58 protein-coding genes (2 of these 58 cut by a window edge) are annotated in these 57,671 nt (G+C 61.3%); 38 read left to right on the top strand and 20 right to left on the bottom strand.

The window, feature by feature from the left end; translation table 11 throughout:
* From WKF55_03170 to WKF55_03140, 7 genes are all read right to left on the bottom strand, one after another.
* Positions 1–922: the 5' end (the start) of a prolyl oligopeptidase family serine peptidase gene (locus WKF55_03170; protein MEJ7758577.1), read on the bottom strand. Its footprint begins 1,217 nt before the window's first position; only the first 922 of its 2,139 coding nucleotides appear in the window; its start codon is at positions 920–922; its stop codon lies beyond the left edge, outside the window.
* A gap of 60 nt (positions 923–982) precedes the next feature.
* Complete coding sequence (gene sixA, locus WKF55_03165; GenBank protein ID MEJ7758576.1) at positions 983–1,492, bottom strand: phosphohistidine phosphatase SixA; 510 nt, start codon at positions 1,490–1,492, stop codon at positions 983–985.
* Between the two features lie 27 nt (positions 1,493–1,519).
* On the bottom strand, positions 1,520–3,622 hold the full coding sequence (locus tag WKF55_03160; protein ID MEJ7758575.1) for a S9 family peptidase: 2,103 nt from the start codon (positions 3,620–3,622) through the stop codon (positions 1,520–1,522).
* Between the two features lie 22 nt (positions 3,623–3,644).
* Positions 3,645–3,953, bottom strand: a complete 309-nt coding sequence (locus tag WKF55_03155) for a hypothetical protein (protein ID MEJ7758574.1) — start codon at positions 3,951–3,953, stop codon at positions 3,645–3,647.
* A 209-nt stretch (positions 3,954–4,162) separates the two neighbouring features.
* Positions 4,163–6,853, bottom strand: coding sequence for a protein kinase (locus tag WKF55_03150; GenBank protein MEJ7758573.1), 2,691 nt, complete (start codon positions 6,851–6,853; stop codon positions 4,163–4,165).
* Positions 6,854–7,215: 362 nt separating this feature from the next.
* A complete protein-coding gene (locus tag WKF55_03145) occupies positions 7,216–7,611 on the bottom strand; it encodes a nuclear transport factor 2 family protein (GenBank protein ID MEJ7758572.1) in 396 nt (131 codons plus the stop codon).
* Positions 7,612–7,671: 60 nt separating this feature from the next.
* Positions 7,672–8,328 (bottom strand): hypothetical protein, encoded by a 657-nt coding sequence (locus tag WKF55_03140; GenBank protein MEJ7758571.1) that lies wholly within the window; start codon positions 8,326–8,328, stop codon positions 7,672–7,674.
* 50 nt (positions 8,329–8,378) lie between these two features.
* Here WKF55_03140 and WKF55_03135 point away from each other — a divergent pair, with 50 nt between their 5' ends.
* From WKF55_03135 to WKF55_03120, 4 genes are all read left to right on the top strand, one after another.
* Positions 8,379–9,353, top strand: a complete 975-nt coding sequence (locus WKF55_03135) for an NAD-dependent epimerase/dehydratase family protein (GenBank protein ID MEJ7758570.1) — start codon at positions 8,379–8,381, stop codon at positions 9,351–9,353.
* Between the two features lie 58 nt (positions 9,354–9,411).
* Entirely contained in the window at positions 9,412–10,266 is an 855-nt protein-coding gene (locus tag WKF55_03130; protein ID MEJ7758569.1) for a tetratricopeptide repeat protein, read from the top strand.
* Between the two features lie 120 nt (positions 10,267–10,386).
* A complete protein-coding gene (locus WKF55_03125; GenBank protein MEJ7758568.1) occupies positions 10,387–10,653 on the top strand; it encodes a DUF2277 domain-containing protein in 267 nt (88 codons plus the stop codon).
* 106 nt (positions 10,654–10,759) lie between these two features.
* Positions 10,760–11,992, top strand: a complete 1,233-nt coding sequence (locus WKF55_03120) for a DNA polymerase IV (GenBank protein MEJ7758567.1) — start codon at positions 10,760–10,762, stop codon at positions 11,990–11,992.
* 75 nt (positions 11,993–12,067) lie between these two features.
* Here WKF55_03120 and WKF55_03115 read toward each other — a convergent pair whose 3' ends face one another.
* Positions 12,068–13,633: an MFS transporter gene (locus WKF55_03115; GenBank protein MEJ7758566.1), complete on the bottom strand. Its 1,566-nt coding sequence runs from the start codon at positions 13,631–13,633 to the stop codon at positions 12,068–12,070.
* Positions 13,634–13,768: 135 nt separating this feature from the next.
* Here WKF55_03115 and WKF55_03110 point away from each other — a divergent pair, with 135 nt between their 5' ends.
* From WKF55_03110 to WKF55_03050, 13 genes are all read left to right on the top strand, one after another.
* Positions 13,769–14,212: a hypothetical protein gene (locus tag WKF55_03110; GenBank protein MEJ7758565.1), complete on the top strand. Its 444-nt coding sequence runs from the start codon at positions 13,769–13,771 to the stop codon at positions 14,210–14,212.
* Between the two features lie 75 nt (positions 14,213–14,287).
* A complete protein-coding gene (locus WKF55_03105) occupies positions 14,288–15,460 on the top strand; it encodes a hypothetical protein (GenBank protein ID MEJ7758564.1) in 1,173 nt (390 codons plus the stop codon).
* A gap of 31 nt (positions 15,461–15,491) precedes the next feature.
* On the top strand, positions 15,492–15,824 hold the full coding sequence (locus tag WKF55_03100; protein MEJ7758563.1) for a hypothetical protein: 333 nt from the start codon (positions 15,492–15,494) through the stop codon (positions 15,822–15,824).
* On the top strand, positions 15,821–16,141 hold the full coding sequence (locus tag WKF55_03095; GenBank protein MEJ7758562.1) for a type II toxin-antitoxin system PemK/MazF family toxin: 321 nt from the start codon (positions 15,821–15,823) through the stop codon (positions 16,139–16,141). Before WKF55_03100 ends, WKF55_03095 begins: the two co-directional genes overlap by 4 nt.
* Positions 16,142–16,325: 184 nt before the next feature.
* A complete protein-coding gene (locus WKF55_03090; GenBank protein MEJ7758561.1) occupies positions 16,326–17,081 on the top strand; it encodes a class I SAM-dependent methyltransferase in 756 nt (251 codons plus the stop codon).
* The gene (locus WKF55_03085) at positions 17,078–17,260 is read left to right on the top strand and encodes an HD domain-containing protein (GenBank protein ID MEJ7758560.1); all 183 of its coding nucleotides are present in this window, start codon (positions 17,078–17,080) and stop codon (positions 17,258–17,260) included. The genes WKF55_03090 and WKF55_03085 overlap by 4 nt, the downstream gene beginning before the upstream one ends.
* Positions 17,261–17,263: 3 nt before the next feature.
* The gene (locus WKF55_03080) at positions 17,264–17,407 is read left to right on the top strand and encodes a hypothetical protein (GenBank protein MEJ7758559.1); all 144 of its coding nucleotides are present in this window, start codon (positions 17,264–17,266) and stop codon (positions 17,405–17,407) included.
* 188 nt (positions 17,408–17,595) lie between these two features.
* On the top strand, positions 17,596–18,657 hold the full coding sequence (locus WKF55_03075; GenBank protein MEJ7758558.1) for a DUF4956 domain-containing protein: 1,062 nt from the start codon (positions 17,596–17,598) through the stop codon (positions 18,655–18,657).
* Complete coding sequence (locus WKF55_03070) at positions 18,654–19,583, top strand: hypothetical protein (protein MEJ7758557.1); 930 nt, start codon at positions 18,654–18,656, stop codon at positions 19,581–19,583. Before WKF55_03075 ends, WKF55_03070 begins: the two co-directional genes overlap by 4 nt.
* Positions 19,580–22,231 (top strand): hypothetical protein, encoded by a 2,652-nt coding sequence (locus WKF55_03065; protein ID MEJ7758556.1) that lies wholly within the window; start codon positions 19,580–19,582, stop codon positions 22,229–22,231. The genes WKF55_03070 and WKF55_03065 overlap by 4 nt, the downstream gene beginning before the upstream one ends.
* An 85-nt stretch (positions 22,232–22,316) precedes the next feature.
* Complete coding sequence (locus WKF55_03060) at positions 22,317–23,300, top strand: metallophosphoesterase (protein ID MEJ7758555.1); 984 nt, start codon at positions 22,317–22,319, stop codon at positions 23,298–23,300.
* A 38-nt stretch (positions 23,301–23,338) separates the two neighbouring features.
* Positions 23,339–24,406, top strand: a complete 1,068-nt coding sequence (locus tag WKF55_03055) for an IS630 family transposase (protein MEJ7758554.1) — start codon at positions 23,339–23,341, stop codon at positions 24,404–24,406.
* Positions 24,407–24,678: 272 nt separating this feature from the next.
* Positions 24,679–25,677 (top strand): hypothetical protein, encoded by a 999-nt coding sequence (locus WKF55_03050; GenBank protein ID MEJ7758553.1) that lies wholly within the window; start codon positions 24,679–24,681, stop codon positions 25,675–25,677.
* Between the two features lie 191 nt (positions 25,678–25,868).
* Here WKF55_03050 and WKF55_03045 read toward each other — a convergent pair whose 3' ends face one another.
* Positions 25,869–27,398 (bottom strand): family 10 glycosylhydrolase, encoded by a 1,530-nt coding sequence (locus tag WKF55_03045; GenBank protein ID MEJ7758552.1) that lies wholly within the window; start codon positions 27,396–27,398, stop codon positions 25,869–25,871.
* A gap of 123 nt (positions 27,399–27,521) precedes the next feature.
* Here WKF55_03045 and WKF55_03040 point away from each other — a divergent pair, with 123 nt between their 5' ends.
* From WKF55_03040 to WKF55_02975, 14 genes are all read left to right on the top strand, one after another.
* The gene (locus tag WKF55_03040; GenBank protein MEJ7758551.1) at positions 27,522–28,019 is read left to right on the top strand and encodes a TerB family tellurite resistance protein; all 498 of its coding nucleotides are present in this window, start codon (positions 27,522–27,524) and stop codon (positions 28,017–28,019) included.
* Positions 28,016–28,708: a hypothetical protein gene (locus tag WKF55_03035; protein MEJ7758550.1), complete on the top strand. Its 693-nt coding sequence runs from the start codon at positions 28,016–28,018 to the stop codon at positions 28,706–28,708. Before WKF55_03040 ends, WKF55_03035 begins: the two co-directional genes overlap by 4 nt.
* A gap of 80 nt (positions 28,709–28,788) precedes the next feature.
* Positions 28,789–29,772, top strand: a complete 984-nt coding sequence (locus WKF55_03030; GenBank protein ID MEJ7758549.1) for a DUF3224 domain-containing protein — start codon at positions 28,789–28,791, stop codon at positions 29,770–29,772.
* Between the two features lie 138 nt (positions 29,773–29,910).
* Complete coding sequence (locus WKF55_03025) at positions 29,911–30,498, top strand: hypothetical protein (protein ID MEJ7758548.1); 588 nt, start codon at positions 29,911–29,913, stop codon at positions 30,496–30,498.
* Positions 30,499–30,523: 25 nt separating this feature from the next.
* The gene (locus WKF55_03020) at positions 30,524–31,225 is read left to right on the top strand and encodes a pseudouridine synthase (GenBank protein MEJ7758547.1); all 702 of its coding nucleotides are present in this window, start codon (positions 30,524–30,526) and stop codon (positions 31,223–31,225) included.
* Positions 31,226–31,275: 50 nt separating this feature from the next.
* Entirely contained in the window at positions 31,276–32,298 is a 1,023-nt protein-coding gene (locus WKF55_03015; protein ID MEJ7758546.1) for a peptidoglycan DD-metalloendopeptidase family protein, read from the top strand.
* 75 nt (positions 32,299–32,373) lie between these two features.
* Complete coding sequence (locus tag WKF55_03010; GenBank protein MEJ7758545.1) at positions 32,374–32,556, top strand: hypothetical protein; 183 nt, start codon at positions 32,374–32,376, stop codon at positions 32,554–32,556.
* Positions 32,557–32,680: 124 nt separating this feature from the next.
* Positions 32,681–33,193 (top strand): polymer-forming cytoskeletal protein, encoded by a 513-nt coding sequence (locus WKF55_03005; GenBank protein MEJ7758544.1) that lies wholly within the window; start codon positions 32,681–32,683, stop codon positions 33,191–33,193.
* A 170-nt stretch (positions 33,194–33,363) separates the two neighbouring features.
* A complete protein-coding gene (locus WKF55_03000) occupies positions 33,364–33,564 on the top strand; it encodes a hypothetical protein (protein ID MEJ7758543.1) in 201 nt (66 codons plus the stop codon).
* Positions 33,561–34,877 carry a sorbosone dehydrogenase family protein gene (locus WKF55_02995; GenBank protein MEJ7758542.1) on the top strand — a complete coding sequence of 439 codons (1,317 nt, stop codon included), beginning with the start codon at positions 33,561–33,563 and terminating at the stop codon, positions 34,875–34,877. The genes WKF55_03000 and WKF55_02995 overlap by 4 nt, the downstream gene beginning before the upstream one ends.
* A 5-nt stretch (positions 34,878–34,882) precedes the next feature.
* Entirely contained in the window at positions 34,883–36,070 is a 1,188-nt protein-coding gene (locus WKF55_02990) for a P1 family peptidase (protein ID MEJ7758541.1), read from the top strand.
* A gap of 48 nt (positions 36,071–36,118) precedes the next feature.
* Positions 36,119–37,693, top strand: a complete 1,575-nt coding sequence (locus WKF55_02985) for an SDR family oxidoreductase (protein MEJ7758540.1) — start codon at positions 36,119–36,121, stop codon at positions 37,691–37,693.
* A gap of 19 nt (positions 37,694–37,712) precedes the next feature.
* Positions 37,713–39,329, top strand: coding sequence for a D-aminoacylase (locus tag WKF55_02980; GenBank protein MEJ7758539.1), 1,617 nt, complete (start codon positions 37,713–37,715; stop codon positions 39,327–39,329).
* Between the two features lie 140 nt (positions 39,330–39,469).
* Positions 39,470–39,913, top strand: coding sequence for a hypothetical protein (locus WKF55_02975; protein ID MEJ7758538.1), 444 nt, complete (start codon positions 39,470–39,472; stop codon positions 39,911–39,913).
* Between the two features lie 41 nt (positions 39,914–39,954).
* On the opposite strand, the gene WKF55_02970 is transcribed toward WKF55_02975, so the two are convergent.
* Both WKF55_02970 and WKF55_02965 read right to left on the bottom strand, forming a co-directional pair.
* A complete protein-coding gene (locus WKF55_02970; protein ID MEJ7758537.1) occupies positions 39,955–40,614 on the bottom strand; it encodes an SHOCT domain-containing protein in 660 nt (219 codons plus the stop codon).
* Positions 40,615–40,755: 141 nt separating this feature from the next.
* Positions 40,756–41,388, bottom strand: coding sequence for a hypothetical protein (locus WKF55_02965; protein ID MEJ7758536.1), 633 nt, complete (start codon positions 41,386–41,388; stop codon positions 40,756–40,758).
* A 155-nt stretch (positions 41,389–41,543) separates the two neighbouring features.
* Here WKF55_02965 and WKF55_02960 point away from each other — a divergent pair, with 155 nt between their 5' ends.
* The 6 genes from WKF55_02960 to WKF55_02935 all read left to right on the top strand — a co-directional run bounded on the left by WKF55_02960 (position 41,544) and on the right by WKF55_02935 (position 48,055).
* Positions 41,544–42,629 (top strand): endonuclease/exonuclease/phosphatase family protein, encoded by a 1,086-nt coding sequence (locus WKF55_02960; GenBank protein MEJ7758535.1) that lies wholly within the window; start codon positions 41,544–41,546, stop codon positions 42,627–42,629.
* A gap of 51 nt (positions 42,630–42,680) precedes the next feature.
* Positions 42,681–44,591 (top strand): M1 family metallopeptidase, encoded by a 1,911-nt coding sequence (locus WKF55_02955; GenBank protein ID MEJ7758534.1) that lies wholly within the window; start codon positions 42,681–42,683, stop codon positions 44,589–44,591.
* Between the two features lie 24 nt (positions 44,592–44,615).
* Complete coding sequence (locus WKF55_02950; GenBank protein ID MEJ7758533.1) at positions 44,616–45,458, top strand: lysophospholipase; 843 nt, start codon at positions 44,616–44,618, stop codon at positions 45,456–45,458.
* Between the two features lie 236 nt (positions 45,459–45,694).
* A complete protein-coding gene (locus tag WKF55_02945) occupies positions 45,695–46,099 on the top strand; it encodes a four helix bundle protein (protein ID MEJ7758532.1) in 405 nt (134 codons plus the stop codon).
* A 164-nt stretch (positions 46,100–46,263) separates the two neighbouring features.
* The gene (locus tag WKF55_02940; protein MEJ7758531.1) at positions 46,264–47,319 is read left to right on the top strand and encodes a low specificity L-threonine aldolase; all 1,056 of its coding nucleotides are present in this window, start codon (positions 46,264–46,266) and stop codon (positions 47,317–47,319) included.
* 28 nt (positions 47,320–47,347) lie between these two features.
* The gene (locus WKF55_02935) at positions 47,348–48,055 is read left to right on the top strand and encodes an SDR family oxidoreductase (protein ID MEJ7758530.1); all 708 of its coding nucleotides are present in this window, start codon (positions 47,348–47,350) and stop codon (positions 48,053–48,055) included.
* 12 nt (positions 48,056–48,067) lie between these two features.
* Here the strand turns inward: WKF55_02935 and WKF55_02930 are convergent, their stop codons facing one another.
* From WKF55_02930 to WKF55_02920, 3 genes are read right to left on the bottom strand one after another with little or no spacing between them, the layout of a single operon-like run.
* On the bottom strand, positions 48,068–48,769 hold the full coding sequence (locus tag WKF55_02930; GenBank protein ID MEJ7758529.1) for a phosphatase PAP2 family protein: 702 nt from the start codon (positions 48,767–48,769) through the stop codon (positions 48,068–48,070).
* 34 nt (positions 48,770–48,803) lie between these two features.
* The gene (locus WKF55_02925; protein ID MEJ7758528.1) at positions 48,804–49,430 is read right to left on the bottom strand and encodes a cytidylate kinase-like family protein; all 627 of its coding nucleotides are present in this window, start codon (positions 49,428–49,430) and stop codon (positions 48,804–48,806) included.
* The gene (locus WKF55_02920) at positions 49,431–50,879 is read right to left on the bottom strand and encodes a magnesium chelatase (protein MEJ7758527.1); all 1,449 of its coding nucleotides are present in this window, start codon (positions 50,877–50,879) and stop codon (positions 49,431–49,433) included. It lies immediately after the preceding gene.
* 242 nt (positions 50,880–51,121) lie between these two features.
* Between WKF55_02920 and WKF55_02915 the strand changes: the two genes are divergently transcribed.
* Positions 51,122–51,337, top strand: coding sequence for a hypothetical protein (locus tag WKF55_02915; GenBank protein ID MEJ7758526.1), 216 nt, complete (start codon positions 51,122–51,124; stop codon positions 51,335–51,337).
* A 31-nt stretch (positions 51,338–51,368) separates the two neighbouring features.
* Here WKF55_02915 and WKF55_02910 read toward each other — a convergent pair whose 3' ends face one another.
* The 6 genes in view from WKF55_02910 to WKF55_02885 are tightly spaced (at most 32 nt apart) and all read right to left on the bottom strand, a layout consistent with a single transcriptional unit that may run on beyond the window.
* Positions 51,369–52,367, bottom strand: coding sequence for a hypothetical protein (locus tag WKF55_02910; protein MEJ7758525.1), 999 nt, complete (start codon positions 52,365–52,367; stop codon positions 51,369–51,371).
* A 32-nt stretch (positions 52,368–52,399) separates the two neighbouring features.
* Positions 52,400–53,734, bottom strand: coding sequence for a (Fe-S)-binding protein (locus WKF55_02905; GenBank protein MEJ7758524.1), 1,335 nt, complete (start codon positions 53,732–53,734; stop codon positions 52,400–52,402).
* A gap of 1 nt (position 53,735) precedes the next feature.
* Positions 53,736–54,878 (bottom strand): FAD-binding oxidoreductase, encoded by a 1,143-nt coding sequence (locus WKF55_02900; GenBank protein MEJ7758523.1) that lies wholly within the window; start codon positions 54,876–54,878, stop codon positions 53,736–53,738.
* Positions 54,851–56,269: an FAD-linked oxidase C-terminal domain-containing protein gene (locus tag WKF55_02895; GenBank protein MEJ7758522.1), complete on the bottom strand. Its 1,419-nt coding sequence runs from the start codon at positions 56,267–56,269 to the stop codon at positions 54,851–54,853. The genes WKF55_02900 and WKF55_02895 overlap by 28 nt, the downstream gene beginning before the upstream one ends.
* A 9-nt stretch (positions 56,270–56,278) precedes the next feature.
* Positions 56,279–57,181 carry a diacylglycerol kinase family protein gene (locus WKF55_02890; protein MEJ7758521.1) on the bottom strand — a complete coding sequence of 301 codons (903 nt, stop codon included), beginning with the start codon at positions 57,179–57,181 and terminating at the stop codon, positions 56,279–56,281.
* 9 nt (positions 57,182–57,190) lie between these two features.
* Positions 57,191–57,671, bottom strand: partial view of an RNA polymerase sigma factor RpoD/SigA gene (locus WKF55_02885; protein ID MEJ7758520.1) — the 3' portion only. It continues 413 nt past the right edge of the window; the window shows 481 of its 894 coding nt (coding positions 414–894); the start codon falls outside the window, past its right edge — the gene reads right to left on this strand; the stop codon is at positions 57,191–57,193.

The raw sequence follows: 57,671 nt of genomic DNA, 5'->3' as shown, positions 1-57,671 counted from the left end.
CCCAGTGCAGGTTGGTTCCGCCGTGCGTCGACGGGTACGACTTGTCTGGCGCGTCCCAGATCATCCTCGCTTCGCCGGTCGCTGCGTTTGCGGTCCAGAGCGACCAACGTCTGCGGGGCCGGACGAGAATGGAGTCGGGGGAGCCGCCGCTCCCGGGATTCCGCACGAACGCTATGCGCGTTCCGTCGGGGGACCAGCGTGGCGAAGCGTCGCGCGAGGTGGTCGGCGCAGTCCACAGGATGGGCGTCGAGTCGTTTGTGAATACGCCGATGAATGCGTGGGTGCCGCGCGCGGAGACGAACGCGATCCGGCTGCCGTCCGGCGACCACTGCATCTCAGTGATCTCGCCATTGGCTGTGAATAGCCGCGTTGCGGCGGAGGCTCCATTAGTGGGAACTGTCCATGCCTGCCGGTCTCTCACGAATACCAGCCGGTCGCCGCGTGGCGAAACTTCTGGATCATCGCCATCGGCGAGCAACTTTGGCGCGCAGGGCTTCCCCGTTGCGACGCATCCGTCGAACGGCACACTCCATATCTGCACTTTGGGTGCGGACGGACTTGACGCGGGATTGGGCGGAGTCCCCTGCCAGTTTGCGCTATGCTCGCCGCCGCGAACGTAGGTTACGTGCCTTCCGTCGGCGGTAATCGCGATGCTGGTGAGTTCCTGACCGTCATCGGCGAGGTAGCTCGTGAGACGGCGTGCCCGCCACTGAGGTCCCTCGGCCACCCACACATTTCGCTGGCCGCGTTCATTGACCGCCCACGCGATTCTGCTGCCGGATGCCGAGGCGGTGAGTTCGTTCGGGAAGGGGTAGCTCGTGATCTGCTCGATCGTGAACTGCGCCTGACTTTGCGCGGTTGCGGCCGCGGATGGGAATGTCAGCCCGAGGGCGACGATGATGTGCTTTATGAGAGCTCGCATGGACGAACAATCGGGCTGGGGTGTGGTGATCGCAAGACGTTCTGCGGCCAGGGGGGCCGACTAACGGCGGGCCATTTTCCTCAACTGAGCAGGAGTAAGCAGCCACAGCAGCGTTCCCGAATCGCGGCGTGGCTGCAGCTCGAACTCCAGCAGGCAGGCGCCCCCTTTCTTGAGGAGAATGCGCGACTCCTGACTCGCGGTCAGCAGCCATGTGACGAGTGCGCCAAGATGCGGCTCATGGCCGACTATTCCGAGCACGCTCGTCTCCGTGGAAGCCCCGCACCACTCCTCGAACTGCTCCGGGCGCGCTTCAGGCACAAGCGAGTCCGTGACTTCGGGGTCGTCGATTCCGTAAGCGTCAGCGACAATCCTGGCAGTTTCCATCGCGCGCGTCAGCGGGCTGGTGGCGAGACGGTCGACATCTCCGATTTCATCAACCAGCGCCTTCGCGATCCTTCTCATCTTTTTTTCGCCCGTCGTCGTAATCGGCCGGAGATCATCCGATTCACCGGACTCGGCGAATTTTTCCCTGTCTTTTGCGATGGCGTGACGTATGACCAGCAGTTTCATGATCGATGACCTCGGTGCAGCGTTTGCCTACTGCTTCGGTATCTGACTCAGGAGAAACGCGTACTCGAACGCGATCTCCCTGAAGCGGTCGTATCGGCCCGACGCGCCGCCGTGCCCCGCGCCCGTGTTCGTCTTCAGAAGCAGCAGGTTGTCGTCTTTCTTCATGCTTCGCAGCTTCGCCACGAACTTTGCTCCTTCCCAGTAAGGCACCTGACTGTCGTTGAGAGAAACTTCCACGAGCATTGCCGGATAACGCTGGGCCTTGATGTTGTCGTATGGCGAATACGTCATCATGTAGTCGAACGCCGCCTTGTCGTTCGGATTACCCCATTCGATGTACTCACTTGTGGTGAGGGGAAGGGAGGCATCGAGCATGGTGTTTATCACATCTACAAACGGTACCGCCGCGATGGCGGCCCTGAAAAGTTCGGGCCTCATGTTCACGACCGCTCCCATCAGAAGACCACCGGCCGAGCCTCCCTGGATCATCAGCCGATCATTCGATGTGTACCTGGTCTTCACGAGATAGTCGGCCACGTCGATGAAATCAGTGAACGTGTTCATCTTGTTCATCATCCGTCCGGCTTCACGCCATTCCTCTCCGAGCTCGCCGCCGCCGCGAATATTTGCGACAGCCCAGATGAACCCGCGGTCGAGCAGGGAAAGCCGGCTTGACGAAAAGGCTGCGTCCTGAGACGAACCGTACGAACCGTACGCGTAGAGGAGCATCGGCGCCGATCCATCAATCTTCGTTCCCTTTTTGTACACGAGCGATACAGGTACCTTTGTGCCGTCGCGCGCGTTCGCCCATATCCTGCGCGATTCGTACCCCTGCGCGGCGTATCCCGGAACCTCCTGCTGCTTGAGAAGCTTACGCGATCTGGCCGACATGTCGTATTCGAATGTCGAGGGCGGGGTGACCAGCGAGTTGTAGGAATATTGAATGCGATTCGTGTCGTACTCGGCATTCGATGTCGTTCCCATCGAGAACGCCGGCTCCGACGTCGCCACACGGTGCGAGGCGCCCGTCTTCTTGTCCATGATGCGAAGATATGGAAGGCCGCCCTCGCGCTCGGATAGCACCATGTGGTCGCGAAAGAATTCGACGTTGGAAATCTTGACGCCTGGTTTGCCGGCGACCACATCAGTCCAGCTGGATGGCGCACTGACCGGGGCGCTGACCACGCGGAAGTTTCGGGCGTTCCTGTTCGTTCGGAGGTAAAAGCGGCCGGCGTCGTAATCGGCGTCGTACTCGTGCCCGGTTTCGCGCGGCAGGATTACCCTGAGGCCGGCAGAAGGATTGCCGGCGGGGAGGTAGTGCATCTCCGATGTAGTTTTGGCAGCACTCTGGAGAAAAATCATCTCCCGGTTGAGCGACCGATGAGCATAGACGTCGAAAAGTTCGTCTCTTTCGTTGAACAGCAGGCTCATACTGTCGCCGCCGACGGGGTGCCGCCAGAACTTGTCGGACCGTTTGGTGATCGAATCTTCCGTCGTGACGAAGAGGGTGCGGCCGTCGGTCGACCATACGACGCTGCCGACCCGGGTGACGCGGTCCGGCAGCATCCTGCCGGTACGGAGGTTCTTGATCCGGAGTGTGTACTGCCTGTATCCCGTGCTGTCAAAAGTGAACGCGAGGAGCGAGTCGTCATCGCTGACAACGCGTGCGCCGATGGCATAATAACCCAGACCCTTTGCCAGCTCGTTCTGGTCGAGCATCACCTGTTCCGGGCCGCCCGTAACCGGCTTGCGAACGTAGACTGGGTATTGCTTTCCCGTTTCGGTCTTTGAGTAGTAGAGGTACGCTCCGCGCCGGTAAGGAACACTCAGATCGGTCTGCTTTACGTGGCCGACGATCTCGTCGTAAAGCCGCTGCTGCAGCGAATCGGTGTGTTTCATCTTTGCGACGGTATACGCATTCTCCGCTTCCAGATACGCGCGAACCGCCGGGTCTGCCTTTCGCCTCAGCCAGAAGTAATCGTCGCTCAGCTTGTAGCCGTGGATCGACGTCTCATGCACCTCGCGCGTAGCGACCGGAGGTGGGACCATCGACCCGTTCTGTTGCGCGCCAATCGATGCGAATGGAGTTCCAGACAGCAGTACAGCCATTACCAATTTCAGATGTCTCATGAACTCTCCGGTCAATGGAATCTCAACTTTCGGCGAAGGCGGAAATATGCGTACGCGGCGAGCGCGACGGGCAGATGGACCGGTTGTCAGGGTTTGCCGCCGCGAAGCGCTCGACGTCAGCGAATTTCCGGTGGCCATACTCCGTATCGATTCGCGAGTTGATCTCGCCTGTGATGTACGCGGCGGCGCCAGACGCCTCTGCATGCTGCATCTGCTCGACGCGGTCGCCCGCGCCGGCAACGATGGCTACGTTGGGTCGGAAGAGCCCCTGTTGCAATGACATGGTGACGGTCTGCGCGCGGGTCTCGCGTATTCCCGATCGTGCGTACAAGGCGCATGTGATCTGGATGCCGGCGTAGAAATTTTACTTCAACATTCCCGCGGTACGGCGTGATCCACGCTTCAAAGCGTTGCTGGCGAAGATCAAGATTGCGGAAGACACACCGTGAGGGTCCAGGCACAGACGCCGCGCTCCAGCCGCGATGCGGCTCGTGCGTCGTGCAACCTGACTGGGCTGATGGAGCGACTCGCTGATGCACCCTAACGCATCACGCCGGGAATCGATGCCAGATAGACATCACCCCGGAAGTCCTCGACCCTGCACACGCCCCGCGGCGCGGCCGTCGCGACCGAAACGCTCTGGAGCGCGCAGTGCGTCGGGAGCGTCATGACCCGTTGGGGCGCGCCACCGGACCTGCTATTGACGCGCAGCAGCGACGGCGCGCTGGCACCCGATTCCCAGGCGCCGAAGTAGATAAAACCGTCCGATGACCACGACAGCTTACTGGACTGCACGCTGGGCGCAAACGGTGTAAGAAAGCGAAAGAGCCCGGACGCAAGCGACACCGCACCGAGCGCGAAACCCGTGGGCGTCCGTGCAGCGACGGCAAGTTCCTGCTCGTCAGGACTGAGCGTGCCTCCACGGAGCAGCTGCAGCGAGTCGGGAATGGGCAGGCGTCGACTTGTCCCGGACTTACCGTCAGTGATGACGACCTCATGTCCCGACGGCCCGATCGACACCAATGCTCCTTCGGCAATCGGCAGCGGCGCATCCTGCCCCGGCCAGCGGGATTTACGCAGGACACGTCGCTCACCGGTGTGAAAATCATACGCGCTATAGTCGTCGCCCTCCGATTTCAGAAACGTCACTCGACGCCCATCGGGCGAGATGCCCATGGGAGTATTCCCAGGGCCACGGCTGTTCGTGAGCGCCTCATCGTCCAGCATGCGGTTCCGCGCTCCATCGAGTGGCAAGCGATACAGGTTGTCGCCGGAGGCATTGCCGCGAAGGTAGTACAGAGTGCGCCCATCGGGGGCGATTACGGCACTGCCGTACCACGACGTCCCGGTCGTCACCGGGCGCGGAGGGTCGTTCCCCCCGCCCACGCCAAATACCCACTGGTCCTGCCGTGCCTCGCCCGATATGAACAGCAGCCTTCCGGTGCGTGCAGCAATGTCGAACTCGCCCCGATAGAGCGAGGCAACGCTTGGCATCACGGCGGCGGGCAGCCGAGCGAGGCGACCGTTTCGATCGACGTCGATACGAACGAACTCGTCGTCGCGGGCGGGTGCCGGCAAAAAGGCAAACAACGCCGATCCGTCGGGTGCCCAGCGGATCGTGCGTCGGGTATTCAAAGTGAGTGAGTCCAACACGGTGCCGTCACGCGCGATGAGCAGGATGATCGCCTCATCGCTGAGCGCGATACGTTGTCCGTCGGGAGACCACGCGATCGTGACAACATCACTCTTGGGCACGGACACGCTGTCAACCACGGCGCCCGTTGCGGTCGCAATGATCTGCGCATGCGTGGCAGTCGCGGCCTCGGACGGCAACACGAGAATCGTATCGCCGCTGCCATGCACATCGAAGGGTCCCCGCTCCGCCAGGCGTCGTGCCGTCCCGCCGAGACGCGGGACGAGAAAAATTCCGCTGCGTAGCGAGTCAAGCGTCGCGTCAACGACGAGACTGGTGGCGCTGGCCAGCCATCGGACGGCGCGAATATTCGGCACGTGATTCATGACCCGCACGGCGGTGGACGATCCGGTGTCCTGGACCATGAGCGACCTAAAACACGGTGCGGCAGCGTTGTCGAGATTCTCGTTCGAAAACGCGTCATTTCCAGTATGCTCGCACTCTCGCTCGACAAAGGCGGTCACATCGCCCATCGGCGTGATCGCCGGAAAACCCACCTTCCCGCTGAACGTCATCTGCGTGCGCGCAAAGCCTATGGCGCTTGTGCCGGCGCGCGATGCATCGCGTGGCCACAACGCGGCCGCCATGATCACCATGCCTACAACAAGTCCGCCCACACCCACTTTCCATGTCGTGCCGTGATTCGCTACACGCGTTGCGCTTGCGGCTGCCGTCGCCGACTGCGTGGTCGGGGAAACCGTCTCTGGTGATGCATCGCGCAGCGCAGCGCCGAATGCAGCGGCACTCTCCTGCCGGTCGGCTGGCAATTTCGCGAGCCCCGTGAGTACGGCACGCTCAATCGCGAGAGGAATGGTCTTCCTTGTGAGCGTGAGGCGTTCCGGTTCGGCGCTCATCACCTTCGCGACCACCGCCTGCACGCTGGAACCGGTGAACGGCGGGTCGCCGGTCAACATCTCGTACGTGGTTGCCGCCAACGCATACACGTCGCTGCGCGCGTCGATCACGCGTTCTCCCAGTGCCTGCTCGGGGCTCATGTACTGGGGCGTGCCCAGACTCAACCCCGTCTGCGTGAGGCGTTGCCCACCGGCACTCCGCACGGCGAGCGCGATGCCAAAGTCCGCCACCAGCGCCGAGCCGTCCTGCAGCAGGATGTTCTCGGGCTTGATATCGCGATGAACGATTCCCTGTTTGTGCGCGTGTTCGAGTGCGCTGGCCACTTCGCGCGCGATTTGCACGGCGGTGGCAATCGGGAGTTGCCCTTCGCGCTCGATGCGTGCGCGCAGCGTCTCCCCGGTCACAAGCGGCATCACGTAGTACAACAGGGTGTCGGCCACGCCGCTGTCTAGCAGTGGCAAAATGTGTGGATGCTGCAGTCGGGCCGTGGTTCGAATTTCACTCAGGAACCGCTCGCCGCCGAGCGCTGCTCCGAGATCGGGATGCAGCACCTTGATCGCCACTTCGCGATCGTGTCGGAGGTCGTGCGCGAGATACACCGTGGCCATGCCGCCCGCGCCGATCTCGCGTTCCACGCGATAGCTACGGCCAAGCGCGTCGGTGAGGCGTTCGAGGATGTTCATCGGGGGATGTTACGTGCTCGGCACACAGGCGGAAAGTGCGTCGGCCGCCGTCGGTCATCGTGCACATCATAGACCAGCGGGCCGAAACCGCTGTTGAACGCCCAGGCGACACTTTCGAGCGGGTCCGGCGTTGAGTCGCTCATGCTGAATCCAACTGAGTTTGTGCGTCTAACGACCTAGTGTTGAGCGGCGGGCGCCGCACGGCGCTGAGCGGCCGCACCCGCCGCAGTTCAATATGAAGGTGCGGCCGCGAGCTGGGAAACGGAGTCCCGGGCGCCCGTACGTCTGCAACACTGGGTTAGACCGTACGGATCACGTACGGGGGCCGGTCACTTCGGCGTCGGCGGAGGCGCGTCGGTGTTTCACATGTTTGACTTGAGCTTCCAGCTCCCGTTCACCTGCTGCCACACATTGAGGTACTTGCCGCGCTCGGTCACGTGGTCCGGCCCGTACCTCGCGACGTAGGTGCCTGCATCAACAACGTACTCCGCGTTCCCGTAGAAGTCGGTGGTCTCCTCGCGAAACTCGGTGAGACCGGCGTTGAGGTACTCCACGGTAAAGGCGTGCAGCGCGGGAAGGCCGCTCACTGCGGCAGCGCCGGGCGGATAGGACTTGGCATCCGGGACAAACATCGAGTCGATCGTGGCCACGTCGCCCGTGAGATCCGCATTGGTGAAGCGCTTGTTCTGCTGCGCAATGAGCTGACGGGTTGCGTCCAGATCAAAGGGTCGACGCTCGGCCCGCGCGTGTTCCGGCAACTCCAGCGCGACGTTCTGATTTCCGGCGCTGGTCGCCGTGCGCGAATGCCGCGCTGAGCTTTACTTCATCGTGATATTCGCGGTCTTCTGCGGCTGAATCATGAGATGCGCCCAGGGTTTGCCCGGGTTCATGATCCATGGCCCGCCCTCGACCGGAGTTTCCGCGATGCCGGTACTCTTGTAGGTGGCATACGGGGTGTAGACGACGTAGAGGTACTGCGCGCCTCGCACCGCGCCCGTCGCGGCATCGACACTGTCGCGCGGGGCAAAATACTGATACAGCGCGGCCGCCTTTGCCGGCATCGAGTATCGCCCGGTTCTGACGTCGCGGAGGCGAGTGCTGTCCACTGCTTCCTTTGATTTCTTCATGCCGTGCAGCTCACGCCCCCGCGCCATGAACGATTCCAGCGCCTTGTGATAGCAGGCGACATGGAACTGCTTGCCCGCAGGGTCGTCGGCAACGCAGACCATGTCGTTCGTACCGGATCGGAGAGTGACGAACTTGCCCTGGTCAGTGTATCCGAGAACCTTGGAGTCCTTTTGCAGATTCTCTGGAAGCGGACTGATAGCCGCGGCAATCTGCCGCTCGGCAGAGGGGTAGGACGGAGTTTGAGCCTGGAGCGCCAACGCGGGGAGAACGAGTGGAAGAGCGACGGCGGCGATGCGCAACATTGGATATCCCGTTGGAAGTTGACGAGCGATAATATGTGCTGTCATGCCGCGGCGTGGCTACGCCATCGTATTCACCACCCTCGACTCACGCACCCATGCGCGTTGTAATCATCGGTGCCACCGGCCACATCGGCAGCTATCTGGTTCCGCGTCTCGTCATGGCGGGACACGAAGTACTTGCCGTCAGCCGCGGCCTGCGGCAACCCTATCACGAGTCCCTCGCATGGCGCCACGTTCAACACGTGGGCATCGATCGCGCGGCGGCAGAGGCCGACCGCACTTTCGGTAGCGCGATCGCGACGCTCTCGCCCGACGTCGTCATCGATCTCATCTGCTTCACTCTCGACTCAGCGGCGCATCTCGTTGATGCGCTCCGCGACCGGGTCGAGCTCTTCCTGCACTGCGGCACCTTGTGGGTGCACGGCGTTCCAAAGTCGCGTCCATACGACGAGACCGCTCTGCGGGAACCGTTTGGCGAATACGGCATCCGGAAGGCACAGATCGAGCGATTCCTGCTTGAAGCCGCGGGCAGCGGCTTTCCAGCTTCGGTGCTGCACCCCGGTCACATCACCGGTGCGGGTTGGGTTCCGGTCAATCCGGCGGGTAACCTCGATCTGACGGTTTTTGCACGCCTCGCGCAGGGGGACAAGGTTGCTCTTCCAGACGAGGGGATGGCGACACTCCAGCACGTTCATGCCGACGATGTAGCGCAGGCGTTCGAACTCGCGCTCGGCCAGCCCCACGCCGCAGTCGGCCAGGCTTTTCACGTCGCGGCGCGCGAACCGGTTACGATGACTGACTACGCAAAGTCGGCGTCGTCATGGTTCGGGCGCGATGCGTGCCTCGAGTTTCTGCCTTGGGACCAGTGGAGAACAACCGTAACCGCACAGGAAGCATTGATCACCCACGACCACATCGTGCACTCTCCCGCCGCAAGCGTAGCGAAGGCGGAGGCATTGCTTGGATTCAAACCCATGTACACCGCCGTCGATGCGGCACGGGAGGCCGTGAACTGGCTACTCGACAGCAAGGCGCTTATGCTTTCGGAATCGGCCAGACGGGTCGAGTAATGCGGAAATGTGCGAATGCGATGAAAGACATCCCACATCTGGTGACCGAGGTACGACTATGCTGATTCGGATCGCGCTGTTGATGCTGCTGGTGATTTTCCCCACAGCGTGTAGTCAGAGAGCTCAGTCGAACGGCCTGACTGAAGGGGGCCCTTCGGTTCAATACCGTTCGCCCGCCGGGATCGTGTATCGATCGCAGCCCGACACCGGTGCGATTGCTCGTGCTGAGGTCGCCCTCGCCGCCGATCCGCGCAGCGTCGAGAAAATCATTCAGCTCGGCGTCGCCCAGTCGGGTGCCCGTCAATTCCGGGAAGCAATCGCAACCTTCACCCGCGGCCTTGCAATCGCGCCGGACAATCCTTTGCTGCTGCGCTGGCGCGGTCATCGATACCTGACTGTGCGAGACTTCGATCGCGCGGCGGCCGATCTGACCCGCGGCAGTCGACTCGACAGCACGATCTACGGCATCTGGTATCACCTCGGCGTTGTCCGTTTCGCGCGCGGAGATTTCACTGGCGCAGCAGCAGCTTTTGCGACGGCTCAGGGGCGCGCGCCTGATGCTGGGGAACTGGCTGGGGCGACTGACTGGCTTTGGATGTCGCTCTCCCGCGCGGGACGGAACACCGACGCGCAGGCGATGCTGGCGAGGCGCCCCGATTCGCTGGCGGTATCCAATGCGTACGCGCGACGGCTCAAGCTTTACCGCGGCGAGATCGGCCCCGACCAGGTTTTCACGCCGGCCGACACAGCAGATGTCCAGATAGCAACGTTGAGCTATGGCGTGGGCAACTGGTTCCTGGTCAAGGGAGATACGGCCCGCGCCAGGAGCTGGTTTGAGCGCTCGGTTCGTTCGGGAGGCTGGCCTGGCTTCGGATTCATCGTATCGGAAGCGGAGCTCCGGCGTCTGCGGTGATCTCCAACGGAAGCAGCGTCGCGGTAATCGGTGCTTGCGCCTTCTGGTCTGGCGACTTCGCGCCCAGGAGCGGCGCGGGAACGTTCGTCGTCCCTGTAACCATTGAACGAGGATTGCAGAATGTGCCGGAACATCAAGACACTGGTCAATTTCGAGCCGCCCGCAACCGAAGATGAAATTCGCGCGTCGGCGCTTCAGTTCGTCCGCAAGCTGAGCGGGACGACCCGACCGAGCCGCGCGAACGAAGCGGCTTTCGATTGCGCGGTGGACGAAGTGACCGCCGCGGCATACCGGCTCGTCCATTCAATGAGCACGACCGCGGCGCCGAAGAATCGTGAAGAGGAGGCCCGGAAAGCACGCGAGCGGTCGCTCAAGCGTTTCGCGTGAGCCGTCGCCCGCCGCCGAATCGCTGGTGAGGTTTTTCCCAGATGGTCTCAGTGGTCTCGGTGGTCTCGGTGTCCATATCACCTGTGAGACTAAAGGAAGACGCTGAGTGCCAGACATCCCGCGGCGAATCCTGCTCGCCGACGCCGACGCATTCTACGTCGCGGTTGCGCGGATGATCGACCCCAACGGCGCCGGCCAGGCTCCGCTGCTGATAGTTGGCGGATCGCGCGAAAGCCGCGGCGTTGTCTGTTCTGCCTCATGGGAGACCCGCAAGTTCGGTGTCCGCTCCGCGATGCCCATCGCACGGGCGCTCAGACTTTGCCCCGACGCGATGTGCGTGCCCGTGCCACGCAAGGCTTGTTCGGCGAAAAGCGGCGAGATCCGGAGGGTGCTGGAACGCTTTGCCCCCGGCATCGAGGGCGCGAGTATCGATGAGTGGTATCTAGACCTTGGCGGCACCGAGCGCGTCTATCACCATGAGCACCTCGCCCGTACCGCACACCGGGCGCGCGACGCCGTTCATAACGAGACCGGGGTATCGATCTCGATTGGCGGAGGTACGAACAAACTCATCGCCAAGCTCGCTGTCGAGCGCGCCAAGCCAAAACCGGGCACCGGAGCAGATGGAGTGCACATCGTCGAGCCGGGAATGGAAGAAATTTTCCTGCGTACCTTCGCGCTCGCCGAACTTCCGCTCGTTGGGCCGAAGTTTCAGGAGCGGCTCGCAAAACTCGGAATGACAACCGTCCCTGATGTCCTTCGACACGAGCTGACCACGCTCCGGCAGTGGTTCGGGAAGAGAGAGGCGGAATGGCTCTGGGACCGGGTGCACGGCGTCAGCGATTCGGCGGTGGAGTCAGGCGGCGAAGCAAAGAGCATCAGCCGCGATGAAACCTTCGCGGAAGACTTGCATGAAGACAGTGACCTTGAACGCGAACTGCTGGCGCTGGTCACGCAGGCGGCATTCGATCTACGCGGCGCCGGCCTCGCCGCGCGGACGATCACGGTGCGCATCCGCGACATGGATTTCCGTACACGTTCCGCGCGACGAACTCTGACGGAGGCGGTTGTGTCAGATCGCGTCATTCTGCGTGTGGCCCGTGAGCTGCTGGCGAAACTGCGTGGTGTGCGCCGGGTGCCCGCACGTTTGCTTGGAGTTGCCCTTTCAGCCCTGGCGCATGATCCAAAAGCTGATCAGATGATCTTGTTCTCTGCGGGTGCTGATCTGTCGGCGGAAACGGATCGCGACCGCCTGGTTGCCCGAACCGTCGACCGGGTGAGGGACAAGTTCGGCCCAAAGGGAATTCTGCCGGCATCCCTTACGAGGGATTCGAACTGACTATGTCTCGACCCGCAGCGGGTAGCGGGTAGCGGGTAGCGGGTAACGGGTAGCAGGTAGCGGGTAGCGGGTAGCTCACGCTGCCGCAGTCATCTCCGATTCTCGGACGGCGTCTGCACCAGGCCTCACGCGCCGCAGCATGATAACCACCACAACCGCCATCGCCAGCACCATCACAGCGCCGATGCCGGCAACCAGCTCCAGCGATTGCGCGAATGCACCGCGCGCTGTATCGGCAAGCGCGATGCCTTCCGCGCCGCTCAGTCCGTTGCCGATGTCCACCGCGCCCCCGAGCGTTGCCCGCGCGCTTTCTGCTGCTTCCCGATCCACACCGGCCAGCACGTCTCCGCTCATGATACGGCGATAGGCGGCGGTACCGATGCTGCCGAGGATGGCGATGCCGAGTGCCAGACCAAGCTCGCTGCTCGTTTCCGAGATTGCCGATGCGGCGCCAGCGCGCGCGGGCGGAGCGACACCAATGATCATGTCGGTGGTCAACGTCATCGTCGCGCTGAGTCCCACCGAGATGATCACGAACGCAGTCACAATGACAGTCAGCCCTGACCCGTCCCCGACCCGCGTCAATACGGCCATCCCCACCGCCGAGAGGATGAGGCCCGCGCCCATCACGTAGGCGTGACGAAACCGTCGTACGCTGAGCGGGGCCAGCATCGATCCGGCCATTCCTGCAATCGTCGATGGCAGTAGCGCAAGGCCCGCGCGAAATGGTGAGAGACCAAGGACGAGCTGGAGGTACTGCGCAACGAAGAGATAGATGCCCGCCATTGCGAGCAGCGCGACAAGTTGAGTCGCAACAGATGCGGTGAAAGCCGGAACCTGAAAGAGCCGCAGATCGATGAGCGGATCGGCGAGTTTTCGCTGGCGGTACACGAACACCAGCCCAGCTGCGATGCCGGCCACGATTGAGATCATGGACTCGGGGCCGGGTCCGTCCTGTGCGACCCGTTTGATTCCATAGATGACCGCCAGCATCGCAGTGAGCGAAAGAGCGGCACTGATCAGATCCAGCCGACCGGAGTCGGGGTCGCGATTTTCAGGAAGGAGAAATGGCCCCAGCACCAGCAGCAACGCCATTACCGGGACGTTCAGGAGAAATACCGAACCCCACCAGAACCGCTCGAGGAACAGCCCGCCCAGCACCGGGCCAATTGCGCTCCCAATCATGAAAGCATTCAGCCACACTGCGATGGCAACCGTGCGCTGGCCGGGATCATGAAACATGTTCCGGATCAACGCCAGCGTGGACGGCATCAGCGTCGCACCTGCAATTCCCAGCAGGGCGCGGGTGGCAATCAACATTTCGGCGGTGGTTGAAAACGCGGCCAGCGCCGAGGCCGCGCCGAAGAATGCAGCGCCGATCAGCAAGAGTCTGCGGCGACCGATCCTGTCACCGAGCGTGCCCATGGTGATAAGCGAGCCAGCAATCAGGAATCCGTAGATGTCCACGATCCACAGCAGCTGAGCGCTGCTGGGCTGGAGGTCTGCGCTCAGTGCGGGTACGGCGAGGTGCAGAACGGTGAGGTCCATCGCCAGCAGCATGCACGGAAGCGTGAGCACGGCGAGTCCGATCCATTCGCGGCGGCCGGCCCGGGCTGGACCTGTGGCGGTTACGTCAGTCATTCCCACAACGTACAATTCGAGTGCAGGGCTTTCCGCTCAGGAGCCAGAAAGCGCGCGACAGGTCAGCAAATAGATACATGGGCGGGGCGAAGCGGCAAAGCCCAATAGTTCGCGAGTGCAAAACGTAATCATCCCGTGGCACTTCACGGAATGGTAAACGGTGATCCTCTGACCAGGTTTCTCACGATGAGATACTCCCGCCGTTCGATGATATTCGGACTCCTCGCGTTTTGCGCCGCATGCACCAATCCGTTCAGCTCCGCCAGAGACGTAACACTTCCCATCACCGATTTCGTTGTGCCTGAGTCTGCGTCCCCCGGTGCGCCGTTCACCGTGAGGCTTACGGTCATGAGCGGCGGGTGCCGCAGGTTCGAGAGACTGGTTGCCACCCGTCGTCCGGGCGAACTGTCGTTCGAAGCCCGCGGACGCGATAGCTCCGGCCCAAACGGCCTGTGCACTGACGACATCCGAAAGGATCCGCAAACTTACGAGGCGACGCCTCCGTTCTCGAACCCTTTCACCGTCCGCGCGATGCAGCCTGACGGCAGTTCCGTGTCGCGAACGGTTCGCGTTCAATAGACCGCACACAGGAAAGTCCGGTGCGTGAACTCCCTTGATTGCTTGCGGTCAATTACAGCGCGCCCGGATCGACCCTTGCGGTCGCTGACAATCAGGGGCGCGCTTGCCGCCGCTCTTGCCGCGCTGGCAGGGTGTTCAGGGAATCGCCCTCCCGCGGATAAGGTGAGCAGTATCGCACTGCCCGCCGGCGGGACTTCCTTGAGCAGGCACGGGCTGCCATCACCGTCAAAAGTCGGCCCTCGACTGTCGGATGCGGAAGTTCGCGATTCAATTCCGCTGGCTGACATTCACAGCGACTTGTCGTACGCCGTCAAGCTCGACGTGGCGCGGGACTCTGCTGGTGAATCACCTGCGCATATTCTTCGTGCTGCAGTCACCGTGCGAAACATCTCATCCCGCATGGTTCGCCTTGAGTATGGTGCGTGTGCCGTCAGCCTGAGAGCGTATCGCGGCTTGCGCAACGGACGAGGTCCCGTGTGGAGATCTGAACACCGAGCTGGGTGGCCGACCGCAACCGCGTACGACTGTGAAGCGATTCTGTTCGGCATTACGCTTGCGCCCGGCCAGTCGGAGACGAAACCGGGGTTTGGAGGACTGAACACCAGAGTTCCGCTACCGCAGATTTACGGCGATTCCCTGCCCGCGGGAGATTATTCGTTCAGCGTGCGATTAGAGTTGAATGGCGACACCACGGTTTTGAGCGGTGGCCATGCCATGCTCGTCCCTTCTCGATTCGTTGTCAGGCCCGACTATCCCCTCGACGGATTTCGCTACCATGGCGAAGCTCACGAAGTCACAGCGCCTCGCCAGACGTTCGATGTCCGGGTCGACGTCACCAACGGTGGACGGAGGGGCGAGCTGACCCGCTACATCTCGCGCGATTGTCCGATCGTGCTGCACGCGTATCGAAGCGCCGATGCCCAGCGCACCGCGCCCCCGGCTCCCGTCTGGATTTCTCCGCGGAGTTGTGTGCCCGTGCCCGATCCTGTTCGTCTTGCACCGGGAGAGAGTCGAATGCTGACGCGGCAGGTTACTGGACCCGAGGTGCTTGGAGACTCGCTTGCCCCGGGACGTTACTTCTTCACAGCGATCGTGCCACTGATCGACTCACGTACCTCGCGGATAAACCGGCGGCTGTGGCTCGATGTGGGAGCGTTCGAACTGCGCGCGCCTGTACAGTCGCGTCGAGTGCCGTCGAGACGCGTTGCCGAACCGCGCACACGCTCGCGCGGTCGTGGGCGCAGTTGACCGCGTCCACATACGTAACTACTGTTATTACATGAAGCCGGTAGAACTCAAAGTCGCCCGCATCGGAAACTCCCGCGGCGTCCGCATCCCTGCCGCAACTCTTGCCAGGTACCACATCGGCGAGAGCGTCGTCATGGAAGAGAAGACTGAAGGCATCCTCCTCCGCCTACGGGGTGCGGCGAGCCATAAGCTCTCATTTCTCGAAACGGCACGGGAAATGGCGACCAGCGTCGAGGACTGGACCGAGTGGGACGCAGCCGATGGCGACGGTCTCAATGAGATCACCTGGGACACGGAAAGACTGCCCCGCGTCGCCGAGCGCGAGCCGAATCACACCGCCCGCAGACGCTCGGGCGCCGGGTGAAACGCTACGACATCCGTTGGGCGGCGCTCGATCCCGCACGAGGCGCCGAGATGGCGAAGTCGCGCCCGGTCGTGATCGTCAGCCTCGACGAGCTCAATGAACACCTCCAGACGGTCACTGTCTGTCCGCTCACCACACAGCTCCACCCCACCTGGCGCACCCGGCTCGCCGTACGAGCCGGCCGGCGCGACGCGGAGATCGCCGTCGACCAGATCCGCACCATCAGCAAATCACGCATCGGCCGCAAGCTTGGGAACCTTACCGATTCAAAGGCCGGCACGCTCCGGCGCCTCATCACGGAGATGTATGGCGAATAGATGGATTCCTATTTGTGGGGCCTGGTTTATGCGACCGAAGCAACCCGGGCGTTGCTGACAACCGCATCTCGCGATCTGAGGCTGGACGCGAGCGCCGAAAGCGTCGCGATGTCGTGAAGTCGAGGGCACGATTGCAACGGGCAGGGTCCGAGGCGGCAACGAGATATCTATGGGGTCCCATATAATGGCTGCAGACCTTTCTCCTCCCTCTCAGCCGCGACTCTACACCGATCTCGCGCCCTGGTGGGCGCTCATGTCCGCGCCTCATGAGTATGTCGAGGAAGCGGCATTCTACGCCGGTCTGCTCGGCGCCAATGCCTCGCTTACGCTCCTCGAGCTCGGCAGCGGTGGCGGCAATAATGCATCTCATCTCAAGGCTCATTTCGGTGCCGTGACTCTGGTGGACCGCTCGACCGGCATGCTCGACGTGAGCCGCGCGCTCAATCCGGAATGCGAGCACGCCGAGGGGGACATGCGAACTGTGCGGCTGGGCCGCCAGTTCGATCGCGTGTTTGTCCACGACGCCATCTCGTACATGACCACCTACACCGATCTCCGCCAGGCAGTCGAGACAGCGTTCGTATATTGCAAGCCCGGCGGTCTCGCCGTCTTTGCACCCGACCACGTCCGTGAGAACTTTCGGCCCTCCACCGACCACGGAGGCAACGACGGGGTGAACGGGGCGCTGCGCTTCCTCGAGTGGGCGTGGGATCCCCATCCTTCCGATTCCACCTGCACTGTGGATTACGCCTATCTCATCAGGGCAAAAGATGGATCGGTGCGGGTAGAGCACGACCGGCACATCGAAGGACTGTTCTCCCGCTCCGACTGGCTTCGCGTAATGTCAGAAGTCGGATTCGAAACCCGGATTGTTCCTTTCGACCACTCCGATCTGGAGCCCGGGTCGTACGACCTGTTCGTCGCGAACAAAACTCAGTGAACGACGCATCTGACACGAATGCCCCGGCGGGTGACTCGGTTTCGCCGGTGTCGGCCGGTGATATCGGCGGCCTTCTCGCGTTCCTGCGGGCAGCGGAAGGATTGAAAACGGCTGCTCGCAACGGATGGACTTCAGCCGGGCGACAGGAAAGCGTTGCCGATCACACGTGGCGCCTTTGACTCATGGCAATGGCCGTGCATCACCGGTTCCCTGATTATCGTTTCAATCTGGCGTACGGCCGGGAATACACCGCTGATCATCCGGTGCTCGCAACGCTGAGGCAGATACTCGACGATGAAGCCGAGCGTCGGTCGAGGGAAACCTGACCGGGCCTTGCAGGGTAAGCTTTACCGATGCCGTCTCGCTCCACAGGAGATAGATTCGCAGATTCAGTTTTAACATCAAATGTGTAACTCCAGTCCGGCTCTCACGCCGGGCCTGACTTGCACTTTCGGGGACCATTTCTTTGCTAAATCGGATCATCGACTTTCTGGCGATGGGTTCGGATCGTCCGATGCGACGTTTGCTGGCCTATTACGCCGTTCTCGCCGCATTGCTTTTTGGGCTGTCGTACGTCCTGCCGGAGAGTGACCGGCTGCTGATCGGCAAGGGCCTCGACACCCAGACGTCCACAGCCTCCAGCCCCTTCATTCTGCAGGACGGTCTCAATCCCGCGCCGACCCCCAGTCCCGCGGCCACCGTCGTCTCGATCTTCGGTGTCGGTTCCCTCGGCGAGTTGCTGATAACGACGACGCTCATCCTCATCGGCACGATCCTCCTGATGCTGCCCGTGTCGTGGGTATACATGTCGGCGCGGCAGATTGCGGGTCACAGCCAGGCCGTCGTTCAGACGCTGATCATCCTTCCGCTTGTCGTCGCTGGAATCGTGCTGATCGTGAGGGACAGCCTCGCACTGGCATTCAGCCTTGCCGGCGTCGTGGCGGCGGTGCGATTCCGCACCAATCTGCGGGACACGCGGGATGTCGTCTTCATCTTTCTTGCGATTGCCGTCGGCTTCGCGGCGGGAGTACAAACGCTGGCGGTCGGTGCCGCTCTGACGGTCGTCTTCAATTTTGTGCTGCTTTTTACATGGCGATACGATTACGGACGGAATGTTCTTACGCCGACAGCGGCGTCGCGATGGGCGGGACCGCTGAACAGTCTCGTGAACAATGAGGATCACGACGCTGTGCCGGATCGCGATCTCGTGCTGTCGCTGACACCGCAAACCGCGGACGCGCTGGCCGAGCGGTTCGAACGCGTTAGCGACGTACTCGGCACTCGCAAGAAGAACCCCCGCTTCGATGCCGTTCTTACGATTACGACCGATAAGGTGACGGAAGCGCAGCAGCTGGCGGAAAGCGTCCTGGGGGAGAAGACGAGACGCTGGAAACTCGATGAAATCGAGGAGCACATCGGCAAGCCGTCTGAGATCTATTACCTGTTGCGCCTGAAAAAATCCGCGACCCGTGATGAGCTCCTCACGGCCATCCGTGATGGGGCAGGAGACCGGATCGCGACAGTCGATCTCGAAAGCCGCGACGGCGTTGGCGACGAGGTCGGTATTTCGTCATGACGCTGGCGCAGGTAGTCGCAGTTTCGCTGGGACTTTTGATGTCCGTTGCGGGCTGCAGAAAGGATGACAGAAAGGTGTCTTCGGCCGACGCGGCAATGCTCGCCAACCGGGAGACTCAGCTGGCGCGCCGGCTGGCGGCGCGCGACCTGGCACCGGGCGCACCGCTGGCCATGTGGATCCTCCCTCGCGAGCTGCGGGAGATCTCCGGACTCGCCCTTACCGCAAATGGGCAGTTGCTCGCGCACAACGACCAGCGAGCTGTGGTGTTCGTGATCAATCCCCGCCGCGGTATCGTTGTGAAGCGGTTCTCCGTCGGGGAAAAACACGGCACGCGCGGAGATTTCGAGGCGATTACGGTTGCACAGAACTCGATGTACCTCCTCACCAGCAACGGCAAGCTTTACCAGTTCAAGGAGGGAGCCGACGGCGCAACAGTGCGCGCGACGCTGCACGATACCCGTCTGGGCCGCGAATGCGAGTTCGAGGGACTGGCCTTCGACCCGCGCAGCTCGGTCCTGCTCCTTCCGTGCAAGAATGTCGAAACGAAGAAGCTGCGCGACCAGCTCGTGATCTACCGCTATCACCTCGGAGCATCGGCATCGCCGCAGATGTCCATGCTCACTATTCCGCTCGAGCGCGTGATTGGACCAAATGATTGGAAGCGCCTTCACCCCACCGACATTGCTGTCGACCCCGTGACGGGTAATTACGTGTTGATCGCCGGGCCGGAACAGGCGCTCATCGAGGTCACTCCAACCGGTGAGTTGGTGCGCTCAATGACAATTCCGGGCCGGCACCCGCAGGCGGAAGGCGTCGCTGTGAGCCGCGACAGCATCATTGCTATCGCCGATGAAGCAACGAAAGGCGCCGCCATGATAACCCTTTACCGCTGGCCGATTGGCACGGCGGCGCCCTCTTCCCAATGATCGGTTTTCGCGGCTCGCGGTGGTTGCCCGGTGGCATCCTGCTGACCCTGATGGCCATTCTGCCGCGGCACCTGCATTCCCAGCGGCAACCTGCCCCGGCGATCCTGGGCAGGGATACCGTGACCATAGTGGCGAGTGACATGTATGCCGCCGGTGGTAGCTATCGCTACCTCCTGGGAGACAACTATCGCGACCAGTGGGGGGAGCCAATCCGGGTGCCGGTTCTGGATCTCCGGGGCTTTGCCGGCGGACTTACACCGCTGAAGGAAGGCGGCGGCATGCAGACCCGGTCCCTGCGATTTGGAGCGGCTGACAGTTCCGAATTCGTGTTCAGGCCGGTATTCAAGGCATTTTTTGGCCGTCTGCCTCGCCAGTATGAAGGCACCGTTATCTGGGACGTTTATCGTGACCAGGGCAGCGCCTCGCATCCCTCGGCGGCTGTCATTGCTCCGCCAATTCTCAGGGCCTTGGGCGTGCTTCATCCTGTACCCCGACTCGTCGTGATGCCAGACGATCCTCTATTGGGAGAATTCAGGAAAAACTTTGCAGGTGTGCTGGGCACTATCGAAGCGTATCCGCAGGATCCGGACAGAAGTGGAGAATTCGGCGGCGCCGTCGACATCATCGACAGTGAGGAATTGCTCAAGCGCATTAATCAGGATCCCGACGATCAGGTGGATGGCCGTGCTTTGCTCACGGCGAGACTTGCGGATCTCCTTCTGGGCGACAATGACCGTCATCCCGACCAGTGGAGATGGGCACGCGCGAAAAAAGGCGCGGGTTCACGGTGGCTGCCCATTCCGCGCGATCGGGACAAGGTGTTTGTCTCGTACGACGGATTCCTGCTGGATATCGCGCGGCGGGCTGTGCCGAGTCTCATAAAATTTCGCAGTGAACTTTCCAGTCCGACCGCTGTTTTCGATAATGCGATCGAATTTGATCGCCGCCTTCTGGCTGGCCTCGACAGACGCGCATGGGACTCGGTTGCGGCGAGTGTGGTTCGAAGAGTAGGCAATCCTGTAATAACCGAGGCAATTCGAGCCATGCCGCGGGAGCATGCGGCGCTGTCCCCCGATCTCGGCAATACACTCAGGGCGCGCCGCGATCAACTGCCTGAGGTAGCTCGCCGGTACTACGAAAGTCTGTGGGCTACCAGCGATATCCATGCAACCGACAAGGACGACCGGGCGACAGTCGTGCGAGCGGCAAACGGCGGTGTGACTGTCCGGATTCAGTCGGAAACCAGGGCTCCCTGGTTCGTGCGTCACTTCGAGCCTGGTGAGACCTCCGAAATAAGAATCTACCTCCACGGGGGCGACGACCGGGCAGCTGTCAACGGCAACGTTGCACGCAGCATCCCGGTCAGAATTGTCGGAGGCAACGGGACCAACTGGCTTACCGATATATCGATCGTTGGAGGAAAGAAAAATCCGACGAGAATGTACGACATGGGTGCAGTGGCCGACATCAAATATGCCCCTGACACGGCTGGTGAAAGAGCAAGTCCGACCGCAGCTCTGAACGACTACTTCAATCGGCGTCCTTGGGTTTTCGCCTATGGTGAGCTGGTGCCACCGCAGCGCGATCGTGGCGCTTCCATCACGCCGGTTGTTGGCGTGAGAACAGGCCATGGTCTGGGCGTGGTCCCAAAGATAGGCGTATCTCGAGTCCAGTACGGATTCCGCCGGGTTCCATACGCGACCATGCTCAAGGGTGAGCTGGAATACTCGACTGCGATCGGGGGATTCGAAGTCGGGCTGGAGGGCGACCGGCGGTTCGAGAGTTCGTCGTTGCATACTATGGCCGAAGCAAACATGTCGCAGATCAAGGTCGGTGAATTTCGAGGTTTCGGAAATGACACCCCTGATTCGCCCGGAGACTTCTACGATGTGCGCCAGACACAGTGGCTTCTGCGACCCGCGCTTGGATATTCGTTCGCGCCCGGAACGGAACTGTCGATTGGGCCGATAGTCCGGTTTACGTCCACCGACAGCACGGCTGGCAGGTTCATTTCAGAACAGAGACCATACGGATTTGGGGATTTTGGCCAGGCGGGTGTCCAGCTCCAGATGGAGTATGATAGCCGTGATCTGCCGATCAGCGGCAGCAGCGGTCGATCCAGAGGGCTCACCGCACGTTCTCTTCCGGCGGTTTGGGGGAAAGCGGAGATGGTTGCAGGTGCGTATCCGGGCTTCTGGGACGCCCAGACCGCGTATCAGGAAATGTCAGCGGTAGCGATGTCATATCTGACGATGCCTGTGCTGTCGCGACCGGTGCTGGCGCTCCGGGCAGGAGGCAAGAAGGTCTTTGGAGAGTTTCCTTTTTTCGACGCGGCTTTCATCGGCGGATCGCGATCGCTTCGCACCGAGGAGCGGCAACGTTTTGCTGGCGACGCGTCACTATTCGGCGCAGCAGAGCTGCGTCTGCCAATCGCGAGGTTTCCATTGATACTCCCACTCGATGTCGGGGTATTGGGATTCATCGATGTGGCCCGGGTTTATCTGGACGGAGAGTCAGCCGGCGGATGGAATACCGGCAACGGCGCGGGGTTCTGGGTTGGAGTCATCAACCCCGGCACGAACCTCAACGTTCTCTTCACGAACAACAGCGAGCGGCGGGTGCTGCTGAATCTCGGTTTTGTCTTCTGAAGCGCTGGGTTGACCTGCACGTGAAGCCACGACGATTGACGAGCATTCAACAGCCTGCGTGATCGAGGTCCTGAGGCGTCGGGTGTTGCGCAGAAATTCGGCATCATGGATTGCACTGCCGTTCCTGCTGTTAAACTGCGATGGCGGCAACTATGGCCTGAGTCGGACGCTTCCGCCTGCAGACTCGCCCGCTGAGGCAGTGGCGCTGGCGGGGGCGCGACTGATGATCGGAACGGGTGATATCGCGACTTGCGGAAATGACGGCGACGAAGCAACCGCGGTGCTGGTGGACAGCGTCCTCAGAGCGGACTCCGCGGCAAATGTCGAGAACGTGGTATTCACTCTTGGAGATCATGCCTATCCTGAGGCTTCGGATCAGCAGCTTACGAGGTGTTACACACCATCCTGGGGCGATACCGCGAAGCTGATCAGGAAAGCAATTCGTCCGTCGATGGGAAACCACGACTGGTACGCTGATCGCGGGGCGCCCTATTACCGCTACTTCGGAGCGCGCGCCGGGGAAGCCGGCAAAGGTTACTACAGCTATGCCCTGGGGGAGTGGCAGGTAGTTGTCCTGAACAGCGAGCTGGCGATCAACGGCAGTGACGCGGAGCGCGATATTCAGGAGACATGGCTGAGGCAGCAACTGTCAGGCGATACAAAGGGCTGCACCCTCGCATATTTCCATCGACCGCTCTTCAGCTCGTCCTACCGGCAGGGCGACCCGGCGATGCGCCGTTTGTGGGACATTCTCCATGCACGTAACGCGGATCTCGTGCTGAGTGGGCATGATCATCACTACGAACGATTCCTGCCGCAGACACCGGGCGGTGTTGCCGACAGCGTCAGGGGGATCGAGCAGATTCTCGTGGGAACCGGTGGGGCAAGCCTTCGCGGATTCCGGTCGCGCTTCGGTATACTTGGCCGTTCAACCGCGAAAAATTCGATCGTGCAGATTCAGGGACATTTCGGGGTGTTGCTGCTTACACTGGGGCCCAACGCCTACCGGGGTGCGTTCCTGAGCACCGACGGACGTGTCTGGGACAGGCATGGTCGGAGTTGCCACTAGTGGACTGTAACTGAAGTAATGATAGCATTGATCTTGCGGTGGGATTCGGCATGTTTACCATCGCGATGGACATCATCCTTCCCGCCGCCGAGCGCAGGGTGCTTGCGAGCATGCTGCGCTCCACTACCGTTCCCGCCGGCCTCGTCAGGCGTGCCCGGGTCATCCTCGCCCTGGCTGATGGCGAGAGCTACGACTCGATCGCCACGACGCACGGGGTAACTGACGCCTTCGTCGCTCGATGGAAGCGGCGTTTCGTCGAGGGCGGACTGCTCGCGCTGGGCGACTTGCCGCGCAGCGGCCGGCCAGACCGCCTCGATCCGAGGGTCGAGGCGAAGATCCTGGCCCGCACCAGAGAAAAGCCGCCTTCGCCGTTCACTCACTGGAGCGCTCGTCGCATGGCCAAAGCCACAGGGGTCAGCCACATGACCGTCGCCCGGGTATGGAAGCGAGCGGGGCTCAAGCCTCACCGCTTGGAGCGCTACATGACGAGCGACGATCCGGACTTCGAGAGGAAGGCGGCCGACGTCATCGGGCTCTACCTCGATCCGCCGACTAACACTGTGGTGTTCTCGGTCGACGAGAAGTCGGCGATCCAGGCGCTGGACCGGCTTGATCCAGTTCTTCCCCTGTCGCCCGGCCGAGCGGAGAGACACGGGTTCGAGTACAAGCGCAATGGAACCCTCTCGCTCTACGCCGCGCTTGATATTCGGACTGGCCATGTGCAAGGGATGACGGCCGACCGGCACACGAGTGCCGAGTTCCTGCGCTTCCTCAGCCGACTTATCATCACGCAGCCCCGACACAAGGAAATCCACATCATCGCCGACAACCTCTCGGCGCATAAGACCAAGGCCGTCGGCGCGTGGCTCGCCGAGAACCCGCGGGTGACGATCCACTACACCCCGACCTACAGCTCGTGGCTCAACCAGGTCGAGCTCTGGTTCTCGAAGATCGAGCGCGACATGATCGCCCGGGGCATCTTCAAATCCACGACCGACCTGCGCCGGAAGCTGATGCACTACATCAGGCAGCATAACAAGACGTGCCAGCCCATTAAATGGTCTTACAGCAATCCGACGAATCGCATCCGTGCAACCATTAATTGAGTTACAGTCCACTAGAACGCGTTTCCCCGATGATCATGCGCCCCCTGACTGGCTAACGTTCAGGTTCTGCTGAACGCACATCTAATAGTGTCAAGCGAAGCGAGGTGCCGGAAAGTGATTGACAGCAGCAGCGTTCGTCAGGAGGCGACGTACGATCTTTTCTGTTACTCAACCACGCGAAATGGATTTGAAACAAGTAATGAAACCCCAATGGGATCGCCGATCCGATTCTAAGATCTTGTCATAATTCCGTCAGACTTTCCTGCTACTTCATGTACTCCACCTGCATCTTCTGTCACTCGCGGCTCGGCACGAATGAAGCGATCGAGCACTTCCCGGTCGGAAGGAAGCTCGCGTTCGACGCAGCGAAGGGGCGCCTGTGGGCGGTGTGTGGAAAATGCGGCCGCTGGAATCTCACTCCGATCGAGGAGCGATGGGAAGCAATCGAGGAGTGCGAGCGCCAGTATCGGGGAACGGTCATGCGGGCATCAACAGATCAAATCGGACTTGGGCGGGTACGCGAAGGGACGGACCTTGTCCGCATCGGTGAGCCACTCCGCCCCGAGTTCGCTGCCTGGCGATACGGTCGCTACTTCGAAAGACGGCGACGCGTACAGCAGATTGCGCATGTCACTGGGCTGGCTGTTGCTTTTGGCGTGATCGTGATCGGTGGAGGTTATGTGAGCATTGCTCCGCTGCTCAGTGCGGGGATCGCACGGGCGCTCCACCGCAAAAGTGAGCTGGGAAAGTCGCGAAGATTCATCGTCAAACGTGCGGAGCTGGGATTTAACCGCAGGATCTGGAAACACGAATCGGTAGGCGTGCGAATCTTTTCAACCCCAGATGATCAGGGATGGGGAATCCGGTTCGCACTCGACGCCAGGTTTCTCGACTTTTACGGATCAGAAGCACTCCACACTGCGCAGCTCGTTGCGCCGGCGATGAACGTCGAAGGAGCGACCGCCTCGCACGTTGACATCGCAGTCAGGGAGATCGAGCGCGCTGGGTCAGCCGATCTCTATTTCCGAAGAATCCTGAAGTATGGCGAGACCCTTGGCTGGAAGTACAGCGGCATCAACGAATATCCCGAAGAGATGCGGCTCGCTTTCGAGATGGCGGCTCACGAACAATCTGAGCGGGTGGCGATGGAGGGAGAGCTCGCTCAGCTCGAGTCGGACTGGCGAGAGGCGGAAGAAATTGCTGCCATCGCCGACAATCTTTTTCTGCCTAAGTCGGTTACAGATTTCATGGAGCGGCACCGTCGGAACTGACGCGGTGTCCGCTTGCCAGTCTGCCGTTGTTGGTGGCGCAACTGTTAGCGCTCACGAAGACAGGACGGCGATGCACTCCATTTTCTTAAAGGTGAGCGTCCAAGCGAAGCGCAAACGCGACGCGTTTTCCGCCTGTGACGCGGGGCCAAAAATCCCCTGGCAGAATATTACGCCGCTTTTACGCTTACTTCCTACCGCCTCCACTCCGCGATGGCGCTTGCATTTCCCGCCTGATCGACTGCCTGTACGATCACGCGATCGGTTGCGGTATCCAATGGAACGGTTAGGTCAGTCGCAAACTGAACACGCTGTGTCCATGAGCCCGAAGCTCGCCGCCTGATCACCCACCATCGCGCCCGCTCGCCCGATGCCGGCGTGATCGTGATTGCCGACCCCGACGTTGTCAGCGCAGGCGCGCCGGGGGCCGAAGCGTCGAGCCACGGGACCGCCGGAACGAGTGCGCCGGTTTTGTAAATATCTGCCGCGAGTGTCGCCGCAAGCATGCCGCCGTTCCGCTTGAGCGTCGTGGTGGTATTGTAGAGGAGGTGTCCGGTACCCGCCGGCCTCGCACGCGTCGTGCGAATCTGCTCCGGGATTTCCTGCATCGTAAATGCGCTCGGGGTTCCGTCTCCCACTTTGTAAGTGGCGAGCCCCGGCCATACGTGCCGGCCTTTGATGTTTTGCGAGAACCACCAGTCGAGCAGGGCAGGGAAGCTTTGTTGCGGTGCACTGATGGCCCAGTAAAGCTGCGGTGCGAGATAGTCCAGCCAGCCCTCCTGGAGCCATTTGCGCGAGTCAGCATAGATCGAGGCGAATGCGTCGAGACCGTTTACGCCCGCCGGGAAACCTGGGCGCCAGATGCCAAATGGAGAGATGCCCACCTTCACGGTCGGCTTGATCGCATGCACTTCGCGGTTCAGCCTCTCAACGAATCGGTCCACGTTTGCGCGCCGCCAGTCGCCGCGCGATAGCCCGGCACTGTATTTCGAGTATGAGGCGTCATCAGGAAAAGCGAGGGGCTGTCCCGCGCTGTTGTTCACAACGTACGGATAGAAGTAATCGTCGGCGTGAATGCCGTCGATATCGTAACGGCGTACGATGTCAGTGATGACGCGCATCGAGTGATCGTGTACTTCCGGCTCACCGGGATCCATCCAGAGATTTCCGCCGTAGATACGGACGAGATCTCTTTTCGTGTTGTACAGGTGCAGTGCGGCAAGCTTGGCGGTATCTGACGTATTCCCGGCGCGGAACGGATTGATCCACGCATGCAGCTCCATCCCGCGCGCGTGCGCCTCCTGAATCGCAAATGTCAGCGGATCGTAGCCGGGATCCTTTCCCTGCGTCCCGGTCAGGATAGCGGCCCACGGCTCGAGTGCCGACAGATACACAGCATCGCCCGCGGGGCGGACCTGCAGAACGATTGTATTGATCCCGGTCGTCGAAGCCCGTGTCATTATGTCGCTCAACTCCGCGCGCTGCTGCTCCGCGGTGAGAGTCGACCTGCTCGGCCAGTCAATATTTGCCACTGTCGCCACCCACAGGCCGCGCATCTCCCGCTGCAAAGCCGGCGCAGTCGTGTCGAGTGGCGCGATTGGTGGCGGACCCGGCGGGATCGGCGGGATCGGCGGTGGGCCAATGATGTCCGTGCCCGGGCTGGAACAGCCGGCAACAGCGGCAAGCAGCAGGAAGCCACATCTGCGAACGGTCAGGGCGATCATGGGATATTCCATCCAGGGGCATGGAGCTCAGTATCAGAACAGATGATTCGCAGGAAAATCTAATACCGCGCAACCGGCTTCGCCGCATCGCGCACAGGGGGGCGATCGGTTAGAATCGACGGCATGCTAACCGATCGAATTCGCTCGTTGTTCCAGCGTGCCGCGCCCGGCCGGGTGGAAGCACAAGGCGACAATGTGTTGGATCCCTTGCATCTCGCTGCCTGTGCCCTCCTGCTGGACATTGCATTTGCCGATGGCGAGTTCTCGCCGTCGGAACGGACCCATATCGAACAGTCACTGGAGCGACACTTTGCCCTTTCCGCTGGTGATACGGCGAAAGTGATGGCACTCGCCGAAGAGGAACGGCTGCGCGCTGTGGACCACTTCGCGTTTACATCTGCGCTGATAAGGAGCTACGATACAGGCCAGAAGCTGGTGCTGGCGGAAGTGATGTGGGGTGTTGCGCTCGCCGACGGGCAGATCGCCGAGCACGAACATTATCTCACGCGGAAGATTTCCAACCTGCTCAACCTCGAGCCGGGCTACCTGTCCGCTGCCAAGCAGGCGGCTGCATTGAAAAAAGGTGATGACACTCACTCTGGACCCGGCGACACGCAATGAACCTGGCGGTGTGGATTCCATTGGTGACCATTGCCGGGACGCTGCTGCTGGTGCTGACGAGTCTGCTGAACTTTTCCGTCTTCGTGAGGCAGTTGCGCGCATCGAGGGAGCAACTCGAAATGGCGCGTCGCCAGCTGGAGAACTCCCGGCAGCAGCCGGAGATTCAGCTGGTGCAGCGAGCCATGATCGAGACATCGGATCATCTCAAGTTGCTTGTCGAAAAGCCTTATCTCCGTCCCTATTTCTATGACAACCGAAAGTGGACGGAAGGAGACACGGCGACCCGTGACGAAGTGAAGGCGATGGCTGAGCTGCTGCTCAACAATTTTGCATCCGCAATTATTCACGCTGCCGCGTTCCCGCAATATCCAGTGCGCAGCGTGGAGCAGACAATCCGGATTCACCTTCGCACCAGCCCGGCTTTGTGTGAGTTTCTCATCGAAGGTTTCGGCCGATTTCAGGTTGCAGGTCTTGCGCTGCTCTACCTGAAAAACGAGACGAGAGCCCAGATCGAAGCTGACCTTGCGATGCTCATCGCCGAGGCCGGGCAGGACGAGAGAGAAAGGTCGCGGCGCGTGACGCTGCTGCAGCATGTCAGGTCGACAACAGAAGGAGATGCTCTGGAAATGGCAAAATACAGTCTGGAAAATGCACGGCTGCCTGCAGTCCCGGCGCGGAAGGCAAGTTGAGCCTCGGCAGGCGTCGAAAACTGTGTTCTGCGTTGTTGTATCCCGCTGCGGCGTTGTTGCTGGGAGGTTGCAACGCACGTATGGCTCCTCCGGCCGGAATGCCCGATGGGGTGCACTACATCTCCCGCGCTGAGTGGGGTGCACGGGCACCAGTGCTGCCAATGCGCAGCCATGTGCCTGTCCGCATCACAATCCATCATACCGGCGTTGCGCAAGACACCAGTCGCACCGTTGAAGCCAAGCTGCGCGGACTTCAGGCTTTTTCACAGCGCGACGACTCTCTTGCCAGCGGCCGGCGCAAGCAGGCGTGGGCGGATGTCCCGTATCACTACTACGTGGCCGTAGATGGTTCGGTTGCCGAGGGACGCGAGTGGCGGTATGTGGGTGATTCGAATACGCCGTATGATCCGACTGGTCATCTGCTTATCGTGGTCGAAGGGAACTTCGAGAATGACACACTATCGTCTGCCCAGCGGAAAACTCTGGGTGCTCTAATCCCGGGCCAGGCGCGCCGATTCGGCATTCCGCCGGATTCACTCGCTGCCCACCGCGATTACGCACAGACGTCGTGTCCCGGCAGATCGCTGTATGCAGAGCTTCCCCGCCTGCGCGGTCTTATCCCGATAGTCGCCAACATGGAGAAAAAAGGAATGGTGATCCACGCAGCCGGCACGTTCGAGGTGAAACTCAAGGCGCAGGCAGCCGACGACTATGCAGACGTTGCCAGCCTCGGCAGAATGTCAATCGACAAACAGTTTCGCGGCGATCTGGAAGGAGTCAGCAAAGGCCAGATGCTCACGGCGATGACGGCCATCGAAGGCTCCGCGGGCTACGTCGCAATCGAGCGGGTGACAGGAACGCTTCATGGCCGCACTGGCAGCTTCGTGTTGCAGCACAATGGGACGATGACGCGAAGCGCCCCGCAGTTGCTCATTGCGGTTGTGCCTGACTCGGGAACCGGGGAGTTGACGGGACTGGCCGGGACAATGACAATCGACATTGCCAACGGAAAGCATTCGTATGGCTTCGACTATTCGCTCGCTGGTGGAGTGAAACAGCCGTGACGGTCGCAGCGTAGTTTGAGCATAGGCACCCGACGAATTCCCGAACCACCTCCGACGGTCATGCAAAATTCTTCAGCACCGGAACAAGCTCCAGCCCTCCCGCAGCCACCAGCCCCCCCGCAGCCACCAGCAGCCGCCGTGGAAGCAGCGCCTTCCGCGACTCTGGTATACCGGGCCGCAACCGCGCAGCGGGACGAGCTCCAGGGCCAGCTGCGGAGTCTCGTGGAACAGCGTCATGGCCTCCTGAGGGAACTTGAAGATCATGGTACCGTGCCGGGCCAGGCGAGCTCGGGAATGCAGCAGCGCATCGGCCAGATCGACCTGAGGATTGCCGATGTCGACAAGGCGATCGTTGCGGCCGATCTGCAGGTCGCTCGTGCCGCGTCGATACCGGGTGCGGTCACGATCGAACCACCGACGATGAGAGACGGGCCTCCCCGGGAAGCGTTGTTCGCCGGCGGCACTTTGCTCCTGTTGCTCGCAGTGATGGTTCCCATCTCGATTGCCTACGCGCGCAGGATCTGGCGAAAAAACGTTGCCGGGGTAACCGAGTTGCCACGCGAGCTCATTGAGAGATTTTCCAGGCTCGAACAGACCAGCGAGGCAACGGCGCTGGAAGTAGAGCGGATTGGCGAAGGCCAGAGATTCGTGACGCGGCTCATGACCGAACGAGCGGATCGTGCGCTTTCTGACGCCGTGGGCGTCAGGTCTCCCGACGGGAGCTGAACCGCGGACGTCAAAGGAGCGGATCGTGAAGCTCGTCAGGTATATCGCAAATCTCGGTTACGGCAGCAGGCGCGACGTGACGAACATGTTGCGGGAAGGCAAGGTGAAACTGAGAGACGGCAGCTTTGCGAAAGAGGGGGACTTCCCAAGTCACGAGGACCTGCTGATTGACGGCAAACCACTCGACCCTGCGCCTGGCGCACTGATCATGCTCAACAAGCCGGCCGGCTACGTCTGCTCGGCGAGAGAGGCGAGCACGCTCATTTATGAATTGATGCCGCCGCGGTTTCACGTGCGATCCCCGGCGATGTCGCCCGCGGGAAGGCTCGACCGCGATACGTCGGGACTGCTGTTGCTCACTGACGATGGTCAGCTCAATCATCGAATCACATCGCCACGCAACCATCTTCCACGGGTGTATGACGTACGTCTCTCCCAGCATCTGAGAGGCGACGAAGCAGCGACCTTCGCCAGTGGCGCAATGGTTCTCGAGTCAGACAGAACACCGCTCAAACCGGCGACGCTCGAAATACTTGACACCCGCCATGTGCGGATCACACTGACTGAAGGCCGGTATCATCAGGTACGCAGAATGTTCGCCGCGGTCGGCAATCATGTGGAGGCGTTACATCGCTTCGCGATTGGCGGATTGAAGCTTGGGCCTCTGCCCGAAGGCAGCTGGCGAGTCGTCGAAATAAGGGAACGCATACAATTACTGGGATTCTGACTGTTGACGAGCAAGGGTGATACGAGGGTGGTGGCGACGGGAGTGTCTCCATGATTGGCTGCATTGCCAGCCGCGTTGCTGTTTGCCTGATGGCGGCTGGCGTCGCGGATGCGCAGGAGACGGCACAACACTCCCGGCCGGCGCGTTCGGGACAGACTTCGATCACCACCCTTCCGTCGCGTCCGCAGCCCGGATCGATCGTGAGAGTGGCGGTGGTTGGCTCGCAGGAGCAGTCCGATCCGATTGTTGGAGTCAGCGGATCGATGGCGGGCGAGCCCCTTCATTTCATGAGCGCGACGGGGGGAACGTGGCGTGCCATCGGCGGCGTTCCTGTCGATGCGTCCGACAGTGTGGTTGTGCGCGCGATCTTGACGCACGTTTCCGGAAGGCTGGACACGGTGCTCGCGAAGGTGACCCTGCCCCGGCCGCCCGCCACTACCGCCGGCCGCCGGCGCCAGTTGTCGGTTTCGTCGAAATTCACTCAGCCGCCTGACGCTGCCACTGAAGCGCGAATTTCGCGCGAGAGTGCGCGCGCGCGCGCCGTTGGCCGCCTGTCTCACGACACCGCGCCCCTGTGGACAGCGCGGTTTCTGCGGCCACGCGAATCGGCGATCACGAGCCAGTTCGGATCGGGCAGACTGTTCAACGGAAGTGTGACGAGCCGGCATCTCGGCGTGGATTTTCGTGGGGCGGTGGGGGAGCCGGTGCACGCGGCGAATCGTGGAGTGGTTGCGCTGGTCGATCACTTCTTTCTGGCCGGGGGGGTCGTATACATCGACCACGGCGGCGGTTTGGTGACCGGATACTTTCATTTGAGCAGGACTATAGTTGCTGCGGGCGACACTGTTGAGCGGGGTCAGAAAATTGGTCTCGTCGGTGCCAGCGGTCGCGTCACCGGCCCGCACCTTCACTGGAGTGCCCGCTACGGCGAACACGCCATAAATCCCCTTGATTTGATCGGCCTCGAAACGGAGTGGTACAGCGGAGTCAGCCGCAGCGCGGATTCCCTCGATGCGAGTGCCGTTCGGAGGCCAGTCGGCTCCCGTACGGCGGCGGGTGCTTCGCGCGACTAAGTTGTTCTTGTCACGCGACTGTGTGACGCCCTGCTCGTCGCACCCCTGTACGCCCACTCGATCGGAGCCGCGCCATTGCCGAAGAAACCCAATTACGATTTTGAGAAACGCAGAAAGGAGCTGGATCGCAAGAAAAAGAAAGAGACGAAACGTGAAGAGCGGCTACAGCGCGGACACGACGAGACGACTGACGATCAGGGTGAACCATCGCAACAAACTTCCCGGGACGGCCTTGCTGGAACCGAGGGCCACGTCTAGGTGCGGCGGAGGCAAATGCTGACGACGACTAGCCCGCCCGCGTGAAGCGTCTATCTTGAACGGGTAACGGCGGAACGCCGGCCCGGCATCCCGCAGTCCTTTCGCTATCAGACAGGAATTCACCATGGCTATCTGGAAGGAACAGAACACCGTCAACAAGGACTTGGCATCCACGCCGCTCGATCGACCTGCCGTCAGGGAACCGGAAATGCGCACCGACACGCAGCAGACCCATGACACGCCCCGCCGGCCATCGGCATCCAGAGAGACGAAGGAATCGGTCATTGCCGCCGGTCTGACCATCGAGGGCAAGATCGAAGGCGCAGGCCACGTTCGCATCGCCGGAAACTTTCAGGGCGACGTTAACGTCAAGGGAGACCTGACTATCGAGACGGGAGCCAAGCTCACCGGCGGTGTTCGCGCCAGCGCGGTGGTGATTGGTGGCGAGCTCGAGGGGAATATCGATTCGGCGTCCAGAGTTGAGCTTCTCGATTCCGGCGTGCTGAATGGAAATCTCAAGGCCGGCTCACTCACGGTCGCGGCTGGATCCCGCATGCGCGGTCAGGTGGAGTTCGGTTGGGAAGAGAAGAACACATCGAAATCCGACACTAAGACGGAGAGCGGCGCCGCGTCATGAACAGCGCGCGGCCCGCGACACCGGGGACCACCCGCGCCTGCCCGCACTGCAAGGCGACGATTCTTGACAGTGCAATCATTTGTCCGGTCTGTCGGCACCATCTTCGATTCGACCAAAGAGCGTCGGAGAATACCAACCCGAGTTTTCCGGCGTTGCGAGTGGAGGGCACGATGCGCCATCCGGCGTCCGGCGAAGCGTGGGAGTATTCCATGCTGTTGACTATACGGAACGACAAGGGTGATGAAATCGCCCGCCACGTTGTTGGTGTCGGCGCGATGCTCCCTAACGAGCAACGCACGTTCACACTATCCGTGGACGTGTTCACGCCGGCGGCGCCAAAGGTTCCTGGCGGCAACAGACCGGGCAGGTGACGAGGGCCGTTCTCGCGTTTGTCGGCTCATTGACGATCGCGGGATGCGGCTCGCCGGCACGGTTGCCGGTATCAGCGGGGACGGGGCCCAATCCGGTGCTGCCGCCGCCCGCAACGTCGCTGATTCCGGTCGTGAACGTCGCCACCGCGAAAGGGTGGCCCACCGGTGCAAAACCGGTCGCGAGCAGCGGCACCAGGGTAAATGCGTTCAGCGAAGGCTTGAATCATCCGCGGTGGCTATATGTATTGCCCAACAACGATGTACTCGTCGCCGAAACCAACGCACCGCGGCGGCCGGACGACGCGAAGGGTATCAAGGGCTGGTTCTTCAAATATTTCCAGAAGAAGGCCGGCGGTGCCGTACCAAGCGCAAATCGAATCACGCTGCTGCGGGATGCCAACGGTGACGGAGTCGCGGAGACTCGAACGGTATTTCTTGGAGGTCTGAACTCGCCATTCGGAATGGCCCTGGTTGGCGATGCTTTCTATGTCGCCAACACTGACGCTATCATCCGCTTTCCGTACCGAAGCGGTGAGACAGCCATTACGTCAGCGGGAACAAAGGTGGTCGATCTTCCAGCAGGGCCGCTCAACCATCACTGGACCAAGAACGTGATCGCTTCACCCGATGGCTCCAGGCTTTACGTCGCCATCGGTTCCAACAGCAATGTCGGAGAGAATGGCATTGACCGGGAGGTAAACCGCGCGGAGATATGGGAAATCGACACTGCGACTGGGAGCCGTCGTGTATTTGCCTCGGGTCTCCGCAATCCGGTTGGAATGGCGTGGGATCCCGAACGGGGTGCGCTCTGGACGGCGGTGAACGAGCGCGACGAGCTTGGTGGCGATCTTGTCCCTGACTACATGACGGCCGTTCGCGACGGCGGATTCTATGGATGGCCATACAGTTACTTCGGGCAGAACGTCGATCCGCGGGTGAAACCACAGCGTCCCGATCTGGTCGCTCGCGCGGTGGTGCCGGACTATGCGCTCGGGGCTCACACTGCTTCGCTCGGACTTGTGTGGTCAGGATCGCGAACGCTGCCCGCGCACCTCGCTCGCGGAATGTTCGTGGGCCAGCACGGTTCCTGGAATCGCAAACCCCGAAGCGGGTACAGGGTCGTTTTCGTTCCGTTTGTGAATGGAGTGCCGAGGGGACCGCCGATCGACGTGCTTACAGGGTTTGTAAACGACGGCGGCGATGCGATGGGGCGGCCCACTGGTGTAGCTGTCGATCGCAAGGGCGCATTGCTGGTGGCGGACGATGTCGGCAACGTCGTCTGGAGAGTAGCGGGCTCAGCCGCCGGGCAGTAGCAACGATGCGCCCGGCCGTGGTTGTCCTTGCGTGCGTTGCTGTAACGCTTGCGTGCCTCACTCCTCGAACGCTCCCGGCGCAGGAGGCCCGCGTACGCGCCCGGTCACTTGGTGTTGCGCCCGGAATATTCCGCACCGGCCCCCTCAATTCCATCACTGATGTCACCGGTGTGCTCGTAGGCCATGCGACTGTCATCACGGGCGACTCTGTGCGCACAGGAATAACAGCAATTCTCCCCCACTCGGGAAATCTGTTCTTCGATCGCGTGCCTGCCGCCGTCTACATCGGCAATGCGTATGGCAAGCTGCTGGGATCGACCCAGGTGCGCGAGCTCGGTGAGCTCGAAACGCCAATTCTCCTGACGTGCACTCTCTGTGTCTGGCGGGTGGCGGATGCACTGGCCAGTCAGCTGCTGGCGATGCCGGGCATGGAGCGCGTCGGCTCCATCAATCCCGTTATCGGAGAGACCAATGACGGAACGCTGAACGCTATTCGTTCGCATCCTGTCGGCGTCGATCATGTTCGCGAAGCACTTCGCACCGCGAATGCAGGGGCGGTTGCGGAAGGAAGCGTCGGAGCGGGTACCGGCACCATCGCGTTCGGCTGGAAGGGCGGGATAGGAACATCGTCGCGAATCCTTCCGCGCACGCTCGGCGGCTGGACGATCGGCGTGCTCGTACAGACGAACTTTGGCGGAGTGTTGCAGGTGCTTGGCGCGCCAGTCGGCCGCGAGCTTGGCCGGTATTCGTTCAAGAGGGACGTCGAGGGAGATCGCGGCGACGGCTCAGTGATGATCGTGGTTGCGACCGATGCCCCGATGACGGAGCGAAATCTCGAACGACTCGCCGCCCGCGCAATCATGGGGCTGGCGCGTACCGGTTCGAGCGCGTCGAATGGCTCAGGCGATTATGTAGTGTCGTTCTCTGTTGCGAAGGAAGTCCGCCGAAGCAATGCGCCGCCTGCGACAGTTACAGGTGTCGTGCCCCCGGCGCCCACGTTGCGGACAATCTCTGAACTGTCAAACGACAACACGTCAGCGCTGTTTCAAGCCGTTGTCGAAGCAACCGAGGAAGCGATCTACAATTCACTTTTCATGGCGAAGACGGTAACGAGTCGCGGCCAGACGGTCGACGCAATTCCGCTTGACCGGGTACGCGCCATTCTCGACAAGTACAACATCCGGCGGCGGTAAAATTTTTTTCCCGTCAAGACTTATGGCCACGACCACTTAGTTTCGGTCATGCCCCCAGGACAGAACCGCACACCAGGCGCTGAAGAACCGGCAGGCGCCGCGTTCTCCGAACGTGTCCGCGCCGCGGCCGATCTCCTGGAATCAGTCGCAGACAATCGCGCACTGCTCGCGGAAGTCAGTGAAAACGATCGCAACCGCTTGCTGCGCGCGGCTGGTCATGTCTCACGCCCCGATGCAATCGGCCGGCGTCAGCTGCTGAAAGTCACGCTACGGAAACGCAAGGCGGAACGCGTGGAACGTGAAGAGAGCGTGCTCGCCGAAACAGGCATCCGGAAGCTGCGTCGCGAAACTGTGTTCACGTCGCCCAACGTCTTTCCTCCGCAAGCCCCTGAGCTGCTCGAAACTGCGCACGATACCAGTCTGCGCGAGTCGCTCGACCCGCGGAACTGCTACGTCTGCAAGCGGGACTACTCGGAACTTCATCACTTTTACGACCAGCTTTGCCCGCAGTGCGCCGCTTTCAACTTCGCGAAGCGTAGCGAGCTTGCCGACCTGACGGGGCGCGTTGCGCTGCTCACCGGCGGGCGTGTGAAGATTGGCTACCAGGCGGGCATCAAGTTGCTCCGAGCCGGCGCGCAGTTGATCGTCACCACGCGGTTCCCGCGCGATTCCGCGGCGCGTTACGCTCAAGAGCCTGATTTTGCGGTCTGGCGCGATCGACTTGAAATCTTCGGGATCGATCTCCGACACACCCCCAGTGTCGAGGCGTTTTGCGGTCACTTGCTCGACACCCGTGACCGCCTCGACTTCATAATCAACAATGCGTGCCAGACGGTGCGCCGTCCGCCAGAGTTCTACGAGCACATGATGGCTGGAGAATTTCAGTCAATGAATGAGCTGGCACCGGAAGTGCGCCGGCTGCTCGGGTCCTACGAAGGCCTGCGCGCGTCGAGCATCCTGCCGGAGGGGGAGGAGCTGCCGGCGGTACTCGACCGCGCAGATTCACGGGTTGCAGGATTGACTCATGCGGCGGAAATGTCGCAGGTCCCGCTGCTGTCCGAAGAGCTTGCCAACCGGCCCCACCTGTTTCCTGCAGGCAGACTCGATCAGGATCTTCAGCAGATCGACCTGCGTGACAGAAACTCGTGGCGGCTGATGATGGATGAGGTACCCTCGGTGGAACTGCTCGAAGTGCACCTTGTGAATGCAATTGCTCCATTCATCATCAATGCGCGTCTCAAGCCCCTGATGATCCGCACGCCCGGGCGCGACAAGCACATCGTCAACGTCTCGGCGGTCGAAGGCCAGTTTTACCGAAAGTGGAAGACAACGAGGCATCCGCATACCAACATGGCGAAGGCCGCACTGAACATGATGACGCGCACGTCCGCGGCGGATTATTATGCCGATGGCATCCACATGAACAGTGTCGACACCGGCTGGGTGACGGACGAGGATCCGGCCGACGTTGCGGCTCGCAAGACGGCCGAACATCGCTTTCACCCGCCGCTGGACATTGTCGACGGAGCTGCGCGAATCGTCGATCCGATCGTCGCCGGTGTAAACACCGGCGAACATTTGTGGGGTCAGTTCCTGAAAGACTACGTTCCGACCGATTGGTAGCCACGCCCAGGATTCAACGATGAAGACCACTCGCAGATCCTTTGTCGCAAGCGGCGGAAGCGCGCTGCTCACCGTCGTGGGCGGCCAGGGGTTCTTTCACCTTCGCCCCGATCACGATCTCGTCATTCGAGGCGGCACGCTGTTCGATGGAAGCGGCGCGGAAGGCCGTGACCTCGATCTCGCGATCGACGGCGGGCGCATTGTAAGCATTGGCAAGCGCCTCCGGCTCCGGGGCCGCGATGAGATTGACGCACGTGGACTCTGCGTTTCACCGGGATTCGTCGACATCCATTCGCATGGTGACTCATCGCTCGAGGACGACCCGCGGGCAGAGTCGGTCATCCGGCAGGGAATCACCACGATCGTCACCGGAGCTGACGGAAGTTCGCGTGCAACCGGCGCCGAAGGCAAATCCTTCGCTGCCTTGTTCGAATCGATTGACCGTATGCGACCCGGGCCAAACGTGGCATCGATGGTGGGCCTTGGCTCAATACGGGGCAGTGTTGTCGGGAACGCAGACCGGCCCGCGACGGCAATTGAGATACAGCGAATGACGGCGATGGTTGTCCGGGCGCTGGCCGACGGCGCGTGTGGGGTCTCTTCCGGTCTCGAGTACACGCCCGGCGCATTTGCGTCGCGTGACGAGCTCATTGCGCTCTGCAGGCCCCTTGCCCTGCGGAAGCTTCCGTATGCGACGCACATGCGGAACGAAGACGACCGCCTGCTCGATGCGATCGACGAGTCGATTGCCGTTGCCCGCGGGGCCCGATGCTCCTTGCAGATATCACACCTCAAGACGCAGGGCCCGCGCAACTGGCCGAAGCTGGACGACGCGTTCGCGAGAATTGCCGCAGCGTCTTCCGCGAATGTGGATGTTGCGTTCGACCGGTATCCGTACGTTGCGTATTCAACCGGACTGACCAACCTCTTTCCAGTGTGGAGCCGCGATGGTGGTATCAGCGCGTTTTTCGCTCGCCTGGCGGACCCTGCGGTTGCGCCGCGCGTCAAACGCGAGACCCTTGCAAAAGTCGAGCTTATCGGCGGATGGGACAATGCGCAAATCTCATCGGTACGCACGGCGGACGACCGCGCGGCCGAAGGCAAACGACTCGGCGTATATGCCCGTGCGCTGAGCATCGATCCCTATGAGACGGCCGTAGGGCTGCTGCGAAGGAGCAACGGTGATGTCGGAATGCTTGGCCACGCGATGAGCGAGGAAAATCTGGAGCGGATTCTTTCTCATCCTCTTGGCATGGTATGCAGCGACGGCGGTGGCTTTGCCGTTGACGGCCCTACCCGGCGCGGAAGTCCTCACCCGCGGGGCGCCGGAAGCTTTCCGCGCGTGCTGGGCAGATACGTTCGCGAGCGCAAGGTTCTGAGTCTGCCTGTTGCGATAAGGAAGATGACATCCATGCCTGCGTCGAGAGCGGGACTGGCAAATCGGGGGCGGCTCGCGGTTGGCTCCGCCGGTGATGTCGTAGTCTTCGATCCTGCACGAATTGCCGACACAGCAACGTTCGACGCGCCGTTCCAGTACCCGGTGGGGATCACGGCAGTAGTAGTGAACGGGATCGTCGCGCTGCGCGAAGGCCACCGCAACCCGACCGGCAGCGGGCGAGGATTACGAGCCGGATAGCCTGCCAGACATCATCGACGGCGCGTTCCGCCTGTAGATTTCGCTTCAACGAATGTTTCCGCGGGGCACCCGTCAAGTCCGAGTTCTACCATCTGCGCCGTACGAGCATCAAGGATCTTTCCGCGTTATGCGGCTTCCTCGTGGGATTCCTGGGGTCGGCGCCCTTTGCATGGCGATTCCTCGGCGCACAGCTCGAGGGTGGCGATTTCGTTCGCGGTCTCTGGTTGTTTTTCGGTATTGTGGTCGCCGCAGCCATCATCACCGGTGCCATCGGGCTCGGCGCCGGCATTCTGCTGGGGCAGTTGTGGGAGTGGCTGCACAGGCGCCGGCGGCAGACAGGACAAACGGAAGTCTATGCTGTACTCCCCGGACCGGGATCCGATCAGTTGTCATCCAGACCTGCGGAAGCACCAATGCGGATGTCGCCCGACAGGCCTGCACCGCGTCTGCCGCCAAAATTGCGACTCGTGACACCGCAGTCAGAGGATTCGGAGGACGTTGAACCTGCTGGCCGTCGACCGGTCGGTGATGCGCGTTCAAATGCCGGGCAAGCGCATAAAGATCGCGCCAAGCCGCTCGACTAACCTTGCAGCCGGCGGTCAGAGCGCGTCGGCGCAATGCGGCATCACAATCCGTCGACGATCCGTGCTTTGATGGACTCGTACTCGGCGTCCGTTATGAGGCCGGTGTCGACCATTTCTTTCGCGCGCCTCAAACGTGCCGCCGGGCTGTCCGGAGAAGAGTCACGCGGCGCTGACGGCATGGTCGCGCCGCCCTGCGCTCCGAGCTGGATGCCGCCGGACTTCGCTCTCATCTCGTCGAGATCGCGAATCCGGCGTTTCTCGCGCCATGCCTGTTCCTGCTCCTGACAGACCCGGTAAACCCTGCGCGCCTGCTCCTTTTCAAGCCCCTGATAGATCAACGTTCGGCCCGGCTTGTCGGCGAGCGCCAGATCGGTACCTGCGGCAGCGGTAATCGCGAGGTCGGCGCCGAAGGTTCCCTCGCGCAACCCCGCGTCATGCAGATCCTGCCACCGCACATCCGACGGTGTGTAGCCTCCGAAAAGGTGACGCTCCAGGGCAATGAACCTGCCACTCGTAGCGGCGATTATCAGACGCCGATGAGCCAGTGCAAAAAGCCGTCGCTGAGACGCGTATGCCAACAGCGTTTCGCCTGGGACCAGCAATTCGCGAAGCCGCTCGAGGGCGCCACCGAGCGCTGGATCCTGACTCGGGGAGGGGCCACGGCTGGTCGTGGGTGGCAGAGCAGCTTCGGTTGGTGCCATGGGTTAATCCGGTAAATGACAGCAGGAGCAGGCTCCCTGACGTTCCGCGAGCCGGCGGGCCATGATGGCCGCCGGCTCGCGAATGATAACAGGGTTGGTGACGGCCGGCTTGTCCGCCCGCAGCCGTCTACCGTCCCGGGCCTAGTAGAACTGCCTGAGCTCCACCCGGGCGTTGTTCAGATAGATGCCGTAAAATCGCACGTTGTCTCCAACGCGGAGATTCTGAAACCGGCTGACATCGTTGCGGCTCGCGTTGTACGGAAGCGATACCGTGAGCTGAACGTTGTTATTGGCATCGATTATAAACACTCCATTTGTTGGATCTACACGGCGAACGATGCCCTGAAGCGACTGGACATTGGATGATCCGCCTGTCGCCCCGCCGCCGGTGGTCGAGACTGACCGATTGACCTGCACGAAATCGACATAATACTGATTGCCGTTCGTCTGGATCCGGGCGGTAACCTCGTCGCCGAACTCGAGAGACGTCACCGGATAGTTCTGATCCTGATAAGAGACCCGGGTGCGGTCATCGTAGCTGGCCGTCACGTTCTGGCCATTCGACTGACGAATGGAGAGCTGCTGGTTCCGCGTATCGACTGCCTGAATTGTGCCGGATACCTGGTTCTGCCGATTGCCACCACCGCCCCCACCGCCCCCGCCAAGGACACCGCCAAGGATGCTGCCCAGGCCGCCGCTACTTGAACAGGCGCTCGACACACCGATTATCAGTATTGCGAGGCCACAGCGCGCGACGCTTCGAATTTTCGTCATGGTAGGTTCCTGGTAGAGTTCGCCTGCTGGATGAGTATCTGGATGCCGTACTCCTACACCGGTCACCATCGATTGGTGCGACCCCTTCTTCTTGTGTTGCTCTCCGGTGGCGGCCACTGCACAAAGCCGCGGGGAAAAGTAGCTTAGACGCCACTATGGTCTTCTACGCACTTGCAGTTCTCACTTTCGTACTTGCGGTTTCCACCCTGCTGCCGTTGTCCAGATACGCCGCCTGGTGGGTGCGGGACCTCGACTTTCCCCGGCTGCAGCTCGCCATGGCGCTCGCAGCGATCCTCGTGGCAAGCATCCTTCTGCTCGATTTTTCCGAGCCCAAGGCGTGGATTCTGATCGGCGTCACGACAGCCTGTCTCCTGTATCAGAGCTGGTGGATCGTGCCACACACCCGGATATTCCGGAACGAGGTGAAATGGGCACTTGCGGGAGACCCGGAGAACACAATCCGGCTAATGAATGCCAATGTCCTCGCCCCGAGCCGCGCGGCAGATGCGCTGTTGAAGCTGGTCGGCGAGAATAATCCGGATGTTCTTGTCACGCTTGAAACTGACAAGTGGTGGGAACAGAAGCTTGCGGTGCTTGAGCGCGATTACCCGCACACGATCAAATGCCCCCTTGACAACCTTTACGGCATGCACGTCTACTCCCGATTCCCGCTCCGGAACGCTGCTATTCAGTTTCTTGTGGAGCCCGACATCCCCTCGATGCACGCGGAGCTGATTCTTCCGTCAGGACAAAGCGTCCGCATGCATTTTCTGCATCCTGCGCCGCCCAGTCCAACAGAAAATGAGACTTCGAGTGAGCGGGATGCCGAATTGATGGTCGTGGGCAAGAGCGTGTCGGAAAGCGACACTCCGGTGATTGTCGCGGGCGATCTGAATGACGTCGCGTGGTCGGAGACGACACGCCTCTTCCGCAAAATCAGCGGGTTGCTCGACCCCCGGGTCGGCCGCGGAATGTATAACACCTTCAATGCGCGTCACTGGTTTGCGCGCTGGCCGCTCGACCACATTTTTCACAGTCGGCATTTCACGGTGTCGAGCCTCCAGCGGCTGCCTGACTTTGGATCGGATCATTTCGCGCTTCTGTCAGTACTTGTCTGCGAAAAGGAACGCAGCGCCGAACAACAGGGCCTCGAGGCCGACGCAGACGATCATGCGGAAGCCGATGAAAAAGCGGCAGAACATTCGGTCGATGAGTCCAGGGTCCATGAGCCAGACCGGTGATAGTCAATTGGTTTATAGCGCGGAGGCTCCATCCACTTCCATTTCACTCGCATGAGAATGACAAATTGCTATCCCGCTTTCCGCGGATTGCCGGTCGCGGTTCTGCTCGTGTTTGCGGCGTGCACCGAATCGGCTGACCCACCGGTGAGTGCGCCGGCAGTCGCAGATACCCGCGACACGCATTCCCACGCACAGCCCGCCGAAGCGCGGGTGACTCACGTATCGCTGGATATGATCCCGGATTTCGCCTCGAAACGGATTGCCGCCACCGCGCGACTCAACATAAAGCGCGCGCCATCGGCGGACAGCGTGATTCTCGATATCCGTGACCTCGCTATCAAACGGGTCACAGATTCCCGCGGCACAGCCCTCGGATTCAATAGCGGAGCAGGCCGCGAGTTTGTCGGCTCTGCCCTCGCAATCGCTCTACCGGCGAAGGGCGATACCATTGTGATCGAGTACGAGACCTCACCCTCTGCAGCCGCCGTTCAGTGGCTGGCTCCGGCTCAGACCGCCGGTGGCAAGCTCCCGTTTATGTTCACACAGGGGCAGGCGATTCTGACCCGAAGCTGGATCCCGACACAGGATGGACCGGGACTGAGGCAGACCTACGACGCAGTAATTCATGTGCCGCCGGGGATGCGGGCAGTAATGTCCGCTGCCCATGCGGGCAGCGACGGCGAAAAGGACACGGCAGGCCGTTCAGTGTTTCGATTCCGCATGGACAAACCAATCCCTGCCTATCTCATCGCACTTGCGGTTGGTGACATCGCATTCCGGCCGATAGGCTCGAACACCGGGGTTTATGGTGAGCCGAGCGTCGTGTCGCGCGCGGCGAGCGAGTTCACTGAGGTCGACCAGATGATCGCCGCGGCTGAGAAACTCTACGGTCCCTACAGATGGGGCCGGTACGACATTCTGGTGTTGCCACCCTCGTTTCCCTTTGGAGGCATGGAAAACCCGACTCTGACCTTTGCCACACCCACGATACTGGCCGGCGATCGCTCACTTGTCAGTCTCGTCGCCCACGAGCTGGCCCATTCATGGTCGGGGAATCTGGTGACGAATGCCACGTGGAACGACTTCTGGCTCAACGAGGGATTCACGACGTACATCGAATCGCGCATCATGGAAGAGCTGCGCGGCAAGCCCTACGCTGACATGCTTCGTGTTCTCGGCAGGCAGGACATGCAGAAGGCGGTCGAGGAAGCAGGCGGGCTGAAGGCGGCTGACACACGGCTCAGCATCGACCTCACCGGCCGGGACCCGGATGATGGAGTGACAGACATCGCCTATGAGAAGGGCGCTGCTTTTCTGCAGACTGTGGAATCCGTGACAGGGCGCCAGCGTCTGGATGCGTTTCTGCGCGACTACTTCGACCACTTCGCATTTCAGCCAATCACTTCCGCGAAAATGGTTGCCTACATGAACGAAAAGCTGTTAAAGCCGGGCGAGGCCGAACGGATCAATCTGCAGGGCTGGATATTCGAGCCCGGTGTTCCTGCCAATATCCCCCCGGTCAGCTCGGAAAAGTTCACCAGCGTTGACGAAAAGGTCGAAGCATGGAAGGCGGGGGGCGCATTGTCCGCGATCAATACTTCCGGATGGTCTACCCAGGAATGGCTGCACTTCCTGCGCGCGCTTCCCGACACTATCGCGGCTCCGCGCCTTGCGGAGCTCGATCGCACTCACAAGCTGACGTCCACTGGGAATAGCGAAGTGCTGTCCGCATGGCTTCAGATTGCGATTCGCAACAAGTACATGCCGGCCTTCGCGGCGCTCGAGAAATTCCTGACTTCCCAGGGACGGAGAAAATTCCTGGCGCCCCTGTATACGTCGCTGGCCAAAACCGACTGGGGACGGACAATGGCGATGGACATCTATCGGCGGGCAAGGCCCACATATCATTCCGTCGCGGTGACGACCATCGATGGAATTCTCAAGTGGAAAGAGGCGGGCTGACGCCAGGGGACAGGGTGAAATCTCTTGAAGCATGAGAACCAGGAGTTCTCCGGGGGCGGTGGCCTCAGATTGCAGGCCCAGTCGTGGGAGCCCCCGAAATCGCCCCGCGCCGCAATAGCCCTTGTCCACGGTATCGGGGAACACTCGGGCCGCTACGCAGATTTAGCCAGCCATCTCGTTCATCACGGATTCGCTGTGCTCGGCTTCGACCATCGGGGACACGGCCGGTCTCCGGGCCGCCGCGGGCACATCGACACGTGGCTGGACTACCGTGAAGATCTGAGGGCGTTCGTTCGTCACTGTACACAGGTCGCCCCGGGTAGCCCACTTTTTCTCTATGGGCACAGCATGGGAGCCCTGATTGCGCTCGATTATGCCATTGCGCACCCCGAAGGTCTGGCGGGACTGATTGTCAGCGGCGTTCCGTTGCAGCCCACCGGCGTGGCGAAGGCTCACCTGGTCGCTATCGCGCGGATTCTGTCGCGCATTGTCCCTGCCTTCTCTATCTCGCTGGGCCTGGACGAGAAAGGAATCTCGCGCGACCCAGCCGTAATCGAAGCGTACCGCCGCGATCCGCTCGTTCACCCACTCGTCAGCATGCGGTGGGGTACCGAGATTCTTGCGACGATCGACCGGGTGCGTTCGCTCGCGGGCACCATAGCGTTACCACTGCTAGTGGTGCACGGGGGTGCCGATCCAATCAACTCGCCCGATGGCAGCAGGGAGCTCCTCGATGCAGCGTCGAGCACCGACAAGAGTCTTCATTTATACCCCGGCGGACTGCACGAACCACACAATGACCTCGACCGGTCACTCGTCTTCCAGGATGTCGAACAGTGGCTGACGCACCGGGTCATCGACGACTGACTCCGAATCGAGATAAATCAACGAGAACGCGGGTAGTGGGTTAGGTATGGGGCCAAAAGCCAGGCTGAGGACACGCTGTCCGCTGACGGCCGGCCCGCTGGCGGCCGTGCGGCTATGTGCGCGGGGACCGTTCGGGTCCACGCCATGAACTTCGTTCCCGCTGATCGTGCGATGATATGGCACCTTGCGCCGCGCGACGATGCTACTGCTCTCGCAGGAGCGCGCGATCTTCGGGTGTGGCAAGGTACAAGAAGCTGGAAGTATGGCAGAAGGCACACGCGCTAGCGCTGAACGTCTACCGCGTGGCCGCTGCGATAAGGGGCGCCCACCATATATCCCTCCGTAGTCAGCTGATCAGAGCGGCAATGTCGATTCCGACGAATATCGTCGAGGGTCGCGGGCAGCAAAGCGAGAAAGAATTTGCGCGCTTTCTCCGTTATTCCATCAGCTCTGCTTCAGAACTCGAATACCACATCACCATCGGGCGCGACATTGGAGTGATTAGCCGGTCGGATTCCGACTCGCTCGTCGACCAGACCGTCCGCGTTCGCAAAATGCTTCACGGCCTTGTGAACCGGATCGCTGAAGGTGCACCGGATTCACAAGTGCGGCGAAAGGATCAACCGGCGGTTGGTTCCTGAGTGATTGAGCCGCCCGGCCGGCGGCGGGCTCGCCGTCAGCGCACCGCGGTAGTTCTCGCCCTTCCCGCTCGGGCGCGAGCGTCCTTACCGCTAAGAGGCCAAAATGACCACTACCAGAACACGAGGAGTGTTGCACCTCGCGCCCTGCCCGGATAGAGTTGGCAATGCACGCTTCAGAACCCTCTCGCCGTCACCTCGCGTCCGACAACTGGTCGGGAGTCCATCCCGAGGTGATTGCGGCAATCGCTGCCGCCAACGTCGGCCACGCGCCCTCGTACGGCAACGATGCCTTGACCGAAAGTGTCTGCCAGAAATTGCGGAATGAGCTGGGGAGCGATGCCGCAGAGGTGTTCTTCGTTTTCAGCGGCACTGCCGCCAACGTCCTCGGTCTGGAAACGCTGGCGCTGCCGTTCAACGCAGTCATTTGCGCCGACACCGCGCACATCCACACTTCTGAATGCGGAGCCGCCGAAAAACATATCGGCTGCAAGTTGCTACCCATTCCGACAACCAACGGGAAAATCGATCAAGACGGCATTGCCCGCCATCTGCACCATTTCGGCAACGAGCATCATGTGCAACCGGCCGCAGTGTCGATTTCGCAGGCGACGGAATACGGGACTGTCTACACGCCGGACGAGATTCAGTTGATTGCGGCGTTTGTGCATCAGCACGGGCTCAGGCTCCATATGGATGGGGCCCGCCTCGCAAACGCGGCGGCTTACCTCGGCGTATCCCTCGCGGAGATCTCCGGAAATGCGGGAGTGGACGTCCTCTCATTCGGGGGAACGAAAAACGGTCTGATCGCCGGGGAAGCAGTTGTGTTTTTCGACGCGTCTCTGGCTCATGGCTTTGCTTTTCGCCGAATGCAGGGAATGCAGCTTTCCTCAAAGATGCGGTTCCTCGCAGCGCAATTCGATGCATTGCTCACCGATGGCCTGTGGCTGCGGAGTGCGACGCATGCGAACCGGATGGCGACGTTGCTGAGCCAGGGGCTTGCCGGCATCAACGGGATACGCGTGACCCAGAAAGTGGAGGCAAACGAAGTCTTCGCAATGCTCCCTCGTGAGCACATAGCGCAATTGCAGGCTGAATGCTTCTTCCACGTCTGGGACGAGGCCACGTCAGAGGCACGGTTCGTGACGTCGTTTGACACGCCCGAGGAAGACATCGAGAGCTTTATTGCCGCGGCAACACGGCTGGAAAGCTCAACGTCATGAGCTTCAATGCCACGCAAAAGGAGGCAAGGTGGATCTGAAGGATGCAAAGGTGCTCGTCACCGGGGGGAGTTCAGGGATCGGCTATGCGACGGCGCGGCTTCTTCGCGATCGCGGTGCTCAGGTGGCAATTTGTGGCCGCAAGGCTGACACAATCGAGCTGGCCGCAGCAGAGCTCGGCGCGACTGGGATCGTCGCTGACGTGTCGAAAGAAGACGATGTGAAACGGATGGTGGAACGGGTCGTGGCCGAGCTGGACGGCTACAATGTGCTCGTCAACAATGCCGGCTTTGGCCACTGGGCGTCGCTTGTAGAAACTACTTCGGCCGACTTCAGGCGCGTGTGGGAAACGAACGTGCTTGGCGCCATGCTGGTCGCGCGCGAGTCTGCCAGGCACTTCATCGCCAGCAATACGGGCAACATCGTCAACATTGCGTCGACCGCGGGGTCGCGGGGGTTTCCCGGCGGAACCACTTACGTCTCGACGAAGTTCGCGCTCAGCGGGATGACGGAGTGCTGGCGGGCTGAGCTGCGGAAAAGCAATGTCCGGGTAATGCAGGTCAATCCATCCGAGGTTCAAACGAGCTTCTTCACTGCTGCAGGCGGAGAGGAACGCCCTGAAAATTCGAGCAAGCTGCTCGCTGACGACGTCGCGGCCCTGATCGCCTCGATGCTCGAGGTCAGCGACCGCGGTTTCATAACTGAAGCGTCAGTCTGGGCGACCAACCCGCACGACTGAGATTGCGCCCGTCTAGGTATTTCCACGCCGCTTTCGCACGCGGGGTGCATAAGTCGTCAGCTCTTTATGCCCGCGACTCCCTGATCGTCTCGATGCAATCTCGTAGCCGGCCGTCGCAGATCCGGCGATAGCAACCGCAGCCAGCCAGCCCGCGATGACATCGGTTGTCCAGTGCCGGTCGTGAATGAGCCGGTCGACTCCCAGTGCCGCGGACAGCACCAGAGCGAGCCCGCCAATTCTTCGACTATCGACCAGTTTTTCGCGCGACAGAACGTAGGCCGAAGTCAGCAGGAATGCAGTGCTGTGCAGGGCGTGCCCGCTCGGAAAGCTGGGCGTAAACGGAGCGCGTCTTCCCGGCGGCGGCGAACGTTTTGGCAGGGCAACATCAAAAATGTGGCTCGCGGCAACGGCTCCCGAAGCAGCCACCGCAACGGTCACCGCAGCAGCGGTCCGATCGTCGTTCCATAATTTTCCCGCGAGAGCCGCGGCCACCGGAAGAACTGCCCATTCCTTTCCAAGGTGGCCAAACCACATGGCACTCGTTCTTGTTTTTTCCCCGTAACGTGGGAGGGCCAACCAAAACCGGAAATCCTGCCGCCATGTCCGGTGTTTGAGCACTTTCCAGGAGAGCAGCCCGAATAGCCCCGCCGCCGTAAGCCCGATTCCTCCAGGCCCAAGTTCAGGCCGACTGCGCATATCCACGGATGAAAGCATGCCCATCCGGCTTCGCGAATTCCGGGCCGCTCCGCTAAGGGCCGAACCGTTCGCGCCAGGCGTGCAGCACGAGGTCCGCGGCACCGCCAATACCCAGCCACTCGGTATTGACGGCCAAGTGATAATTATCGTGCTCTCGCCACGCGCGATTCCAGTGTTTTCGCACCCACTGCTCGCGTTGCGCGTTTGTATTGTCCACGAGCACGGCGGCTTCGTCACCGCCCACTCCATCGCGTTCTATCGACCGTGCAATCAATGCGGCTCTGGGTGCGTAGCAGAACACATGCAGAGCGTCGGTCCGTTCGACAAGCATCGCCTGGGCGCCGCGACCAACGACCACCACCGGGCCGCGGGCGATAGCCTCCTCCATGATGTGTCTGGTCACCTCGACCAGCTGCTCATCGGTTGGCGCGCGCTTCGCCGAGGCGATCGGAGACAGCCATTCCTGGGAACCCGCCGCCATTGTGTCAACGAGCCTCTGCACCAGTGACGGCACCCGTTCCTCGCGAGCAGCAACCTCCGCGCGCGGAACGCCGAGCCGCGCGGCGACTGCGTCTACAACTGTATTATCGAGCAATGACCAATCCAGCCCTCGCGCAACGCGGGCCGCGACCTCTGAACCTCCTGATCCGTAAAGTCGGGAGATCGTGATTATGGGCATTCAGTCCTGATAAGGTCGCCTGCGTTTCTCGTCGAGAGAACGGCCGTACAGCCCGGCATCGCTCCGGGAGATCTTCCGGCGTGCCACCAGCGACTCCAGAATCAGCTCGCAGGCGGCGACAATCACGGGGGTGTCTCCCTTTTCAGCGAGGCCCGTGAGCCCGACCATTGGCAGCAAGGTCGGGACGCTCTCGAACCCTTCGACAACTGCATCCACATGAACGTCGTCAGTTACCTGAAGGGCGCCTCCGGCATCGAACCACATCACGATCTCGTCGGCATTCACTCCACCGGTCCGCTCCTGAAATGTCGCGTCCGCCGCGCGCCGAATGAGCTCGCGGGCAATGTTGTGGCCGCCCACCAGCTCCCCCTCATACTCGAGCTCTATCTTCCCCGTAATGGCAGGCAGGGCGGCATAAATGTCGCCAAGTCTCGGGACGATCTCGGCTTCCCCGGTGATGACAGACCGCCGCTCGGCGTTCGACACAATGTTTTCCATCACTGTAATCGGCATGCGCTGCGAAACCCCTGATCGCCTGTCGATGCGCTTGTCGGTCCGCGCTTCGAACGCAATTCGCTCGACTACTTCGGCGATGAAATCGGGTATGCGAACGGCGGTCGCCTTGCGGTCGGTCCATGCCTCCTGGCCGGTTATGGCCATTCCGATCTCGACAGTCTCCGGATAATGCGTGAGGATCTCACTGCCGATGCGATCTTTTAGAGGAGTGATGATTTTTCCGCGAGCCGTGTAGTCCTCGGGGTTGGCGGTAAAGCAAAGAAGCACATCGAGGGGCAGGCGGACGGGATACCCTTTTATCTGGACATCGCCTTCCTGCATGATGTTGAAGAGGCTCACCTGCACCTTGCCAGCGAGGTCCGGCAACTCGTTCAGGGCAAAGATTCCACGATTTGCGCGCGGCAGCATTCCATAATGAATGGTGAGCTCGTCGGATAGCACGTGCCCTCCGCGCGCTGCGCGAATCGGGTCGACGTCGCCGATGATGTCGGCAACAGTGACATCGGGAGTTGCCAGTTTTTCGACGAACCGGCTGTCACGGTCGAGCCACACGATGGGGGTTGCATCGCCGCACTCGGCCACGAGGTTCTTCGCAAAGCGCGAAATTGGCCGGAAGGGGTTGTCATTCACCTCACTGCCAGCGACGATCGGTATGGCATCGTCGAGCAACGTGGTTAGTGATCGCAGTATCCGGGATTTCGCCTGACCCCGAAGACCGAGAAGAATGAGATTGTGGCGGGACAGAATAGCGTTGACAATCTGCGGCATGACCGTGTCTTCATAGCCAACGACGCCTTCGAACAGCGGGCCGCCCCGGGCCAGACGGTCAAGCAGATTGGCCCTCATCTCGTCCTTCACCGATCGCAACGCGCGCTCAGGTTGTCCCCAGGCCGACCGTTTCAGGGCACCGAACGTTTCTGGATAATGCTGCAAAGCTCTACTCCTGATTGTTGCCTGATGCTGCGGAAAAACGAGCCGACGGGACAGAATTCGGCTGTCGAGCCGCGTGTTATACCCGGGTGTTGCCAAACCGGCCGTGGAGCGTCAGCCCGAATGGCACGCTCTTGACACTCCCATCGGATGCAGTAACTTTTTGGACGCGCCACAAACGAGCACCGCGACTGCGTGCACGGACCGGCGTTTAATCACGTTGGCCCCTACACGGAGAATTTCGTATGAAGCGCATTGCTCTGGCCGTCGCTGTTTTCGCTCTGGCCGCCTGTGCCAAGAACGACGACGCCGCCATGGTTGACACTGGTGCCGCGATGGCCCCAGCGCCGGCTATGATGGACACTGGCATGAAGATGATGGATTCGTCGATGATGATGAAAGATTCGATGATGATGAAGGATTCGATGATGATGAAGGATACCGGGATGATGAAGCGGTAAACCTTCCGCTCGCGGATCAGAAAAGGCGCGACTAACCAGTCGCGCCTTTTTCCTGTGCGGCAATCTGCATCGTACATTCGCCGCCTGCCCACCTCGCATGCAGGGTTGTCCCGGGCCCGACCTCTCGCCGCACCATCGCCAGGGCAACCCCTCCATGGCGCGGTGACATCGCCACGCTTCTCACATCTCCAACGACATTTCCGGCGTCATCGACGAGTTCGGCGTTTGCCGCGGGCAGCGATGCACTGACGAAGTGAAGGCGGCGCAGAAACCGGTTTACATGCCCTCGGAAGTGAACTCGTGCGACGGTCTCCTGACCAGTGTAGCAGCCTTTCGTGTAGGAAATGGCGCCGAGCTCGTCGAAGTTGGCTTCCTGCGGAATGGTGGAGTCGTTGATATCGATACCCCACTCCGGGCGCCCAGCCTCGATGCGCGCAATCTCCCAGGCACTCATCGATCCCGACGTCGCGCCTGCGGCAATGAGGCGGTCGCGAAGAGAATCGGCAGCAGCGATCCCTGCCACAATCTCGAAACCCGGGACGTCGATCTCAGCTACACGCACGACGGTCATGCGATTACCATCGGCGCCCGCAGTTACATGGGAATATGCCGCAAGCGCTCCCAGAACCGCCTCACCGATGCCCGTCGCACTCGCTACAGCCCGAACTGATTTTGGACCGAATACCCCGAAACTGCGGCTTTCCCCGGTGATATCACGGTACGGGGCTACACGTGGATTGACGTACCGGCGCACGATGTCCTGCCATCCCGGACCCGCGCGCGCGGACGTGTCGGTAAGCACATCGGCATCGCCGACAAATATTCTGATGTCGGCGGCAATTTTTCCCTTTGGCGTAAGCGCTGCCGCGTACTGCCCCTGGCCAGCCACAAGGGAACAGACGTCATTGGTGACGAGCCCGGTAATGATCTCGGCGGCCCTCGGTCCCGTGAACCGGATCCGCACTCGCTCGCTGCGATCGACGAGCAGCGAGCCTGAGCGCATCGCCGCGTATTCGCTAGCGTCGGTCATAGTCGCAATTAAACCAGCGACTATGACGAATGCTACTGGGTGGCGGGGCCGCCCGGCTCGGCCATACCGGCGTAGGATGCGTCGAGCAGATCGACCGGGTGGATTGCACGCGCAGCCGACCCTGACCGAAGCAGTCCAGCGCCTATCTGCATCAGGCACCCCGGATTGCCAGTTGCAACGTAGGGAGCACCTGACTCGGCAATGCAGTCGAGTTTCGGGATAAGCACCGCGTCCGATGTTGCAGGCTCGATCAGATTGTAAATGCCGGCGCTGCCGCAGCACTGCTCGGAGTCGCGAAGCGGAGTCAGCTTCAGCTGCGGAATGGCCGCGAGGACAGCGAGCGGCTGAGTCACCACACGCTGCGCGTGCATGAGATGGCAAGGCGCGTCGTAAGTCACAGAAAGCGGCAAGGGACCCCCGGGAACCGGACCGGCTGCCACGAGGAGCTCGCTGACGTCCCTGACACGGGCCGCTACAGCCACCGCCCGTTCACCCCACTCGGCGTCCTCATGCAACAGATGCTGGTACTCTTTCATAATCGCGCCGCAGCCCGCCGAGTTGACCGCTATCAGATCGGCTCCTGATTTTTCGAAGGCAGCGATGTTGCGTCGCGCGAGAGCCCGGGCCGTCTCGAGATCGCCGGCATGGGCATGAAGCGCTCCGCAACAACCCTGGCCGGGAGCATCGACGGTCTCGTATCCATTCACACGCAAAACGCGCTCAGTGGCGCGGTTGGTATCGGTAAAAAGTCCCTCCATTACGCAACCGAGGAGCACCGCCGTTTTTCCTCGCACGCCTCCCGAAGGCGTTAAATACCCTGCACGCTCGAGAGGCGAACCTGCGGAAGCCAGCATCGCCATCGCGAAGCCAAGGCGACCATCGGTTCGGGAGAGCACAGTTGGAATAGGCGTCGCCGCAAGCAGTCTCGAGGCGAACATCACCATGCGAAGCAACATCGGTTGCGCGAAAACCCGAAGTATCATCCGCGCCACGAAAGGCGTCGGCCTGACTTCACGCAAGGTCGCGCGGGTAGCCTCGAGAAGATGTCCGTACGGAACTCCCGAGGGACACGCTGTCTCGCACGCCCGGCAGCCGAGGCAACGGTCGATGTGGGCCTGAACTGATGCGTCTCCCGGCTCGACCGTCCCTTCGAGCAACGACCGCATCAGGAAAATACGGCCGCGCGGGCTCTCGTTCTCATCCTCCAGGGCGAGATAAGTGGGGCATGCCTGTAGACAGAATCCACAGTGAACGCACGCGTTGATTCCCGCCAGCATCCCCTCGAGCGGACTGCCGGGAAGCGCACATGGGGGTACTGAATCAGCGTACGCAGGATCATCGATGACGAACGGTGTGGTTTCAGTCAAATCACTCACCCAGGATGCCCGGATTCAGAATGTTCGCGGGGTCGAACGCGTGCTTGATACCCCGCGACACGCGATCTGCCACTACGCTCGGCGACAGGGCCTCCCACATCTGCGGCGACATCTTCTCGAACACCACGCTGCAATCACCACCGGCGGCAGCGATTCGCGCAACAGTGCCAGCATCTGCACTGGCGGGAACTATGCATCTCACCATCCCCAGGCCGGGGCTCGCATTCATGAGTGTGCCGCTCGCCTCTTCGATCGAGTGCTGAAGGGTCTGCCAGAGTTCCGCGAGCCTCGTAACGAGCGTGGATATCCGAAGGACGCTCGATCCCTCGCCATCGAGCAGCCTGAGCGTCGTCCATACCTCGGGGCCGATTTCCTCGGCGCCGAGCGCAGCCAGCGCATCGCGCTGCGACTTCACCGCGGCAGCATTTCCTCCGACTTCAATCAGTAGAGAAGTGCGGGCCTGAAGTTTCAGTCGCGTTGCTGTCGCCCCATCGATCAGTTGAATCGCATTGGGCACGATGGGTGCGGCGAGGACGGCGGCTATCCGCGCGGCGAAGTGCGTACCGCTGTGGGGCAGCCCAACAACAAGGGTGGCCGGTCGCGCCTCCGAGGCATAAAGCCGGAGGGTGGCCTCGGTAATTATGCCGAGGGTACCCCATGAGCCAGTCATCAGTCTGGTGAGGTCGAAGCCTGCGACATTCTTGACAACGCGTCCGCCGCCCCGGACGATCTTTCCCTCGCCCGACACGAACTCGAGGCCAAGTACGAGATCACGAATCCCGCCGAACCGTTGCGCCAGGGGGCCGGAAGACCCGGTGGCGATGGTAGCTCCGATTGTACCGGCATCATCGCCATATGGAGCGAGCGGGAACCACTGTCCTTCCTCGCCCGTTGTGCCTGCGATTTCTCCCAGTGTGGTGCCCGATCGTACTGTTATGGTGAGGTCTCCGGGCACGTAGTCCACAACGCCGCTGTATGAGGCGGTGGTTATTGTGCGTTCCGCGGCAACCGGGCGGCCAGCGTCCATCCAGTGTGCGCGGCCCGCAATTCTGACAGGCGTCGAGCGGCGCCGTGCATCGTCGATCTCGGCCTGAATCGCGGCGACCGTCACCGGCCCGCCGGCGTGACTTTCCATTCCTGGCAGGAATGTATTGGAATGACCTTGCCCGGATTCGATCTGCGCTGAGGGTCGAACACCTCCCTGAGCCGACACATCGCCGCGAGTGAATCGGGCGAAAAAATGAGATCGATGTAGGCCAGTTTGTCGAGCCCCACACCGTGCTCGCCGGTGATGCTCCCGCCCGCATCCACGCACGCCTGCATGATCTCGCGCATCGCTTCGTGCACCCGCTCCGCCTCTTGCGGATCATCTGCGTTATAGGTGACGTTGGGATGCAGATTGCCGTCGCCGGCATGAAACACATTGCATACGTGGATTCGACGGTTAGCCGCAATTTCGCTGATGCGTGCCAGTACCGACGCGAGCTTCGTGCGCGGAATCACCGCATCCTGCACCACCAGGTGAGGCGCGAGCCGGCCCATTGCCCCGAACGCCTTCTTCCGTCCCTGCCAGAGGCGCAGCCTTTCCGCATCATTTCGCGCAATGCGCACCGCACGCGCGCCACCCGACATGCAGATGTTCTGCACGGTTTCCTGATCGGCGTCGATTCCGCTTGCAAGCCCGTCGAGCTCGATCAGCAGCACTGCTTCTGCGTCGGCGGGATAGCCCGCGGCATAGATCGACGCTTCCACTACTCGTATCGTCGCGCCGTCCATGAACTCGAGTGCGGCCGGCACAATGCCGGCGCCGATGATTTCAGACGTGACCTGCGCTGCCTCCCCCACCGAAACAAAATCGGCGAGCATGGTACGAACCGCCTGAGGCTTCGGCGTCAATCTGACAGTGATATCAAGAGCGATTCCGAAGCAGCCTTCTGACCCGATGAACGCGCCGAGCAAATCGTATCCCGAGCTCTCTCCTGCGGGGTTCCCAAGCGACACAACTTCGCCGTCCGGGAGCAGTGCGGTGATCGCAAGGACATGGTTGAGGGTCACGCCATATTTCAGACAGTGTGGCCCGCCGGCGTTTTCGGCGACGTTTCCACCGATAGTGCATGCCGCTTCGCTCGACGGGTCGGGGGCGTAAAGCAGGCCGAGTGGTGCGACAAGCCGGTTGAGCACAAGGTTGACGACGCCCGGCTCGACAACTGCTCTGCGATTCTCCCGGTCGATCGCTATAACGCGTTTGAGCCGGTGGAGTCCGAGCAACACGACGTCATCGGCGAGTGCGCCACCGGAGAGCCCGGTGCCTGCGCCACGCGGAACATATGGGATCCCATCTATTGCCAGCGCTCGTACGACGGCAATTGTTTCCTCCCGCGTTCCGGGAAAAACGGCCAGACGAGGCATTCTCCGGTAGCCGGGGAGGCCGTCCGAGTTGTAGACCAGCAGGTCGGCGGGGCGATGAAGAACGAAGCGCCCGCCAACGATCGACGCCAGCGTTTCGGCGAGCGTCGCGTCGATCATCAGACTGACCTAGCTGAGCTTCGGGCCGTCGGTGGCGGCTTGCGCGACGACGCGCAGCACACCGCGCTCGATCCGGTATTCCAGAGGTGTAGACATGGATTCGATCTCGCCATCTCGTGCGACTCTGGCCAGTGGTTTCTTCATGCTGATCGTGCATCGGTCGACTATGTAGCTGTCGAACTCCACGGTGCGCGACACTTCATCGACACCCCGGAAGATAGCAGTGGCTGCGACCGATAGCAGTTTCCCCTTGCCGCGCCATCGCACGACCATCACATGGAGCCCGCTTTGCCCATTCTCAACCCGGTTGCCAAGCGTCGGGAACTGCAGCTCCCGCTCGTCCACCCCGATAAAAACAAGCGGCGTCCGATAAACCTGCGCCTTGCCTTCGATCTCCAGTTCAACCGCGATCACCCGCATTCGGACAAAGGTGCTCAGCATTGCGAGTATGCTTGCGAGCTTGTAGGGGAGGTGGGCCTCCAGTCGTTCACGGACCCGCGCGAACGTCACGTACGCTCCGATCGAGCTCGTGTTCAGGAACAGCTTATCGCCTACGTACGCGACGTCCGAAAGCACAGTCGAGTTTCCGGCGGCTAATCCCGCGGCCTCCGGAAGATCGACAGGGAGGTTCATGTCGCGGGCGAAGTGGTTGAGTGTTCCGGCGGGAAGCACCGCCAGTTCCACGTCGGTACCAGCGACAATCGATGCGCCAATGCCGATGGTGCCATCACCCCCGGCGACGAGAATACGTTTCGCCCCTCCCTCGATAGCCTGCCGGATTTCGTCCCCGAGTTTATCGGGTTCGATCTCCCGGATATCAAAGCGGCCCGTGGACGCAAGCGCGTCACGGGCCTTCTCTGAGTTACCCGATCCCGGATTGACGAACGCGGGAATCAGAGGCGCGTCCGTCACCGCTGTCGCTTAGTCGGCGGTCCAGAACCCCGACAACGCGGCACCATCGGGTGACTCGCGCAGTTTTTCGAACGCGCGCTCGCGGATCTGGCGAATGCGTTCCCGGGTGACACCCATCAGGGCACCGATCTTTTCCAGCGTCATCGCATCGGAGCCCTGTTCGAGACCATAGTACAGGTGCAGGATTTTCCGCTCCCGCGCCGTCAGGTACTTTCTGAAAACCTTGTCGATGAATTCCTTCATCAGGTGAAAATCGGTGACCTCTTCAATCTCGTCGCCATTTACACCTGCGAATCGTTCGCCAAGCGTACATGCCTCACGATCGGAGCGATCGATGGGGGCGTCGAGCGAGATCTCGGTGGCAGACATCTGCTTCGCGGATCTTACCGCCTCGGGTGTCTCTTCGAGCAAGCGGCCGATTTCATGATCGGTAGGGTCTCGCTTGAGAACCTGGGAAAGAACGGTCTGCGCGCGAGCCAGCTTGATGAGC

The organism is Gemmatimonadaceae bacterium (genome assembly GCA_037721215.1).
Classification (GTDB): Bacteria; Gemmatimonadota; Gemmatimonadetes; order Gemmatimonadales; family Gemmatimonadaceae; genus UBA4720.
This window is presented reverse-complemented; position numbering and strand designations above follow the sequence as displayed.

Bases quoted from the DNA above. Each gene is read 5' to 3' on its own strand.
- sixA (MEJ7758576.1), bottom strand. From the start codon at position 1,492: ATGAAACTGCTGGTCATACGTCACGCCATCGCAAAAGACAGGGAAAAA.
- WKF55_03160 (MEJ7758575.1), bottom strand. From the start codon at position 3,622: ATGAGACATCTGAAATTGGTAATGGCTGTACTGCTGTCTGGAACTCCA.
- WKF55_03150 (MEJ7758573.1), bottom strand. From the start codon at position 6,853: ATGAACATCCTCGAACGCCTCACCGACGCGCTTGGCCGTAGCTATCGC.
- WKF55_03140 (MEJ7758571.1), bottom strand. From the start codon at position 8,328: ATGACAGCACATATTATCGCTCGTCAACTTCCAACGGGATATCCAATG.
- WKF55_03135 (MEJ7758570.1), top strand. From the start codon at position 8,379: ATGCGCGTTGTAATCATCGGTGCCACCGGCCACATCGGCAGCTATCTG.
- WKF55_03130 (MEJ7758569.1), top strand. From the start codon at position 9,412: ATGCTGATTCGGATCGCGCTGTTGATGCTGCTGGTGATTTTCCCCACA.
- WKF55_03125 (MEJ7758568.1), top strand. From the start codon at position 10,387: ATGTGCCGGAACATCAAGACACTGGTCAATTTCGAGCCGCCCGCAACC.
- WKF55_03115 (MEJ7758566.1), bottom strand. From the start codon at position 13,633: ATGACTGACGTAACCGCCACAGGTCCAGCCCGGGCCGGCCGCCGCGAA.
- WKF55_03100 (MEJ7758563.1), top strand. From the start codon at position 15,492: ATGAAGCCGGTAGAACTCAAAGTCGCCCGCATCGGAAACTCCCGCGGC.
- WKF55_03090 (MEJ7758561.1), top strand. From the start codon at position 16,326: ATGGCTGCAGACCTTTCTCCTCCCTCTCAGCCGCGACTCTACACCGAT.
- WKF55_03080 (MEJ7758559.1), top strand. From the start codon at position 17,264: ATGGCAATGGCCGTGCATCACCGGTTCCCTGATTATCGTTTCAATCTG.
- WKF55_03075 (MEJ7758558.1), top strand. From the start codon at position 17,596: ATGCGACGTTTGCTGGCCTATTACGCCGTTCTCGCCGCATTGCTTTTT.
- WKF55_03070 (MEJ7758557.1), top strand. From the start codon at position 18,654: ATGACGCTGGCGCAGGTAGTCGCAGTTTCGCTGGGACTTTTGATGTCC.
- WKF55_03065 (MEJ7758556.1), top strand. From the start codon at position 19,580: ATGATCGGTTTTCGCGGCTCGCGGTGGTTGCCCGGTGGCATCCTGCTG.
- WKF55_03050 (MEJ7758553.1), top strand. From the start codon at position 24,679: ATGTACTCCACCTGCATCTTCTGTCACTCGCGGCTCGGCACGAATGAA.
- WKF55_03045 (MEJ7758552.1), bottom strand. From the start codon at position 27,398: ATGATCGCCCTGACCGTTCGCAGATGTGGCTTCCTGCTGCTTGCCGCT.
- WKF55_03040 (MEJ7758551.1), top strand. From the start codon at position 27,522: ATGCTAACCGATCGAATTCGCTCGTTGTTCCAGCGTGCCGCGCCCGGC.
- WKF55_03035 (MEJ7758550.1), top strand. From the start codon at position 28,016: ATGAACCTGGCGGTGTGGATTCCATTGGTGACCATTGCCGGGACGCTG.
- WKF55_03030 (MEJ7758549.1), top strand. From the start codon at position 28,789: ATGGCTCCTCCGGCCGGAATGCCCGATGGGGTGCACTACATCTCCCGC.
- WKF55_03015 (MEJ7758546.1), top strand. From the start codon at position 31,276: ATGATTGGCTGCATTGCCAGCCGCGTTGCTGTTTGCCTGATGGCGGCT.
- WKF55_03005 (MEJ7758544.1), top strand. From the start codon at position 32,681: ATGGCTATCTGGAAGGAACAGAACACCGTCAACAAGGACTTGGCATCC.
- WKF55_03000 (MEJ7758543.1), top strand. From the start codon at position 33,364: ATGCGCCATCCGGCGTCCGGCGAAGCGTGGGAGTATTCCATGCTGTTG.
- WKF55_02990 (MEJ7758541.1), top strand. From the start codon at position 34,883: ATGCGCCCGGCCGTGGTTGTCCTTGCGTGCGTTGCTGTAACGCTTGCG.
- WKF55_02985 (MEJ7758540.1), top strand. From the start codon at position 36,119: ATGCCCCCAGGACAGAACCGCACACCAGGCGCTGAAGAACCGGCAGGC.
- WKF55_02980 (MEJ7758539.1), top strand. From the start codon at position 37,713: ATGAAGACCACTCGCAGATCCTTTGTCGCAAGCGGCGGAAGCGCGCTG.
- WKF55_02970 (MEJ7758537.1), bottom strand. From the start codon at position 40,614: ATGGCACCAACCGAAGCTGCTCTGCCACCCACGACCAGCCGTGGCCCC.
- WKF55_02965 (MEJ7758536.1), bottom strand. From the start codon at position 41,388: ATGACGAAAATTCGAAGCGTCGCGCGCTGTGGCCTCGCAATACTGATA.
- WKF55_02960 (MEJ7758535.1), top strand. From the start codon at position 41,544: ATGGTCTTCTACGCACTTGCAGTTCTCACTTTCGTACTTGCGGTTTCC.
- WKF55_02955 (MEJ7758534.1), top strand. From the start codon at position 42,681: ATGAGAATGACAAATTGCTATCCCGCTTTCCGCGGATTGCCGGTCGCG.
- WKF55_02940 (MEJ7758531.1), top strand. From the start codon at position 46,264: ATGCACGCTTCAGAACCCTCTCGCCGTCACCTCGCGTCCGACAACTGG.
- WKF55_02930 (MEJ7758529.1), bottom strand. From the start codon at position 48,769: ATGCTTTCATCCGTGGATATGCGCAGTCGGCCTGAACTTGGGCCTGGA.
- WKF55_02925 (MEJ7758528.1), bottom strand. From the start codon at position 49,430: ATGCCCATAATCACGATCTCCCGACTTTACGGATCAGGAGGTTCAGAG.
- WKF55_02915 (MEJ7758526.1), top strand. From the start codon at position 51,122: ATGAAGCGCATTGCTCTGGCCGTCGCTGTTTTCGCTCTGGCCGCCTGT.
- WKF55_02910 (MEJ7758525.1), bottom strand. From the start codon at position 52,367: ATGACCGACGCTAGCGAATACGCGGCGATGCGCTCAGGCTCGCTGCTC.
- WKF55_02900 (MEJ7758523.1), bottom strand. From the start codon at position 54,878: ATGGAAAGTCACGCCGGCGGGCCGGTGACGGTCGCCGCGATTCAGGCC.
- WKF55_02895 (MEJ7758522.1), bottom strand. From the start codon at position 56,269: ATGATCGACGCGACGCTCGCCGAAACGCTGGCGTCGATCGTTGGCGGG.